48 protein-coding genes and 1 pseudogene (2 of these 49 only partly in view) are annotated in these 57,671 nt (G+C 64.0%); 37 read left to right on the top strand and 12 right to left on the bottom strand.

The window, feature by feature from the left end:
- From G3W89_RS19945 to G3W89_RS19875, 15 genes are all read left to right on the top strand, one after another.
- Nucleotides 1-629, top strand: the 3' portion of a protein-coding gene (locus G3W89_RS19945) for a LysR family transcriptional regulator (protein ID WP_162575812.1). The gene continues 259 nt to the left of window position 1, outside the view; the window shows 629 of its 888 coding nt (coding positions 260-888); its start codon lies off the left edge, out of view; the stop codon is at nucleotides 627-629.
- 285 nt (nucleotides 630-914) lie between these two features.
- Nucleotides 915-2,960: a conjugal transfer protein TraG gene (locus G3W89_RS19940; RefSeq protein ID WP_162575811.1), complete on the top strand. Its 2,046-nt coding sequence runs from the start codon at nucleotides 915-917 to the stop codon at nucleotides 2,958-2,960.
- Entirely contained in the window at nucleotides 2,957-3,460 is a 504-nt protein-coding gene (locus tag G3W89_RS19935; RefSeq protein WP_162575810.1) for a ribbon-helix-helix protein, CopG family, read from the top strand. The genes G3W89_RS19940 and G3W89_RS19935 overlap by 4 nt, the downstream gene beginning before the upstream one ends.
- Complete coding sequence (gene trbB / locus G3W89_RS19930) at nucleotides 3,457-4,494, top strand: P-type conjugative transfer ATPase TrbB (protein ID WP_162575809.1); 1,038 nt, start codon at nucleotides 3,457-3,459, stop codon at nucleotides 4,492-4,494. Before G3W89_RS19935 ends, trbB begins: the two co-directional genes overlap by 4 nt.
- Entirely contained in the window at nucleotides 4,491-4,850 is a 360-nt protein-coding gene (locus G3W89_RS19925; RefSeq protein WP_162575808.1) for a TrbC/VirB2 family protein, read from the top strand. Before trbB ends, G3W89_RS19925 begins: the two co-directional genes overlap by 4 nt.
- The gene (locus tag G3W89_RS19920) at nucleotides 4,847-5,113 is read left to right on the top strand and encodes a VirB3 family type IV secretion system protein (RefSeq protein ID WP_162575807.1); all 267 of its coding nucleotides are present in this window, start codon (nucleotides 4,847-4,849) and stop codon (nucleotides 5,111-5,113) included. Before G3W89_RS19925 ends, G3W89_RS19920 begins: the two co-directional genes overlap by 4 nt.
- A gap of 10 nt (nucleotides 5,114-5,123) precedes the next feature.
- Complete coding sequence (gene trbE, locus G3W89_RS19915) at nucleotides 5,124-7,568, top strand: conjugal transfer protein TrbE (protein WP_162575806.1); 2,445 nt, start codon at nucleotides 5,124-5,126, stop codon at nucleotides 7,566-7,568.
- Nucleotides 7,565-8,293: a P-type conjugative transfer protein TrbJ gene (gene trbJ, locus G3W89_RS19910; RefSeq protein WP_162575805.1), complete on the top strand. Its 729-nt coding sequence runs from the start codon at nucleotides 7,565-7,567 to the stop codon at nucleotides 8,291-8,293. The genes trbE and trbJ overlap by 4 nt, the downstream gene beginning before the upstream one ends.
- A gap of 13 nt (nucleotides 8,294-8,306) precedes the next feature.
- Nucleotides 8,307-8,591 (top strand): EexN family lipoprotein, encoded by a 285-nt coding sequence (locus tag G3W89_RS19905; RefSeq protein ID WP_162575804.1) that lies wholly within the window; start codon nucleotides 8,307-8,309, stop codon nucleotides 8,589-8,591.
- Between the two features lie 4 nt (nucleotides 8,592-8,595).
- Nucleotides 8,596-9,969 (top strand): P-type conjugative transfer protein TrbL, encoded by a 1,374-nt coding sequence (trbL, locus tag G3W89_RS19900; protein ID WP_162575803.1) that lies wholly within the window; start codon nucleotides 8,596-8,598, stop codon nucleotides 9,967-9,969.
- Between the two features lie 22 nt (nucleotides 9,970-9,991).
- Entirely contained in the window at nucleotides 9,992-10,699 is a 708-nt protein-coding gene (trbF, locus tag G3W89_RS19895; protein ID WP_162575802.1) for a conjugal transfer protein TrbF, read from the top strand.
- Between the two features lie 41 nt (nucleotides 10,700-10,740).
- Nucleotides 10,741-11,724 (top strand): P-type conjugative transfer protein TrbG, encoded by a 984-nt coding sequence (gene trbG, locus G3W89_RS19890; RefSeq protein ID WP_443083212.1) that lies wholly within the window; start codon nucleotides 10,741-10,743, stop codon nucleotides 11,722-11,724.
- Entirely contained in the window at nucleotides 11,721-12,980 is a 1,260-nt protein-coding gene (locus G3W89_RS19885; protein WP_162575800.1) for a TrbI/VirB10 family protein, read from the top strand. Before trbG ends, G3W89_RS19885 begins: the two co-directional genes overlap by 4 nt.
- Nucleotides 12,977-13,246: a DUF2274 domain-containing protein gene (locus G3W89_RS19880; RefSeq protein ID WP_162575799.1), complete on the top strand. Its 270-nt coding sequence runs from the start codon at nucleotides 12,977-12,979 to the stop codon at nucleotides 13,244-13,246. Before G3W89_RS19885 ends, G3W89_RS19880 begins: the two co-directional genes overlap by 4 nt.
- Nucleotides 13,247-13,654: 408 nt before the next feature.
- The gene (locus G3W89_RS19875) at nucleotides 13,655-15,193 is read left to right on the top strand and encodes a DNA cytosine methyltransferase (protein ID WP_232076649.1); all 1,539 of its coding nucleotides are present in this window, start codon (nucleotides 13,655-13,657) and stop codon (nucleotides 15,191-15,193) included.
- A 214-nt stretch (nucleotides 15,194-15,407) separates the two neighbouring features.
- On the opposite strand, the gene G3W89_RS19870 is transcribed toward G3W89_RS19875, so the two are convergent.
- The 9 genes from G3W89_RS19870 to G3W89_RS19825 form a co-directional block, all read right to left on the bottom strand.
- Nucleotides 15,408-17,240 carry a hypothetical protein gene (locus G3W89_RS19870; protein ID WP_162575797.1) on the bottom strand — a complete coding sequence of 611 codons (1,833 nt, stop codon included), beginning with the start codon at nucleotides 17,238-17,240 and terminating at the stop codon, nucleotides 15,408-15,410.
- A 2-nt stretch (nucleotides 17,241-17,242) separates the two neighbouring features.
- The gene (locus G3W89_RS19865) at nucleotides 17,243-17,701 is read right to left on the bottom strand and encodes a very short patch repair endonuclease (RefSeq protein ID WP_162575796.1); all 459 of its coding nucleotides are present in this window, start codon (nucleotides 17,699-17,701) and stop codon (nucleotides 17,243-17,245) included.
- A 23-nt stretch (nucleotides 17,702-17,724) separates the two neighbouring features.
- Nucleotides 17,725-19,245 (bottom strand): hypothetical protein, encoded by a 1,521-nt coding sequence (locus G3W89_RS19860; protein WP_162575795.1) that lies wholly within the window; start codon nucleotides 19,243-19,245, stop codon nucleotides 17,725-17,727.
- Between the two features lie 43 nt (nucleotides 19,246-19,288).
- Nucleotides 19,289-21,058, bottom strand: a complete 1,770-nt coding sequence (locus tag G3W89_RS19855) for an AIPR family protein (RefSeq protein WP_162575794.1) — start codon at nucleotides 21,056-21,058, stop codon at nucleotides 19,289-19,291.
- 2 nt (nucleotides 21,059-21,060) lie between these two features.
- Nucleotides 21,061-22,044 carry a PD-(D/E)XK motif protein gene (locus tag G3W89_RS19850; protein WP_232076648.1) on the bottom strand — a complete coding sequence of 328 codons (984 nt, stop codon included), beginning with the start codon at nucleotides 22,042-22,044 and terminating at the stop codon, nucleotides 21,061-21,063.
- A 10-nt stretch (nucleotides 22,045-22,054) separates the two neighbouring features.
- A complete protein-coding gene (locus G3W89_RS19845) occupies nucleotides 22,055-25,003 on the bottom strand; it encodes a Z1 domain-containing protein (protein WP_162575792.1) in 2,949 nt (982 codons plus the stop codon).
- The gene (locus G3W89_RS19840) at nucleotides 25,000-26,493 is read right to left on the bottom strand and encodes an ATP-binding protein (protein ID WP_197893570.1); all 1,494 of its coding nucleotides are present in this window, start codon (nucleotides 26,491-26,493) and stop codon (nucleotides 25,000-25,002) included. Before G3W89_RS19840 ends, G3W89_RS19845 begins: the two co-directional genes overlap by 4 nt.
- Nucleotides 26,490-29,087 (bottom strand): sigma-70 family RNA polymerase sigma factor, encoded by a 2,598-nt coding sequence (locus G3W89_RS19835; RefSeq protein ID WP_162575791.1) that lies wholly within the window; start codon nucleotides 29,085-29,087, stop codon nucleotides 26,490-26,492. The genes G3W89_RS19840 and G3W89_RS19835 overlap by 4 nt, the downstream gene beginning before the upstream one ends.
- A 746-nt stretch (nucleotides 29,088-29,833) precedes the next feature.
- Entirely contained in the window at nucleotides 29,834-30,955 is a 1,122-nt protein-coding gene (locus G3W89_RS19825) for a DUF4062 domain-containing protein (protein ID WP_162575790.1), read from the bottom strand.
- Nucleotides 30,956-31,533: 578 nt separating this feature from the next.
- Here G3W89_RS19825 and G3W89_RS19820 point away from each other — a divergent pair.
- Entirely contained in the window at nucleotides 31,534-32,829 is a 1,296-nt protein-coding gene (locus tag G3W89_RS19820) for a hypothetical protein (protein WP_162575789.1), read from the top strand.
- A gap of 1,061 nt (nucleotides 32,830-33,890) precedes the next feature.
- On the opposite strand, the gene G3W89_RS19815 is transcribed toward G3W89_RS19820, so the two are convergent.
- Together G3W89_RS19815 and G3W89_RS19810 are read right to left on the bottom strand one after the other, a co-directional pair.
- Nucleotides 33,891-34,766 (bottom strand): enoyl-CoA hydratase, encoded by an 876-nt coding sequence (locus tag G3W89_RS19815; protein WP_232076646.1) that lies wholly within the window; start codon nucleotides 34,764-34,766, stop codon nucleotides 33,891-33,893.
- A gap of 55 nt (nucleotides 34,767-34,821) precedes the next feature.
- Nucleotides 34,822-35,838 carry a polysaccharide deacetylase family protein gene (locus G3W89_RS19810; protein ID WP_162575787.1) on the bottom strand — a complete coding sequence of 339 codons (1,017 nt, stop codon included), beginning with the start codon at nucleotides 35,836-35,838 and terminating at the stop codon, nucleotides 34,822-34,824.
- Nucleotides 35,839-35,982: 144 nt separating this feature from the next.
- Between G3W89_RS19810 and G3W89_RS19805 the strand changes: the two genes are divergently transcribed.
- The 17 genes from G3W89_RS19805 (at nucleotide 35,983) to G3W89_RS19725 (ending at nucleotide 54,917) form a co-directional block, all read left to right on the top strand.
- Complete coding sequence (locus G3W89_RS19805; protein WP_162575786.1) at nucleotides 35,983-36,942, top strand: LysR family transcriptional regulator; 960 nt, start codon at nucleotides 35,983-35,985, stop codon at nucleotides 36,940-36,942.
- Nucleotides 36,943-37,103: 161 nt separating this feature from the next.
- Complete coding sequence (locus G3W89_RS19800) at nucleotides 37,104-38,048, top strand: Bug family tripartite tricarboxylate transporter substrate binding protein (protein WP_162575785.1); 945 nt, start codon at nucleotides 37,104-37,106, stop codon at nucleotides 38,046-38,048.
- A gap of 24 nt (nucleotides 38,049-38,072) precedes the next feature.
- A complete protein-coding gene (locus tag G3W89_RS19795; RefSeq protein WP_162575784.1) occupies nucleotides 38,073-39,620 on the top strand; it encodes an AMP-binding protein in 1,548 nt (515 codons plus the stop codon).
- 816 nt (nucleotides 39,621-40,436) lie between these two features.
- Nucleotides 40,437-41,069 carry an SRPBCC family protein gene (locus tag G3W89_RS19790; protein ID WP_162575783.1) on the top strand — a complete coding sequence of 211 codons (633 nt, stop codon included), beginning with the start codon at nucleotides 40,437-40,439 and terminating at the stop codon, nucleotides 41,067-41,069.
- Nucleotides 41,066-41,944, top strand: a complete 879-nt coding sequence (locus G3W89_RS19785) for an FAD binding domain-containing protein (protein ID WP_162575782.1) — start codon at nucleotides 41,066-41,068, stop codon at nucleotides 41,942-41,944. The genes G3W89_RS19790 and G3W89_RS19785 overlap by 4 nt, the downstream gene beginning before the upstream one ends.
- Nucleotides 41,941-42,450 (top strand): (2Fe-2S)-binding protein, encoded by a 510-nt coding sequence (locus G3W89_RS19780; protein WP_162575781.1) that lies wholly within the window; start codon nucleotides 41,941-41,943, stop codon nucleotides 42,448-42,450. Before G3W89_RS19785 ends, G3W89_RS19780 begins: the two co-directional genes overlap by 4 nt.
- The gene (locus G3W89_RS19775) at nucleotides 42,447-44,831 is read left to right on the top strand and encodes a xanthine dehydrogenase family protein molybdopterin-binding subunit (RefSeq protein WP_162575780.1); all 2,385 of its coding nucleotides are present in this window, start codon (nucleotides 42,447-42,449) and stop codon (nucleotides 44,829-44,831) included. The genes G3W89_RS19780 and G3W89_RS19775 overlap by 4 nt, the downstream gene beginning before the upstream one ends.
- Nucleotides 44,828-45,580 (top strand): enoyl-CoA hydratase/isomerase family protein, encoded by a 753-nt coding sequence (locus G3W89_RS19770; protein ID WP_162575779.1) that lies wholly within the window; start codon nucleotides 44,828-44,830, stop codon nucleotides 45,578-45,580. The genes G3W89_RS19775 and G3W89_RS19770 overlap by 4 nt, the downstream gene beginning before the upstream one ends.
- A gap of 21 nt (nucleotides 45,581-45,601) precedes the next feature.
- Nucleotides 45,602-46,960: an aromatic ring-hydroxylating oxygenase subunit alpha gene (locus G3W89_RS19765; RefSeq protein WP_162575778.1), complete on the top strand. Its 1,359-nt coding sequence runs from the start codon at nucleotides 45,602-45,604 to the stop codon at nucleotides 46,958-46,960.
- Nucleotides 46,957-47,451: an aromatic-ring-hydroxylating dioxygenase subunit beta gene (locus tag G3W89_RS19760; protein WP_162575777.1), complete on the top strand. Its 495-nt coding sequence runs from the start codon at nucleotides 46,957-46,959 to the stop codon at nucleotides 47,449-47,451. Before G3W89_RS19765 ends, G3W89_RS19760 begins: the two co-directional genes overlap by 4 nt.
- A gap of 8 nt (nucleotides 47,452-47,459) precedes the next feature.
- Nucleotides 47,460-48,446, top strand: coding sequence for a 2Fe-2S iron-sulfur cluster binding domain-containing protein (locus tag G3W89_RS19755; protein WP_162575776.1), 987 nt, complete (start codon nucleotides 47,460-47,462; stop codon nucleotides 48,444-48,446).
- 16 nt (nucleotides 48,447-48,462) lie between these two features.
- Nucleotides 48,463-48,771, top strand: coding sequence for a non-heme iron oxygenase ferredoxin subunit (locus G3W89_RS19750; RefSeq protein ID WP_162577557.1), 309 nt, complete (start codon nucleotides 48,463-48,465; stop codon nucleotides 48,769-48,771).
- A gap of 98 nt (nucleotides 48,772-48,869) precedes the next feature.
- Nucleotides 48,870-49,775, top strand: a complete 906-nt coding sequence (locus G3W89_RS19745; RefSeq protein WP_162575775.1) for a Bug family tripartite tricarboxylate transporter substrate binding protein — start codon at nucleotides 48,870-48,872, stop codon at nucleotides 49,773-49,775.
- Nucleotides 49,776-49,841: 66 nt separating this feature from the next.
- Nucleotides 49,842-51,332: an aldehyde dehydrogenase gene (locus G3W89_RS19740; RefSeq protein WP_162575774.1), complete on the top strand. Its 1,491-nt coding sequence runs from the start codon at nucleotides 49,842-49,844 to the stop codon at nucleotides 51,330-51,332.
- Nucleotides 51,333-53,129 carry a thiamine pyrophosphate-binding protein gene (locus tag G3W89_RS19735; protein WP_332107448.1) on the top strand — a complete coding sequence of 599 codons (1,797 nt, stop codon included), beginning with the start codon at nucleotides 51,333-51,335 and terminating at the stop codon, nucleotides 53,127-53,129.
- A 93-nt stretch (nucleotides 53,130-53,222) separates the two neighbouring features.
- Nucleotides 53,223-53,987 carry a class II aldolase/adducin family protein gene (locus G3W89_RS19730; RefSeq protein ID WP_162575772.1) on the top strand — a complete coding sequence of 255 codons (765 nt, stop codon included), beginning with the start codon at nucleotides 53,223-53,225 and terminating at the stop codon, nucleotides 53,985-53,987.
- A gap of 114 nt (nucleotides 53,988-54,101) precedes the next feature.
- On the top strand, nucleotides 54,102-54,917 hold the full coding sequence (locus G3W89_RS19725) for an IclR family transcriptional regulator (protein ID WP_162575771.1): 816 nt from the start codon (nucleotides 54,102-54,104) through the stop codon (nucleotides 54,915-54,917).
- A 49-nt stretch (nucleotides 54,918-54,966) separates the two neighbouring features.
- On the opposite strand, the gene G3W89_RS19720 is transcribed toward G3W89_RS19725, so the two are convergent.
- Nucleotides 54,967-55,761, bottom strand: a complete 795-nt coding sequence (locus G3W89_RS19720) for an IclR family transcriptional regulator (RefSeq protein WP_162575770.1) — start codon at nucleotides 55,759-55,761, stop codon at nucleotides 54,967-54,969.
- Nucleotides 55,762-55,899: 138 nt separating this feature from the next.
- Between G3W89_RS19720 and G3W89_RS33705 the strand changes: the two are divergent.
- From G3W89_RS33705 to G3W89_RS19705, 4 genes and pseudogenes are all read left to right on the top strand, one after another.
- Nucleotides 55,900-56,067 (top strand): annotated as a pseudogene (locus G3W89_RS33705) (zinc ribbon domain-containing protein); the annotation flags it as partial.
- A gap of 6 nt (nucleotides 56,068-56,073) precedes the next feature.
- Nucleotides 56,074-56,340, top strand: a complete 267-nt coding sequence (locus G3W89_RS33345) for an OB-fold domain-containing protein (protein WP_232076642.1) — start codon at nucleotides 56,074-56,076, stop codon at nucleotides 56,338-56,340.
- Entirely contained in the window at nucleotides 56,337-57,485 is a 1,149-nt protein-coding gene (locus G3W89_RS19710) for a thiolase family protein (RefSeq protein ID WP_162575768.1), read from the top strand. Before G3W89_RS33345 ends, G3W89_RS19710 begins: the two co-directional genes overlap by 4 nt.
- A 39-nt stretch (nucleotides 57,486-57,524) precedes the next feature.
- Nucleotides 57,525-57,671, top strand: the beginning of a protein-coding gene (locus G3W89_RS19705) for a CaiB/BaiF CoA transferase family protein (protein WP_162575767.1). Its footprint extends 1,083 nt past the window's final position; the window shows 147 of its 1,230 coding nt (coding positions 1-147); it begins with the start codon at nucleotides 57,525-57,527; its stop codon lies off the right edge, out of view.

The following is a 57,671-nucleotide window of genomic DNA, read 5'->3' as shown; positions in this document are numbered from 1 at the left end:
ATGCTCTGTACCAGGCACCGCTACGCGTCGGCGTTGCTGATGGCATCGCACAGCCCAGGCTATCCGAATGTCTCAGCGGCTGGCGTGCCGTTGCGCCGGAGGTTCCGGTGGAACTGACAGAGATGCGTGTGGGCGAACTTGTCGGTGCACTCAAGAGCGAAGAAATTGAGGTTGGTTTCTCTTTCGGTATTCGCGATGATGAGGCCATCGCGCAGACTCCTGCGTGGCGCTACCGTCTCATGGCTGTGCTGCCGCGTGGCCATGAATTGACCAGTCGGGAGATCGTCGCCCTATCAGACCTGCTGGCGTTTCCGCTGCTGTCTTGCGATGAAGATTGCCTGCCCGGCCTGCTCTGGCAGATGCGCACCATCGTACGAAAGTACATCAATCGCGCTACCCTCGCGGGCGAGGCCCGCACACTGTCGGGCTACGTGACCCGCATTGCGGTCGGCGCGGGTGTTGGACTGGGTGACGCGGGACATGCACAGACCCTGCGGCGTAGCGACGTGGTGGCATTGCCCGTGGCCGAGGAAGAGCACATCACCACATTCGTGCTGCACAAGCATCAGCGCTTTGGCATTGCCGGTCCTGTGCGACGCTTTCTTACCCACGTCGGCGCTTTGTCATGATCGTTACGGGGTTCGGCTTTGATGCATGGGCAGCCTGCACCGTCAGCATTGGACATTTCGCCGAATCCTAAGGATGCTCGCGGTCCGAGCCGCTGGGGCCAATTCGCCCTCGGCAGCCTGGAATTCCGCCAGCCGACCGCGTTCTCTCGCGGAGTATTAGCCAGCCTTCGCTGAGCTACGCCCACATGGGTGTACCGCACGGCAAATCAATTCCAGACTCGTGCCGTGCGCGCCATGGGGGCGCGCATGCGCCATGGCGCAGCTGCGCCGCAGGGAACTTCGGAGATGGCTTTGCGACAGGGAACAGGCGAGGGTGCCGGATCGAGTACCCAAACAGGCATCCTGCTAGGCCAGATCGCTGCCGTCTTCGGCGTGGTCCTGGCCGGCGTGTGGACGGCTACGCAATGGACCGCCCATGCGCTCGGTTATCAGCCACGGCTGGGGCCTGCATGGGCCGACCTGGCGAGCCTGCCGGTCTATGAGCCCTGGAAGCTGTTCGAGTGGTGGTACTGGTACGACGCCTATGCGCCAAGTGTCTTCATGCGCGGCGGGGTTATCGCCGCAGCCAGTGGACTGCTCGCCACCGGCATAGCCATAGCCATGGCGGTGTGGCGCTCGCGCCTGGCACGCCGCGTCACGACCTATGGCTCCGCTCGCTGGGCAGAGCGAGAAGAGATCCGCAAGGCCGGCTTGGCCGGTCCGGCCGGCGTCTTCCTCGGCCGCAAGGACGACAGCTACCTGCGCCATGCCGGCCCTGAGCATGTGATGGCGTTTGCGCCGACGCGATCGGGCAAAGGTGTGGGCTTGGTGGTGCCGACCCTGCTGTCCTGGCAGGGCTCGGCTGTGATCCACGACATCAAGGGTGAGAACTGGACGCTCACCGCAGGATGGCGTTCACGCTTCTCGCACTGCTTGCTGTTCAACCCGACCGATACCAAGTCGGCGGCCTACAACCCGCTGCTGGAGGTGAGGCGCGGCGTGCACGAGGTGCGCGATGTGCAGAACATCGCCGACATCCTCGTCGATCCCGAGGGTGCGCTGGAACGGCGCAATCACTGGGAGAAGACCAGCCACGCGCTGCTGGTCGGCGCCATCCTCCACGTGCTCTACGCGGGCGAGGACAAGACGCTGCGCGGTGTCGCCAACTTTCTGTCCGATCCGGCTTGCCCCTTCGAGGTCACGCTGCATCGGATGATGACCACTAAGCATCTGGAGAACGGTGAGGGTGGGGCGCCGCATCCCGTGGTCGCGTCGGCCGCACGTGAAGTCCTCAACAAGAGCGAGAACGAACGCTCGGGCGTGCTGTCTACGGCCATGAGCTTCCTCGGCCTGTACCGTGATCCAACAGTCGCCGAAGTCACGTCGCGCTGCGACTGGCGCATCGCCGACCTGATCTCGGCCGAGCACCCTGTGTCGCTGTACCTCGTGGTGCCGCCTTCCGACATCAGCCGGACCAAGCCGCTGATCCGGCTGATCCTCAACCAGGTCGGTCGGCGTCTGACCGAATCGCTCGACGGATCGGATGGCATCGAGCGCAGGCACAAGCTGCTGTTGATGCTCGACGAGTTTCCGGCGCTCGGGCGCCTGGATTTCTTCGAATCGGCGCTGGCCTTCATGGCGGGCTACGGCCTGCGTGCCTTCCTGATCGCGCAGTCGCTGAATCAAATCGACAAGGCGTACGGCCAGAACCATTCGATCCTGGACAACTGCCACGTACGCATCGCGTTCGCCACCAACGACGAGCGCACCGCCAAGCGCATCTCCGACGCGCTGGGCACGGCCACCGAACTGCGCGCGCAGCGCAACTACGCGGGCCATCGGCTCGCGCCGTGGCTCGGGCACCTGATGGTCTCGCGCCAAGAGACGGCACGCCCATTGCTGACGCCCGGCGAGGTGATGCAGTTGCCGCCCGACGATGCGGTGGTGATGGTCTCGGGCCATCCGCCGATCAAGGCGCGTAAGCTCCGCTACTACCTTGATCGCAATTTCACGGTACGCGTCGAACCCGCGCCACCGGTCACGTCCGGCGGCCGCTATGCAGACACCCCGGCGCCGCGCCTCGATGACTGGAGTGGTCTTGCGCCGCTGGCCACGCCCATTCTGGACATGGCGCTGGCGGGGCAGGCTGGCGCCGTCGACGACGGCGGTCGCCAGCACCAGCCTGAACTGGGCGAGGTGGCGTTCGCTCCGCAGCCTGAGCACAGCGCTGACGACCTTGGCCTGCTCGATGACGATGACTCTCCGCTGCCCTTGCCGACACGGCTCGACCCGCGGCTGCAGCGCAGCGCGCGGCTGGCCGCGCTGGACCCTGACGACGGGATCGCCCTATGAGCCGCGCGCGCCTGAACATCTTCCTCGAACGCGACCATGCGCGCCGGCTCGACGAGCTGGCCGCAATGAAGGGGCTGTCAAAGTCTTCGATCATCGCCGCCGCGCTGTCTTCGTTCCTCTCCCCTGACAGTGGCGACCAGCGCGAGGCCGCCATCGGAAAGCGGCTGGATCGCCTTTCGCGCCAGTACGACAAGCTCGAACGCGACCAGAACATCCTGATCGAGACGGTGGCGCTGTATGTGCGCTACTTCCTGACCGTCAGCACGCCCGTGCCCGAGGTGCATCAGGAGGCGGCCCGCGCGCAAGGGCGCCTCCGCTTCGAGCAGTTCATCGAACAGCTCGGGCGTCACCTACTGCGTGGACGCAGCCTGGTCAAGGACGTGTACGAGGAGATCCAGCCCGAGGACAGCCAGTTCTTCGGATTGGGTGATCCGGTGGGAACCCGTGCAGATGATCGGTCGGCGGCCCCGGCTGAAAGCAAACCGGAGGCGGCTTCATGACCGGCGCGCCGCGTGAACCGAACAGATCTGCCGCGCCGGCCTCGCTGGCGCTGGACCGTCGCATCCGCATGCTGCGCACAGCGATGGGACCGGAGATCGCGCAGGCGCTGGCCGATCCCGACGTCGTCGAAGTCCTCCTCAACCCGGATGGCTCATTGTGGCTGGACCGCCTCGGCAGCGGCCGTGCGCCGATGGGCGTCACGCTGTCGCCCGCCGACGGCGAACGCATCATCCGGTTGATCGCGGCGCACGTGCGCGCCGAGGTGCATGCGGACAAGCCCCTGCTGACCGCCGAACTGCCCGAGACCGGCGAGCGCTTCGAGGGCGCGCTGCCGCCGGTCACACCAGGACCGGTGTTTGCGCTGCGCAAGCGCGCCGTTGCGGTGATACGCCTGGAAGACTACGTGGTTGATGGCATCCTCACCGCTGACCAAGCGGCATTCCTGCGCGCGGCCGTGCGCGACCGCCAGAACATCCTGATCGCCGGCGGTACCAGCACCGGCAAGACCACGCTCGCCAACGCGTTGCTCGATGAGGTGGCTGCCACCGGCGATCGCGTGATCGTGCTGGAAGACACGGTGGAGCTGCAGTGCACGGCGGACGACCACGTGCCGCTGCGCACGCGGCCCGGCGTGGTCAGCATGACCGAACTCGTGCGCTCTACGCTGCGCCTGCGCCCTGACCGAATCGTCGTCGGCGAGGTCCGCGGTCCCGAGGCGCTGGACCTGCTCAAGGCCTGGGGCACAGGCCACCCGGGCGGCATTGCCACCTTGCATGCGGGCTCCGCGATGGGCGCGCTCACGCGTCTCGAACAGCTCGTGCAGGAAGTGTCGATGAACGTGCCGCGCGCACTGATCGCCGAGACCATCAACGTCATCGTCTTCATCTCCGGGCGTGGCCGCACGCGCCGTGTGGAGGCCATCGCGCGCGTCGTTGGCCTCGGCGCGAATGGCTACCAGCTCACACACGAACTGGCGTCCGCGCCATTGCCTTCGCTTCCCTCACTGCCGTCAATTCCAGGAGAACCGTCATGACGACTTCGCGCATTTCCGTAAACCCGTCTCTGCACACCGGACGCTTTCGCCCGGCGCTGCAAATCGTGCTGCTGTCCGCGCTGCTGCTCGCCTTCGCGCTGCCCGCCCACGCGGCCGGCTCGAACATGCCGTGGGAGGCACCGCTGCAGTCCATCCTCGTGTCGATCCAGGGACCAGTGGCGCGCATCGTGGCGGTGATCATCATCATCGCCACCGGCCTGACGCTCGCCTTCGGCGACACCTCGGGCGGGTTCCGCAAATTGGTGCAGATCGTCTTCGGCCTGTCGATCGCGTTCGCCGCGTCGAGTTTCTTCCTGTCGTTCTTCTCGTTCAGCGGCGGGGCGGTGCTGGCATGAACGTGAATGACGCTCCAGGCTTCGAAGTGCCGCTCCACCGTTCGTTGACGGAGCCCATCCTGATGGGCGGCGCACCGCGCACCGTGGCGATCGCAAACGGCACGCTCGCTGCGGCCGTCGGGCTCGGGCTGCAGCTCTGGATTCCCGGGCTCCTGCTATGGCTCGCAGGCCACTCGCTCGCGGTGTGGGGTGCACGTGCGGATCCGCAATTCATGCAGGTTTTCGCGCGGCACATGAAGCAGCGATCGCTGCTGGACGTGTAAGGAGCATGCGGTGCTGAATCTCGCTGAATACCGCAAGCGTCCCGCGCTGCTGGCTGATTGGCTGCCCTGGGCCGCGCTCGTCGCGCCGGGTGTGGTGCTGAACAAGGATGGTTCGTTCCAGCGCACGGCGCGCTTTCGGGGCCCCGACTTGGACAGTGCGACGCAGGGTGAACTGGTGTCCATCACCGCACGCCTCAACAACGCGCTGCGCCGGCTGGGCTCGGGATGGGCCCTGTTCATCGAGGCGGAGCGCCTACCGGCTGCCGGCTATCCCCGCTCCAACTTCCCCGAGCCGCTGTCCTGGCTGGTGGAGGAGGAACGTCGCGCCGCGTTCGAACAATCCTCCAGCCACTTCGAGAGCCGCTACCACCTGACGCTGCAGTACCTGCCGCCCGAGGAGTCCCGTGCGCGCGCGACAGGAATGCTCTATGAGAACCGGGCGAGCGAAGGGGTGGACTGGCAAGACCGCCTGACCGCCTTCGTCGCCGAGACCGACCGGGTGCTCGATCTTCTCGACGGCGTGATGCCAGAGATCGCCCGGCTGGACGACGCACAGACGCTGACATACCTCCATGCCACGGTGTCCACCCGCCGCCATCCGGTGGCCGTGCCGGAGGTACCCATCCATCTGGATGCGCTGCTGGCGAATGCGCCGCTCGTCGGCGGCCTCGCGCCCATGCTGGGCGATCAGCACCTGCGCGTGCTGACCGTGCGCGGCTTCCCGACCTCGACTTGGCCGGGCATCCTGGACGACTTGAACCGCCTGGGCTTCGCCTACCGCTGGTCCACGCGCTTCCTGTGCATGGACAAGGCCGAGGCGGAGAAGGAACTCATCCGCCTGCGCCGTCAGTGGTTCGCCAAGCGCAAGAACATCGTGGCGCTGCTGCGCGAGACGATCTTCCAGCAGGAGAGCGTCCTAGTCGACACGGACGCCAGCAACAAAGCGGCGGACGCCGATGCGGCGTTGCAGGAACTGGGCAGCGACCAAGTGGCCTTCGGCTACCTCACCGCCACGGTGGTGGTGATGGATGCTGATGCTGCGGCCGCCGATGAGAAGCTGCGGCAGGTGGAGCGGGTGATCCAAGGGCGAGGCTTCGTGACCATCCCGGAGACGCTGAACGCCGTCGAGGCCTGGCTGTCCTCTATCCCGGGCAACACCTATGCCAACGTGCGACAGCCGATCGTCTCGACGCTGGGATTGGCGCACATGATGCCGGTGTCCGCCGTCTGGGCGGGGCAGGAGCGCAACGCGCACCTGGACGGTCCGCCGCTGATCGTGACGCGCACCGATGGTGCCACCCCGTTCCGGCTCGTGACACATATCGGCGACGTAGGCAACACGCTGGTCGTCGGCCCGATCGGCATGGGCAAGTCGGTGCTGCTGGCGACGATGGCGCTGCAGTTCCGGCGTTATGCCGGCTCGCGCATCTTCGCGTTCGACTGGGGGCGCTCGATCCGCGCCACCGTCCTGGGCCTGGGCGGCGAGCACTACGACCTGGGCCGGGCCGACGAGTCGTGTGGTGAGAACGCCATCGCCTTCCAGCCTCTGGCCCGTATCGACCGCCAGGTCTACCGCACCTGGGCTGCTGAGTGGATCGAGGGTCGGCTGACCCAAGAGGGTGTGGCTGTCGGGCCGGACGAACGCGAAGCGGTCTGGTCCGCGCTCGGCAGCCTGGCCAGCGCACCGGTGGAGCAGCGCACCTTGACCGGCCTGTCTGTGCTGCTGCAGTCCAACGCGCTGCGGCAGGCGCTCGCGCCGTATGTACTGGGTGGGGCGCACGGCAGCTTACTGGACGCCGACCACGACCGTCTGGGGAGCGCGGACGTGCAGGGCTTCGAGATGGAGGAACTGATGCACAGCAAGGCCGCCGCGCTGGCGGTGCTGCGCTATCTGTTCGCGCGTTTTGAGGAGCGGTTGGATGGCGCGCCCACGCTGCTGATCCTCGACGAGGCCTGGCTGTTCCTCGATGACCCGGCGTTTGCGGCGCGCATTCGCCAGTGGCTCAAGACGCTGCGCAAGAAGAATGTCAGCGTCGGCTTCGCCACGCAGAGCTTGGCGGACATCCAGGACTCAGCCATCGCGCCGGCGATCGTGGAAAGTTGCGCAAGCCGCATCTTCCTGCCCAACCCTCAGGCCGCGGAGCCCCAGATCCGCACGATCTACGAGAGCTTCGGACTCAACGCACGGCAGATCGAGATCGTCGCGCAGGCGCAGCCCAAACAGGATTACTACTACCAGTCGCGTCTCGGCAATCGTGTGTTCGACCTGGACCTCGGGCCGGTGGCCCTGGCTTTTGCTGGCGCTTCGACTCCCGAGCACCAGCGCGATATCGATGCCGTGCTCGCCGCGCATGGCACACAGGAGTTCGCGGTCCATTGGCTTCGCCACTGCGGTCTGGACTGGGCCGCCGACCTCATTCCATCGTTTCCTTCACCTCAGGAGATTCAGCCATGAAGAAGACCTTGCTGGCCGCTGCCGCGGCCCTGCTCACCGGTCTGGCACCCGGCGCACATGCGCAATGGGTGGTGATCGACCCGACCAACCTAGCGCAGAACATTCTGACGGCGGCCAACACGCTGGAGCAGATCAACAACCAGATCAAGCAGTTGCAGAACCAGGCGCAGTCGCTGATGAACCAGGCAAAGAACCTGACGAGCCTGGACTTCAGCGCACTGTCCGAACTGCGCGCCACGCTCTCGGCGACCAACCAGCTGATCCAGCAGGCACAGGGGCTCGCCTTCAACGTCTCGCAGATGGAGAGCGAGTTTCGGAGCCTCTACCCGGATTCGTACGGCGCCGCGACCTCGGGCATGCAGATGGCGCTGGACGCGCGCAAGAGGTGGTCCCGCTCCCTCGAAGCGCTGCGCACTGCCACCAAGGTCCAGTCGCAGGCGGTGCAGAACTTCGCCGCCGACGAACGCACGCTGACGGATCTGGTGAATCGCAGTCAATCGGCCGTGGGCGCACTGCAGGCGACGCAGGCGACGAACCAGCTACTCGCGTTGCAGTCGCGCCAGGCGATGCAGGCGCAGCAACTGCAGATCACCCAGGACCGTGCCGCCGCGCTGGAACAGGCGCGCCAGGTCGCGGTGCAGGAGCGCGCCCGCGAGGTGCGCCGGCGCTTCCAGGGTGAGGGCACGCCATACACGCCCGCCAACGTCAACTTCTACGGCAACTGAAAGGAACAGCTCCATGCGAAGAATCCTGATCCTCTGCCTGTGCGCGGTCGCGCTCGTCGCCTGCGAGAAGAAGCCTCTCACCATCGAGAGGGTCGAATCCCTGGTCGCCAATCCCGAGCGCCTGCGGGAATTGCGCGAGGCCTGCAAGGCGGACCATGCCAAGGTCGGCGATGTGCAGTGCAATGCCGTGGCCGAGGCCACGCGGCGGCGCTTCCTTGACGGCGGCCGCTCCCCCTATGCCGCCGATCCGGTGAGGCTGCCAGCGCCACCAGCCGCAGAGTCGGCGCCCAAGGAATGATGTTATGAACGACGTGGGCGTCATCGACCGCTTCCTGGATGTCTTCTCGCGCTACATCGACTCGGGCTTCGGCCTGCTCGGCGGTGAGGTCGCATTCCTGACGGCCACGCTGGTGCTGATCGACATGACGCTTGCCGGCCTGTTCTGGGCGATGAGCCACGCCGGCGGCGGTGGCGGAGACGAGGTGATTGCCAAGCTCATCAAAAAGGTCCTCTACGTTGGAGCCTTCGCCTACATCATCGGCAACTTCAACACGCTGGCCGGCATCGTCTTCCGATCGTTCGCGGGCCTGGGCCTGACCGCCTCGGGCTCTGCGCTGACGCAGGCACAGCTGCTGCAGCCGGGCCGGCTCGCGCAGGTCGGCATCGATGCCGGGCGGCCGATCATGACGCAGATCGGCGACCTGACGGGCTTCCCAGAGGTGTTCGCCAATCTCGACCTGATCGCAGTGCTGGCCTTGGCTTGGCTCGTGGTCATCGTGAGCTTCTTCGTGCTGGCGATCCAGCTCTTCGTGACGCTGATCGAGTTCAAGCTGACGACGCTCGCCGGCTTCATTCTGGTGCCCTTCGCGCTGTGGAACAAGACGTCGTTCCTCGCCGAACGGGTGCTGGGCAACGTGGTGTCGTCTGGCATCAAGGTGCTGGTGCTGGCCGTAATCGTCGGCATCGGCACGGGTCTGTTCGGCGAGTTCACGACGCCGCCGGGCACCGAGCCGAGCATCGACCACGCGCTCACCATCATGCTCGCCTCGCTCGCGCTGTTCGGTTTGGGCATCTTCGGGCCGGGTATCGCCACCGGACTGGTGTCCGGTGCACCGCAACTCAGTGCTGGCGCGGCGGCCGGGACGCTGGTCGGTGGAGCAGGGCTGGCGGTTGCCGGTGGCGCCGCCGTTGCGGGCGCAGGCGCGGCGGTCGCGGCCGGTGCGCGCATGGCGCCTGGGGCGGCACGCGGCGTGATCGGCGGCGCAGCGGCTGCAGGCCGCTCGGCCAGCACGCTCGCCGGTGGCGCTCGCTCGGCTTATGAAGCCGGTGCTGCGGCTTCGGGAGGCAGCGGCCTGCGCGCTGCTGGCGCGGGCCTGGCCAATGTCGCGCGCAGCGGCGCCGGAGCAGTCGGTGATCGCGTTGCGTCGGGTGCCAAGGCCGTTCGCGAGCGCGTCGCGAACTTCGTTGCCGAGGCGGCCGCGCCTCCGTCTGCCGCTTCCACGGCCAGCGCGGCAGCGACCGATGCGCCGGCTGCATCCACGGCGCCGCCCGCCTGGGCGCAGCGGCTCCAACGTCACCAGCGCATCGCACACGGCGCGACCGCTGCCGCCCACACGCTGCGCTCGGGCGACAGCGGTGGCAGCGGTGCCAGTCCCAGCCTGCGGGATGACGGTTAAGGACAGCCAAGGAGAACCCTTCATGAGATTCAAACGACCCCTGGTGCGCTACGCAGATACGCCAGCGCCCGTCACCCCCTACCAGGCCGCCGCGCAGGCGTGGGACGAGCGAATCGGCTCTGCCCGCGTGCAGGCGAAGAACTGGCGCCTGATGGCCTTCGGCTGCCTAACGCTGGCGCTGTTGATGGCCGGCGGTCTCGTCTGGCGCTCCGCGCAGTCCATCGTCACCCCCTATGTGATCGAGGTCGACCAGGCGGGTCAGGTGCGCACAGTCGGCGAGGCCGCCACGCCGTACCGCCCAGGCGATGCGCAGATCGCGCACCACCTTGCGCGCTTCATCAACGATGTGCGGTCCCTCTCCATCGACCCCATCGTCGTGCGGCGCAACTGGCTCGAAGCCTACGACTACGCCACCGACCGGGGCGCCGCCACGCTCAACGACTACGCGCGCACCAACGATCCGTTCTCGCGAATCGGCCAGAACTCGGTGGCGGTGGAAGTCACCAGTGTCGTGCGCGCCAGCGATTCGTCGTTCCAGGTGCGCTGGATCGAGCGGGCCTACGTCAACGGCGCACCGGCCACCACCGAGCGCTGGACCGCGGTGCTGTCCATCGTGCTGCAGCCGCCGCGCACCGAGGAACGGCTGCGCAAGAACCCCCTGGGCATCTACGTCAACGGGCTGTCGTGGAGCCGGGAACTGGATGCCAACGAAGGAGTAAAGAAGCCATGAACCAACCGATCTCCCATTTGCGCCTTTACGTATTGCCGGCAATGCTGATCGTCGGTTTCTCCGGCTGCGCGACGCAGGGCAAGCCGTTGCCCACGATCACGCTGGACGAACCGGTGCAGGCGCAGCGCCTGCCCGATCCACCCGCGCCGGTCGAAGTGGTGGAGGTCGCCAAGCCCTTGCCGCTGCCGGCGCAGATGAAGGCGCTGCCAGCGGAAGATGCCCCACCGCCGGCACCCGAGCCCACCGACGAGAAGCTGCGCGTGTCCAGGGCCAACGACGAGGCCCGCATCGCGCCTTCACGCGAGGGCTACGTCAACGCGATCCAGATCTGGCCCTTCAGCGACGGCGCGCTGTACCAGGTCTATACGAGCCCAGGGCGCGTCACCTTGATCGCGCTGCAGGAAGGCGAGGAACTGGTGACCGTTTCGGCCGGCGACACTGTGCGCTGGATCGTGGGCGACACGACCAGCGGCACCGGCTCGGCGCAGCGCGTGAACGTGATGGTCAAGCCCACGCGCACGGGGTTGAAAACCAACATGGTTATTACCACCAATCGGCGGACCTACTTGGTTGAGCTGTCATCGACTCCGCAGGCCTGGATGGCCTCGGTGTCCTGGGACTACCCGAAAGATCGCATGCTGGTGCTGCAGAAGCAGGCGCGCGAGGCGCAGGCCGCGGCGCCGGTGGACGCGGGCCTGTCGCTGGAAAACATTCGCTTCCGCTATGCGATCGGCGGCGACAGCCCGCCTTGGAAGCCGCTGCGCGCCTTCGACGATGGACAGAAGGTCTACATCCAGTTCCCTGGCGGCATTGCGCAGGGCGAGCTGCCGCCGCTGTTCGTCATCGGGCCGCAGGGCGATGGCCAGCTCGTGAACTACCGCTTCCGCGCGCCGTACTACGTGGTGGATCGACTGTTCGGCGCGGCTGAGTTGCGCTTGGGCGGCTACAAGGGCGGCAAGGCCGAGGTGGTGCGCATCGACCGCACCGACGGCGTGGTGCGCGCCGGTGGGGGCAGCGGCTCATGAGCGAAGCTGCCGTTGTTCCGCCAAAGGCCGATCCCGAAACGATGGCGTTGCGCGCATCGCCACGCCCGGTGGTTCGGCTGAATCGCCGCATGCTGGCGGTCATCGCCGGCGCGCTGGCCGCCATGGTGCTCGGCGCGACGCTGTGGTCGCTGCAGCCGCACAAGCGCGAGCGCAATGCAGCTCCCGAGCTGTACAACGTCGATCGCGTGGCCAAGGCCGAGAGCCTGGACCAGTTGCCCAAGGACTATGCCGGTCTACCGGCACGGCCTGCCGTGCCCCAACTGGGCGAGCCGCTGCCGGGCGACCTGGGACCGGCCATCGTAAAGTCGCAGCAGCCGATGGAGACTCGCGTGCCGGGCGGCGGTGTCGACCCGGCGCATGCGGCGCAGCTGGCGGCCGAAGAGGCAGCGCGCTCGGGGGTGTTTTTCCGTGCGTTCGGCGGCGCCGGGGCCAAGCCTGCCCAAGCCGCGCCTGCCGGCGAGGTCCGCGCCGCGCAGCCTTTCGATGCGCTGGCTGGTGCCCCGGCGCCCGCGGCGGCGGGGGCGCAGCCCGCCGATCCCACCGCGGTGCAGAGCCGCCAAGACCAGAAGGAAGCATTCGTCGCCAAGGCGGGCGACCCGGCTACGCGCAACCCCGGCAACCTGCAACTGCCGGCCTCGCCGTACCAAGTCATGGCGGGCACCATCATTCCTGCCGCGCTGGTGACAGGGGTTATCTCCGACCTGCCGGGGCAGGTGATCGCCACCGTGACGGAGGCGGTCTATGACACCGCCGCAGGGCGCCATCTGCTGATTCCACAAGGTTCTCGCCTGATCGGCCGTTACGACAGCCAGGTAGCCTTCGGACAGCGGCGCGTGCTGCTTGTGTGGACGCGGCTGATCCTGCCCGATACGTCATCGGTGGCACTCGACCGCCTGCCCGGTATCGACCCAGCCGGCTATGCAGGGTTGGAGGATGGGGTCGATTGGCATTGGGACCGCATCCTGGCGGGCGCGGCGCTCTCCACGCTGCTCGGCATGGGCGCCGAGCTGGCTGCGCCTGACAACCGCACGGACGGCGACCGGGTCATCATCGCCGGTCGTCAAGGCACTCAGGACACCGTCAACCAGGTCGGCCAGGAGATCACGAAGCGCAACCTGAGCATCCAGCCCACCCTCACGATCCGGCCAGGCTTCCCGATGCGTGTGATGGTCAACAAGGATCTGATCCTGCGGCCCTACCAGCCCTTGTTCTTCCAGCGGGGATCGTTGCAATGAGTGTGAACAAGCTGCGGCTCGGACCGTTGCCCAAGAGCGAACCAGTCAAGCTCACCGTGACGCTGTCGGCAGAGCTGAAGGCCACACTGGACCGTTACGCGGTGCTGCACGCGCAGACCTACGGTGAGCGGGTGGACGCGGCGGCACTGGTGCCGCACATGCTGGAGGCGTTCATGGCGCGGGATCGGGGATTCAGGAAGATGGGAGACAACGGATCGTTCTCGCCATTGCAAGCAAACCGCCACTCCCCACAGCATGACGCCTGAACATGAAGCGAACCGGATTGGACTGCGGCACGTACTCTCGCACTGCGTTGGGAGATGAGGGGCTACAGCTTGTCGGCGGGTGTCGTCCGCGCTTCGCCGTGCGGGTTTCGGGGGGCAGAGACGTCCCGGCCAAGGACGAAGTAGGCAAGCAAATTTGCAGATCGTTCATCGCTGTCTCTTTTGGGCCAAATCGGCTTAGTTCAGCAAGCGTGCGGAGTTCCCATGAGGAGGGTCGAGCGTTGCGCAGTCATCGGTATGTCCCTGGCTGGTACGGGTAAAATATAAATTATTGAAATTGGGTCCGGGCATGTCGCTGCCGGACCCTTTTTCGCTCCAGCGTGCGCATTTTTAAAGTCTTCATATTGAACACGAGCAAAAGAACTGATGTCGCGGTGCAGTGAGATTCCGGTGATCGACTTGTTCGCCGGACCAGGGGGGCTATGCGAAGGCTTTTCGTCTGTTTTTGACGGGAGTGGCGCGCGGCGCTTCGCCGTCAAGGTCTCCGTCGAGATGGACCCCGTGGCCCACCGAACGCTGCTGCTGCGGTCGATCTTCCGCAAGTTCCCCAGGGGCGAGGTCCCGAGTTGCTACTACGACTACATCAGCGGGAAGATCACGCGCGAGGCGTTTCTGGCCCATTCCGACATCAAAGATGCGGCTGAGCGTGCTGGCAATGAGGCGCGCTGTGCGGAGCTCGGTGCGACTCCAGCCAAGGAGGTGGACGGCTGGATTCGGGAAGCCCTGGGCAACCAGACCGACTGGGTACTTATCGGCGGCCCGCCGTGCCAGGCCTACTCGCTGGCTGGGCGTTCACGTCTGCGCAGCAAGGACCCGAAAAAGTTCGAGGCTGACGCCAAGCACTTCCTCTACACCGAGTACCTGCGCATCATCCAGGAATTCGCACCGGCCGTCTTCGTAATGGAGAACGTCAAGGGGATGCTCAACTCCACCAACTCCGGCAAGCGCATCTTTGAGCAAATCCTCGGCGACCTCAAATCGCCGCGGGAGGATCTGAGCTACGAAGTCAGGTCACTTGTTGTCCACAAGAAAGAGGGGGAGGAGCTAGACCCGAACGACTATGTGATTGAGGCCGATGACCACGGCGTCCCGCAAAGCCGCCATCGGGTGATCCTTTTTGGCGTCCGCTCCGACGTGGCAAAAGCGACCCCGGCGCTGACTGAAAGTCCTGAGCGCTTCCTGCTGACGAAGCTCAAGAAAAAGGTCGGCGTGAGCGCCGCGCTCGCGGGTCTTCCAGAGTTGCGTAGCCGGTTGTCCAAGGAGCCGGACTCCCAAGAGGCATGGATGAAGGCCCTGCGGGAGTCTCCCTTGGCGCTCAAAGGGTGGCGCGTTCCCGCGCGCAACGTTATCGAGGCAGCCATGGAGAAGTTCATCAAGAAGGCCGAAAAGCACGCCACCTTTGGCTCGACCTTCATCCCCATGGCAGTCGATCCGGGGGAGGCTATGCCTAAGATCCTGCGCGAGTGGTATCTCGACTCCAAGGTGGGCGGCGTCCTCCAGCACGAGACGCGCAGCCACATGCGATCGGACCTACACCGCTACATGTTTGCGGCGTGCTTCGCGGCTACTCAGAAATATGCCCCGGACCTGCGCAACTTCCCGCCGAGGCTCTTGCCCGACCATGTGAACGTGGACGAGGAGACGATCCCATTCAAAGACCGCTTCCGCGTGCAGATGGGCAAGCATCCGTCATCGACGGTGGTGGCCCACATCAAGAAAGATGGGCACTACTACATCCACCCGGACCCAGCGCAATGCCGAAGCCTGACGGTGCGCGAGGCCGCCCGCCTGCAGACTTTTCCCGACAATTACTTCTTCGAGGGAAACCGCACCGAGCAATACGGGCAGATCGGCAATGCGGTCCCGCCACTGCTGGCCAAGCAGATCGCGGAGATCATCTATGCCTTCATGTCGTCGCCGCGCAAGTAGGCGGCAGGCGCTGCCTCCGCCTTTGACTCGGAAGTCCCGCGACTTGGCCAGGTTCCACGCCTCGTCTTACAAGGCGTCGTCTCAGCTTGGTTGCGCTCGACCACCTTCGCATTTGCTAAGGCCCCGTGCAGTCGTGGAATCCTTGACTGAATTCGAGAGCGATGGCGGCGGCGATGTGCGTCATGCCAGTGTGGTGGCGTCGAATTAATACCCGTTATAGCGTGCGGTCGGCGGCTCCCGTGCCATCTTCCGAGCCATTGCTCTTTTCGTCTGTCCGGTTCCAAAAGTCGTGGATGTTGAGCGTCTTGTCGGCGATCCGAATTACTGCCGGCATCGGATGTACGGTGGGAACTTGCCCGTGCTCTTCGATCAGCCGAGCGTGAACGTCTCGCAAAGACCAAGCGGAAGGGCCGACCTCCATGCGCGCGCGAACGAACTGCGGCCAGACGCCCATGGCCAAGTCTGCGACGTCAGTCTTGATGCCATAGCCTTGCGTGCGGACCGACGACCTCGAAATAGCGAAGAGCAGCACACCTTTGACGGCCTCGCGCCTCTTCTGCTTTAGCCGCAGCGACCTGTCGAGCGCCGAGGGGCCGTGCTCCTCTATCCACGACTTGACCTTTGCCGACCAGTCCACCAGCTCTGCCGAGAGGTTGGCGGCCTTGCTGCGAAGCTGGCGCACGTCGTTGGTGGAGTAGTCCTGCCACTTCAACTGAAATAGGCCGACGTCTCCCGTGAGTTTGTCGTAGATGATTGCGTCGATGTCCGTGAGGACCGCGCCGCCTCGGCGAAGTTTCAGGTTGCCGGGGAAGCGGATATAGCGATTTCCACCGAACACCCCAAAGAGCTGCTCGCGCATCCAATCCTCGCGGTCGGCGGCGACGGCGTGCTCTGTGCGCGGGTCCAACCACTGATGCTGGGTTCTGGCTGCCGTGAACGGGTTTCGGGTGAGGCACGAGACCGGCCGCAAGATGAACCCATTGCCTAGGTCGAAGAGCAGTGGAATCAGTGGCGTGGAGTGTCCGGCGAGCTTCTTGGATTGCTCTGATGTCATCGCCAGAGCATTGAAGACTGCATGGACCACTGGCTTTGGGCGTCCACTCATGATGGAGATCGACTCTTCGAGCGGGTCTCTTGGCCCCCAAATAGTCAAGCTTTGAGCAACCGACACCTCGGGGAAAAGCTTCTTGGCGACCGACACGCAGCCGAAGTGTTTGGCATGAAGGCTAATGAGCGCCGCGCCGACGCCCGCGATATCCGCGCCGGTGATGGAGCCCAGTTTTGCGTCGGCATGAATGCCTGAGTCCTCGCGCCAGGGCGTGGCCAGAGCCAGCGCCTCGGCTATGTAGTGCTTGTCCACCTCGATTCGGGCGTCATACGCCACCATCACGCCATAGCCCGTGTCCCACGGCTTCACGAGCGGCTTGATGAACTCCTGGATGTCGGGTCTGAGCCAGCGCTTTACCGGCGCGTTAGCTATTGCCAGATAGTTGCCCGGCATTTCGGGGAAGCGCAAGGCATCGCGCATTGAAGCCATTGTCCAGCCAGCGCTCGATGATGGAAATCGCGCCTCGGCGGCCTTGAATTTGTCCAATTCCGAAGCATCGGCGAACTGCGTCCGCGCGTCTTCGCTCATGTGGATGTGAAACTCGTCGCCATCCCTAGCTACTTCCATGATGCCTCGTTCGCACATGTCGGCCAAGCGGCGCAGCAACGACACCTTGCCAAACTCCTGCATGAGGCCTGCAGCGAATGTGCGCGACTCTTGTGTGCTCTCCATCATGGGGAAGGCGCCGGGCTGGTCCAACGGCTCAAAGAGCTCGGCCACGGCCCTGTTCCATCCCCAATACATGAGATCGAATGACTGCGCGACTTTTTCGTCATCGCCGATCAGGGCCGGGGCATGGGTGCCCCAGTAGTCCATAGCGCGGACCACTTCGATGAACAAGACAAAGCGGTCGAGCCTGTCGGTTGGCAACGGTTTGAGGGCTGCGGCGAGGTGAACTTCGGCCAAGTCTCGGAGGGCTTGGGTGCTTGAATCGGCCATGCTTAACCTCGTGTCGGTGCGCTGATCTCGCCAAGGGGCTCGCTGCTCTCGATCCACGAGTTCATGGCGGCTTGCAGGCCTGCGGCGGCTTCGGCGTCGCGCGTTGAGCATTCCCAGATGCACAGCACCCGCCAGCCAAGGCCTTGCAGCTTCTCGACCGCGCTGCGGTCGCGCGCCACATTCGCCAACAGCTTGGCTGTCCAGAACTCCGGCCGCGTCGTCGGCATCTTGGCGAATCGGCACCCCTGGTGCATGTGCCAGAAGCAGCCATGGACGAAAACGGCCACCTTACGCCCCGGCATCACGATGTCGGGCGCGCCAGGCAGGTCGCGCCGATGCAACCGGAAGCGGTAGCCCGAGGCGAAGAGCATCCGGCGGACGATCAGCTCGGGCTTGGTGTTCTTGCCCTGGATGCCGGCCATCATCCGGCTGCGGTCGGCGGGGGAGACGACATCAACCATGGGCTTGTACCGAATCGGCTAAATCAGCCCTTCACAGGGCCGCGCATCCGGAAATACTTCTCGACGAGATGGGGGCGCGCCGACACGAAAGCTTGAAGTAGAAAGCGATCGACCTTGCGCACTTCCACGCCGCGCTTCCCGCAGATCGAATCGACCCTGTCGTGGAGAGTGGCATCGATGTACCCGCAGGTCATCACGCCGTACCCCCCGGCATCGTATTGTTCGATCACATCGCCGATGGACTTGATGTGCTTTGGCGTCAGCGAGTCATCAGCACGGATGTGTTTGCACTGAAAGACCCACTTGACCGGGGGCCGATAGAAAGGGGGGGCGCGGTTCGTCCAGGCCACTATGTCCCGCCCGCCATCGCGTGAGCGTGACTTGCCGATCTTCTCCAGCCGGTTTCGATCAAACTGCGGCGATGTGTACAGGTAGTCCCAGCAAAGCTGCTCCAAAAGCTCATCGTCGAGCATCTCCCACGGAAGATCGGGCGCCGACTTGGCCGACCCGCCATCGTGCAGGCTTGTTGCCAGAGATTGCAGGACCTCGGCCTGAGCAGCGCGCCCCGGGGTGGGGCGCTGGTGTTCGCTAAAGAAGACGATGGTGAATCCGGAGCACCTGAGTGCGGCAAACCCCGACAAATCGCCGACCCAAGCGGACGGCTCGTCATCGGAACCGGCGACCCGCCCTTCGAAGGCAATGAGGTCATACGAGTCCGGCTCGGACTGCGTACGTCGAACAAACTCATCGCCGCAGGCGATCGCCTGAGTGACGAGCTCTGACGGAACACCGACAACTACATGCCCGCCAATGAAACTGGCCTCTTGCTCGGTCATGACCATCCGTGCAGGCAGGAGCGCTTCACCGCTGTAACCCGCGCTCTCGAGCACCTCTGCGAGTAACGCGTCCGCCGGTAGGATCAACTCGCCATCCGACAAAAGAACGGCCCGACCACCTGCGCGGATGGACCTACTAACGAAGAAACCATACCGCCGTTCCGGGTGGCGCTGAAGATGCTCCCTCAGCGCCTCGGGGTCCTCCCACTCTCCATACGACATGATCAGGTTGCCGACGTAGTGATCGGCGATCTCGGGGAACAGGAGTTCGCTCTGTTCCAGGGATTCCCCGTAGTCGTATCGCGCTTCCCGGATTTGCTCGAATTCTCCGCGCAGACCATCGGTCTCGTGATCGGGATAGTCGACGAATATCGCCATCCGCGCGAGTTCCAGCGCCATGGCATGCGGGTCGTAGCTGTCAAGTTCAAGCCGGATCACATTCAAGTGCGCGACCTTCGTCCACGACATCGATCGTCGTGTCGCATAGGCGCCAAGACGCTCGGCGATAAGGGACGCGTCCAGAAAGTCATCGGCCAGATCCAGATGCGAGTTCGAACTCCCGACGGAGGGGAGCGGGACGTCAACGGCAAACGCACGACCCGAGGAGACAGCGAGCAAGAACTCCGTGACGACGTCGGTCAGCGTCTGAGCGTCGTTGGGCAACTCTAGTTTCACCGCCGACTGCGCGGCGTCATTTGCTTCAGGCATGTGCTTCGTGGAGAAGATTTCGAGCGGATCCTTACGAATCAGCCTATTTCACTTCCGGGATGTTGGTGGCCGGGGCCGAGTAGCTCGCGCCCATCACGGCCTCCTTGCACTCGGGCCGCTTGGCCCACTCGGACACCATCTTGCCGCCGGACGACGAGTGCAGAACGTCATTGACCTCCTTGGCCCACACGGCAATTTGCGCGAGCAGCTCGGGAGACGCCGCCTGTTTGGCCCAGATGCGCTCGAGATCGATGCGGTCGCCGAGCTTCTCGGCCACGAGCGACACCGTGTAGGCGGTCACGTTGGCTTGGAAGGCCTGGAACATCGGCCGCAAGAGCTTCTGCGCGTCGCGGTAAATCTTCGCCTTGGCGATCATGGCCTTGAAGTCGGCGACGCTGGGCAGCGGCGCCTCTTGGCCGTCGGCCGGCGTCAGTCCCGCCATGAACTTGTCAAAGTTCTTCTGCGAGCCGAGGCTGACGATGTCGGGCTTCTTATCCCAGGCGGTGATGTATTTGGCCAAGTCGGTCTTGGTGACGCGGCGGGCCGTCGGGATCGCCTCCTTCAAGGCTTTGAGCTTGGCTGGCGTGGTGCCCTCGCGGGCGAGCAGCGTGTTGTAGCTGCCCGAGGCGCGCTCGTAGAACCATTGGCCGACGCCGTCGGGGCAGTAGACCGAGCGCGAGAGCTTCTCGATCTCGACATGGAAAGGCTTGTTGGCCGACAGGTCCGATTGCCGCACGGCGTTCTGGCTGTTGGCGAAGCGCGAGATGTCCGAGACGAGGGCCTCTTCCTTGGCCGAGTCCTGCGCGCGCATGACGATGATCTTGGCTGGCACCCGCACGCGGCTGAGGTCCGTGTCGGGATACTTCTTCTTGGCGAAGTAGATCGACGCGGTGGTTTGCCCGCCGTTGACGATTTGGAGGCCTTTGAGCCAGGCGATGCCGGCGGAGCCGTCGCCGGGCTTGCCCAGGCGCATCTCGTCGGCCACGATGACGATGCCATTGTTGTAGGCCATGAATCGCTCGGGGGCCGAGCGCAGCGTGTTCTGGATGCCGGCGTTGACGCCCTTGCCCTTGACGCTGAGGAACGACCGCACGTTGGCTTCGAGCAGGCGCGCGCCGAACTTCTCGTAGAGCAGGCGCAGCGCCTCAGCAGGGATCGCCGTGAGGGCGTAGTCGTAGTCGTCGCTCTCGCCGGGCACAAACACGCAGGGCAGAGGCGCGCCCGAGACTTCGGTGAAATCGACCACGAGCTCATCGCGCGGCTTGCCCTCGGACCAGTGGCGGTGCAGCCGCTCGATGTCCATCACTTCCAGGCGCACGGCCTTGCCGCCGATGTCGCGGGTCTTGAAGCTCTTGGACTTGGCGACGCGGTCGGTGATGACGTAGACGCGGATTTGCTCCAAGTCGTCGTAGATGGCCTGAAGTGTCTCGGCGAGCGAGCGCACATCGCTGGACGGATCGAGCTTCGGCGCCATCTTGCCCTCGGCGCAAAGCGTCAGAAAGCGCAGGCACTGCTCGACGGCGGTCTTGGTCTCCGCGTCCGGCACGGGCGTCGGGACATCGACGTTGGCGTAGAGGCTCACGAACAAGTCGAGCTGGTCGCTCTCCTCGGACAGCGAGTAGCCGCTCAGGCGCAGGTTGGCGTTGCCCACCTTGCCCTCGAAGTGGCACTCGACCGGCTCGAACGTCATGCCGATGTCCGACATGTGGTCCATCACGATGCCGGAGAACACCAGTTCCTCATACAGCGCGCCGTCTCGCATCTGCGAGCGGACGGCGGCCTGCGTCTCGCGCAGGAATTCAGGCAAATTCATTCTTAGATCGCTCCCAGCTTCTTCAATGCGTCCTCGGCGCCGACGTTGTCGCCCGGCGCCTTGTCGAGGTCGATTTCATACATGGCCTTAATGATGCCCGCAGGCACCGAGCCCGCGGTCATGCGGGGGAAGTTGGCCCCGACCTCCACGACGCGCGTGCCGGCCTGCTCGAACTTTCTTGGATAGCGGTCGGCATGGGAGTCGATGTAGCCGGCCGCGAGCAGGCGCTCGGACAGCAGCCGCTCAGCCTCTCCATCGCCCTTGATCGCCTGCCGCATGGCCTCGACGATGTTCGGCAGGTTCTGTCCACCCTCCGATTGCCGAAGGCGCGCGCCGGCCACGAAGAGGGGTTGGCGCGTGGAGTCGTCGAGCTGCTCGAGCGAGCCGATCCGCGCGGGGAATCCCGCCGCCGACAGCGTGGCCTTAACCTCCAAGGCTCCCGTGCCGATCCGGAAGTCCTGGATGCCGTCGAGCGGCCCCACCCATGACTCGATGGCCGTAGCGGGAGCCACGCCCGCCTCGATGATGGCCCGCAGCAGCGCGAGCTCACCGACGAGGCCGACCTCGGCCTCGGGGCTCAGCGCCTGGCTCCCCTTGCGCATGAACTCCTGCCAAGCTCCGACGCGGCCGATGAAGACGCGCAGGAGCTTGGCTTCGTCGGAGCCGGCCGCGACCGAGTCGTCCAGAGCGCCCACGACATCGCATGCCATGGACGCGAAGAGCTCCGCGCTGCCTGCCGACTTGCGGGTAAGCGCGAGCCAAAGCTTGCCGCTGCCGTCAGGGTCGGCGCGCTCGACGGCAAAGCCCTGGCCCTCGGGCAGCTTGTCGGCGGGGGCGAGCTTCGCGCTCGGAAAGCACACCAAAACCGCCTCGGCGTTGTCCGGCGAGCGTCGGCCAGCCCGCAGCTGCAGCGGCCCGGAGGAGGGCAGGGCGATGGCTTGCCAGCCAGGCTCGGCATCGGCGCTGGTGAGCGACGACCAAGCCATCAAAAATTCGTTACTCGGACGGGCCATATTCCTGCATCCAGTAGAGGAGGTTCACTTCGTATTCCACGCGGATGCCGTTCTCGGCCGACGGGAAGGCAATGGCAAAGGCCATGATGGGCTTGTCCCAGCCGGGCACGATGAGGTTCTCGGGAGCCTTGGCCTTGCCCTTGTAGGGGGCCAGCGTGTAGAGCAGCAGCAGGCCGCGGTCGGCGTCGCCGCCAAGCCGGTCGCGAGCCTCCCGGATGCCCTTGCCACTGGGGCTCGTGGGCGGGTTGATGCGGTCCCGCGCAGGGTCTGGCTTCCATGCCGCGCGGGTGCGGGCGAGGGCGTCGCGCCACACATCGTCGTCGATGTCGATGCCCTCGTCCTTGGGGTCGGTGAGCACGCCGATGGCGAACATCGCCGGGTCCTTCACGCCCGGTGGATCGGGATCGTCCGTCTTGCGCGTTTGCAGCGACTTCGGTTCGAAGCCGCCAGGGAAGGCATGGGGCTCGCCAACGCCATCGCCGCCAGAGAGCAGAGCGACGCTCCACTGCTTCAACTTGCCGATGTCGAGCATCTTGGTGATGAAGTCGGAGAGAACCGCGGCTTTGGCGCTGGTGGCGTTCGGGTGGGTCGTATAGGCAGCCAAGAACGCCAGAATGTGGGGCGCGTCCACGTCCTGCCAAAGGCGCGCGCCGGGCCAGGAGTCGGCCTCGCCGTCTCGCGGGTATTTCGGCGCGTCCACGAACTTCGTTCCGAGGGTCGCGACCAGCGCGTCGGTCGCGTCGAGGTTCGCCTGTTGGATCGCCGCGTTGCGGTGGAAGAGGATCGTCTGCGGGCGCGTGCCGCTGTAGGTCAGCGAAAGCGTCTGCGCGTTGCGCATCTTCAAGGGCGACGTGACCGTGAGAGTCTCGTGCGACATGACCTTGAGGCCGTATTGCTCGGGCGTGAGCTTGGCCTTGGCCATGAAGTCGAACTCTTCGCGCAGCTCCTCGGAGGCGTCGGCGATGTGGCCGAACCACCTGACCAGGTCCGGCGACGTGTAGAGCCGGCAGAGGTCCAGGTATCCCGTGCGATAGCCGAACCAGCGGCCCATCTGCATCAGCGTGTCATACATCTTCGTCGTCCGAACGAAGTAGCTGGTGCAGAGGCCTTCGAGCGTCAGGCCGCGAGCGAGCTTGTCGCCGCCGACCGCGATGACCTTGAGGGCGGCGCCAGGCGTGGCGTAGTCGAGCGCGTCCTTGGCCATGCCGTTGATCGAGCGCACGTCGATGTCGTCGAGCACGTCGGGCAGCTTGGCGAGCACGTCGTCCCAGGAGGGCATCGGCGGAGGCAGCTCTTCGGGCGTCGAGAGCGAGGCGACCTTTTCGCGTGTCGGGACGAAGTCCTCGTCCCAGAGCCCGCGCATCTGCGCGAGCAGCTCGTCCGCGTCGCTGCCGCGGGTGATCTTCTGGCGCATCCGGCGCACGGTCTCCTCGACCTGCTCGCGCACATGGTCCTGCACCGCCACGTAGCGGGTGACATGGATCAGCATGGAGCTGTGCTCGAGCCCTTGGCCGCGCAGCTCGCGAACCGCGCAGGCGAGGACGAAGGAGTGGATCGCCTCGCGCAGGGACCGGGGAATCGTCTCTTGGCCGTTGTGGACCGGAACGTGGGTCTTCTTGTGCTTGGGCGGCATCCAACCCGCCTCGGCCTCCGGGTCGTAGTGGTCGAGGATGCTGCGCGAGAGCGGCAGCGCGCCGACGCGGCCTTCCTTGGTCAGCTTGCCGAACATGCGGGCGGGGCCGACGTAGTTCGACGGCGCCGCTAGGTTGATGATGAAGGCTTTGGGAAAGAGGTCCGGGCCTTCGGCGATGGTCGCGCCCTTGTGGTGGATGTAGATGTTGGCAAACGGTGTGGCCGTGTAGCCGACATAGGCCTTGCGGCTGAACGAGTGCAGAACCCGGCGAATGAGGCTGTTGATGGTCTTGGGCGAGTGCTCCTCGTCCGGCGTGCCATCCTCGTTGAAGAGCTGCTCGCCCGTGTCCACCGACGCGTTGTCCGCCTCGTCGTCGATTACCAGCAGCGGCAGCTTGGTGACGAGCCTCCAGTCCTTGCCGTCCGGGATCGGGTGCTGGAGCGGGAGCGAATAGAGGAGCGGGTTGGGCTTGTCGGCCACCCGCTTCTGAATCCACTTGAGCAGCTCGGTCAGGACGGTCTTTTGCTTCTTGACCACGAACACCCAGGGCCGCTCCTCGGGCGAGATGCCGTTGAAATGCTTGGCGATGGCCTTGCTGAAATCTCCGTTCTCCGCGCGCGTCGTCGCCGAGTTGGTTTTGAGGTCTTCGCCAAACGCGGCCACGCCGATGGAGGCTCCGGGATCGCCACCTTGCGTCGTCTCGTAGCCCAGGAAGCCCTCCTCGAGGCGAATCTGGGTCTGTGAGCGCAGGTTGTTGTGCAGGCCCGCGAGCACGATGATGATCTTGTAGCCGGCGTCCGCGGCCTTGTTTATGAGGCCCGTGTAGTTGCTGGTCTTGCCCGACTGCACATGCCCGACGACTAGGCCGCGCCGATCCCACGGGTCGGCCCGCAGCGGGTCTTCGAGGAGGCCCAGGATGTCGCTGGTGGATTCATCGAGGCCATCGACGACCACGTCGGAGAGCTTCGACTCCTGATAGTCGCGATAGCGGCGCCAGTAGTGCCAATCCTTCTTGCGGGCGGCGTTGAGCCACTCGATGTGGCCGGCGTCGTCCTTGAGCGTGGTGGCCTTGCCCATGCGGTGGCTGAACCGCTGGATCAGCGTGGAGACCGCCTTGGCCTCGTCAAATGGAACCGGCGGGTCGCTGGCGAACATCGCTGCGGCCAGCTTCACCTTCTCGGCGATGAAGGCTGGCGTGATCATCGACGAGTCCTTCTCCGCCTTCACCAGCCGCTGCGCGGTGGCGATGACATCTTCGAGCAACTGGACTTGCGCTGCTGCCTCTTCTGCTGCGGTCATTGTTTCCTCCCAAGTTTCACGACGAGCGCGGGATATTTTTGAAACGGCTCTGTGCGCAACATCGACTTGCGCGCCTCCTCGACGGTCAGGCCCTTGCGCTCAATGAGGTCTTCGAAGAGCACGCTGGCGACCTCGACCACCGCCGCGTTGGGCTCGCCCTCGAAGCCCGTGCGCGGCGTCTCCTTGTTCTCGGCCGTGTCCAGCCAGATGCGCTGCACCGGCACGGTCTCCTCGATCACCCGAAGCATCGACTTCACCAGCGGGGCGAGCGCGCCCGCGCTCTCCAAGACGGCGGACACCGACGGATGCGCCTCGTCGATGCGGTATCGCATCCCGGCCTTGACCCGCTCGACGCGCCAGGCCTGCTCAATAGGGACGTTGCCCTTGGCGGGAGCGGGCGTGCCTCGGTAGGCGAACACGCGCCGCGCGCGCTCGCGGGTGTTCTCGGCCAGCAGGGTGAGCCACGGCCGCAGCGACACGGGCGGACGGGCCGTCGATTTGCGGACGTCGATCTTCCAGTCCGCGTCGGCCGTGTTCGGAATGTCGAGCCGGATGCGCGCCAAGCGATGGGCCTCCTCGCGGTTCCACGCGCGCGAGCCGCCGAGGCCAAGCCAACCGCCCGCGACCAATAGCCGCTCGTTGCGGTAGACGTAGAAGCCTTGCTGCGCGGTCCAGCCGGCCGGGCCGGCGTTGTCGTCATACTCGGCGGCCGTCAGCTTGTCCCGATGCGGCAGGACATGCGCCTGCGCTGTGACCGAGCCGTAGTCGGTGGCTTGATGGGTGGGTGGCGACGCCCACGGCTTCGCGGGGTGTCCCGTCATGAAGGGGTCCCACGGGGCGACGACCCGGCCGTTGATGAGCAGTTTGAGCTTAGGCCGCGGCCCTTGAAGCAGGCGGTGGAAGATCATCGCCACGTGGGACTCGACGGTGTCGATGAGGTCGTGGAAGTCGTCGGAGGTGTAGCCGGAGGTCACTACGCGGTCCATCGACTCCCACAGCACGACCGTCCCGGCCTTCTTGCCCTTCAAGCCAGCGATGAAGGGCTTGGACCCCTGGGCCGGCCCTTCGAATAGAAGCCAGCCGCCGTCGGGATCTGCAGCGAGCTCGTCGAGGTCCCAACGCAGGCAGCTCGTGGCCCCTTTCTTGACGCTGGCGACTGTGAGCCGCCGGCATTGCGAGAAGGAGGCGGTTTTCAGGCCCATGCCGAAGCGCCCAAGGTCGTGGGCCGCCCGCGGATCGAGCGGGTTCTTGTCGCCCAGGCGCATCGCGCTCTCGAGCTCGGCGTCGTCCATGCCGCGCCCGTCGTCGAGGATCGTGATTCGGCTCTTAGAACCGTCCCATGCGAAGTCGATCCGGACTTCCGCGGCTCCGGCGGACACGCTGTTGTCGATGATGTCGGCCAAGCCCGCACCGGTCGAGTAGCCGAGGCCTCGCAGGGACTCGAGCATCGCCATCGCGCGCGGCGGCGCGCTTCTTGTCTTGGGCTTCATCGCCAATAGCCTTTCCCTGGCCAGAACTCAAACCCAAGCGCGATCAGCTTTCGGACGATCTTTCGGGAGCGGTTGTCGGGCGTGTTTGTGATGTGGACCCACAGGCGGCGCGCCTCGCCCTCGAGGTAGTCCTCGACAACGATGCCAGCCTCGCGCGTCTGGTCCAAAAGCTTGACGAGCGCCGTGGGCTCGGAGCCGACCCGCCGCTCGGGGCGTGGAGCCGCAGGAGCGGCCGGCTTCGGCTTGGGCGCGGAAGCCTTCGCGGTGGGTGGCGCGCTGACATCACCGTCGTCGTACGCCTCGCCAGTCTCGTCGGCGCCTTGCTCGGGTCTTGTAGCCGGGACAAGGCCGAGCTCAGTCAAGAATCGGTCGAGCCGCGCGGGATGCCGGAGCCGCCCCAGAGCCTTGGCCTCGATTTGCCGGATGCGCTCGCGCGTCACGTCCATCCGCGCGCCGATCTCTTCGAGCGTCATCGAGTCCTGGACGCCGATGCCGTAGCGCATGCGCACGACATTCTCTTCTTTGAGCTTGAGCGTGCTCAGGAAGTGGTCCACCGACTCGCCCAACTGGATGTCCTCGACGCATTCGACGGGATCGCGGACAGCGAACTGGTCTTTCGCGTGCACTGCGATGAGGCTGTCGATGTCAGACAGCTCGTGCAGCGGCAGCGGCTCGACGCCCAAGCGGGAGAGCGCCTCGACCTTGTGGACGGGCAGCTCGACGAGCGCCGCGATCTCTTCGAGCGTCGGGGCATGGCCATGGCGGAGCTCGAAGGCACGGGCGGCCTGCGCGATGCGCTGCGTCTGCTCGTAGACGTGGACGGGAAGGCGGATGGTCTTGCCCTTGTCGGCCACGAAGCGCCCGACCTGCTGGCGAATCCACCAAGTCGCATAGGTCGAGAACTTGAAGCCCCTGCGCCAGTCATAGCGGTCCACGGCCTTGATGAGACCGATGTTTCCTTCCTGCAGCAGGTCGTCGAGCGGCTGGCCGCTGAACAGGTATTTCTTGGCGATGGAGTAGACGAGCTTCAAGTTGGCGACGGCCATTCCGTCGCGCGCGCGCTTGTAGGCCCCCATCGCCTGGCCGAACGCGTGAGCGGCCTCGGCTTCCCCGATGAGCCCGGAGTCCGCCAGCTCCATCAGAAAGCCGCTGGTCAGGCCCAGGGAGACCAGCGCGCCGCGGCAGGCTTCCCATTTGGCCGCGTCTTGGCTCGTGCCGACGGGCAGGCCCGACAAGAGCTCCGCGTTGGCGCAAAACTGCGCCAGCTCGTCGTCGGTCTCTTTGGCCTCGAGCCCGAACTGCGAATCGGGTTCGTCTTCGGAGCTCGTGGACTCGCCCTCGGCGGCCGGCGGGTCCAATGCGGGGTCCACGTCGGCGTCAGCGTCGATCTCGACGGTGGGCGCCGCTTGCGCATCCTGGGGCTCGACTTGCGGTCCAGAGGACATCGAGCGCAGCGGCTTGGAGCCTTTAACCACTTGGCGGGCCGCCTCCAAGGTGGCGGCGATGCCTCCAGGCCACGCGGCCAGTGCGTCGAGCGCCTTCTCGAGGCCGTGCTCCATGGCTTGGCCCAAGGCGACCTCGGCCTCGGCAGTGAGCAAGGCCTCGCGCTGGAGCTCACGCTGATAGAGACGCAAAGGCTCGTTGCGTCGCGCGGCCAAGTCGTCCACGAAAGCCAAGGCGTCGGCGATTGCGTCCTCTTCGCCCGGCCTTTCATCCGGCGACACGAAGACTTCGAAGCTCTCGTGGGGCGCCGAGTACTCAAACCGCTCGTCGGTCTCGGCGCCGAGGTCGTTGACGACCATGCAAAGCAGTGCGCCGGCCTCGGCGTCGGGCTCGCCATCCTTGCCGCGCGTCAAATCCTCAATGGCGGCGTGCGGGACGCTGCCCTCGCGGATGGCGCGTAGCACGACCAGGCGCAACCGCGCGCGCGCCTCGTCATCGTCGACGCGCGGCAGTGGAGTCGCCCGGTCGGGCAGGAAGGCGTCGAAGTCGTCCCAGTCGGCCGACATGTCGATGGACTGGTGTTCGGTGATCGTCGCCTGGATTTTCACGGCGGCCACGGCGAGTGTCGGATCGCCGTCGGGGGGCGCCTGCTCCTCTTCGGCCTCCCACCCGCTGAGATCAAAGACGAGGCCATCGTCAACGACCTCTGTGGGGATCTCTGGCACGGCGGTTCCGAATGTCGTGATTGCGGCTCGGGGAGGGGACGAATCAGGCTCGCGGCCTGCTTGGTCGAATACGGAGGCGTCGTTGACGGCCTGCACGGATTGGGCGGGGGCCTGCTCGACGACTAGGGCCACGAGGCCCGCCTCTATCGCCGAGACCGCTTCAAGCGCGCGAGACGCATGGGCGATGCCAAGGGCGTCGCGCCCCGAAGGGTCGAGCAAGCGAGCGTCGGCGCCGGCGGCTAGCAGCAGCTTGCAAATGACGGCCTTGTTGCGCGCCGCAGAGAGCATGAGGGGCGTTTGGCCCTTGTCGTCGCGGGCGTCGAGGTCGTCGCCGCGGTCGATGTGAATTTGAACGGCGCTCTCGACGCCCGCCACTACGGCCATCCTGAGGAAGCGGCTCAGCGGAGGTGCGTCTTGGAGCGCCATGCCCGTCAAGCGCTCGCCATTTCCCGGAGCAACCTAACTGCTTTGCCCGTGTGCGATCGGAGGCCTGCCCTGACCCCCGATTGAAAGCGCCGGCCTTGGCCAAGCAGCGAGTTCTTGTCTGCGGCCATTTCGGCTCTATTCTGAGTTTGAATTGTTACAAATTCTACAGGGGATCACATGTGGAAACCCACTGCGTTTTCGTCATCACGAAGCAGCCGTGCGCCCGGCGCCGCCCGCTGCTTTGACTTGGTTCAAGCGACATCAGAGCGGCTGGCGCGTCGTTACGCCGGGCAGTGGCACGCACAGGTCGGTCGAACATTGCACGGTCGTATCGAAGCTCGCCGGTGCGGCACCGTCCGCAGATGGAGCCGCCGATGCTCAGCCACAGCCACAGCCACAGCCACAGCCACAGCCACAGCCACAGCCACAGCCACAGCCACAGCCACAGCCACAGCCACAGCCACAGCCACAGCCACAGCCACAGCCACAGCCACAGCCACAGCCACAGCCACAGCCACAGAAGTGGCGAGGCTCAGAGGTGTGATCGCGCTCGCGATGCATGCCCCCCTTCTTGGCCGCCATCGACGGCAAGTTCGCCTCGATGTCGTCGAGCTCGAGCGGCAGCGCGCTATCCTCGGCCTCGTTGGCTACGCGCAACCATAGGCCGTGGTGCGAGGCAGTTCGTCCTTGGGCAGGTACAGCCTGCTCCCCTGACGGAATACAGCGCGAACCGTCCCGAGGTCGCGCTACTTGTTTTTTCGCCGACGCCTGAGTGGAACCATCAGATCTTCGGCTAGGTTTGCGGCGTCGAACCGCAGGGCTGGGCGTGGCCTGTCCACCGCAACAGGCGGCTTTTCTTCTCCGCCACCAAATCCCATCGTGCCGGAGTTCGGACCGGCGTCGTCTTCGGCTTGCGTTCGCCATCCCAGGTGCTCGCTAGCGTCAATGCGGGCCGCTATGGAGACATGCGTCAGCTTCTGGGTGGGGTCGATCCGGTCAAGCGCCCAGTCGGCATAGGCGATTCCTGCAGTCAGTTGCTCGACGACAGTTTCCTGAATCAGGGCGAAACTGCCGCCGAAACCGTGGCCTCTCCGCGATTGCCGTTCGAGCGGCAGACGAAGCACAAGACCACCTTGCTCGTCAAGCTGAATTCTTGCGCCGCCCTCTTGTTCAAGATAGAGCGCAGCGCCGTCAATGTCGCTCTCCATCCCTTTGGTGCTGTCGAACAGACGGGGCTCTGAGAACAGCGCATGCTGGTGAAGGTCGTTCACCAGCTTTCGGTCTTCAAGTTCAGCAGGTCGCAGGATGCGCTGCAGCGGGCCGCCAGTGATGGCCAGGTTCAGGACTGGCGATTGAACTGAGTTGCCGTTTCGGGCCCTCGGTAGAAGGCTGACCGCCGACTGCGTGAGGACAGCGATGTCGAGAGGCGCAGCCGCGTGCGCAAGCTGGTAGTCATGGATCGCGCGCGTGATGAGATCCTTCAGCTCTTCTGCTGTTTTGAAGCCGCCTCGGAAGTAGCCTTGCTGCCAGCCCTGGACTTCGGAGACGAACTTCGTCTGCTGCGCATCGCGGGTGATGCCTTCCTGCACGAAGGCCAGCACCGGCTTCGTGTCACGCGCTTCCAAAAACTCTTCGTGCGTCGGGGACACGCCGGACGTCCCCTGAACAAATCCATACTGCTCACCGAGGATCAGGAGGACTAGCTCAGCCGACCGGACGCCCTGGAGGCATGCAACCTGCGGGGAGTTGGGCTGTGCGCCGAAATCCTCGGCCATGACCGGCTCATGACGCAGCGTCGTCACCGCAGATCGTGCGGCCTCTCGAAATGGCTCGAATCCGCGGATCAGGGAACTTATGAAGATCTTCATCTTGTCTCTCACGCTTTCTGTGCTTGGAATACAGAACAGCATATCGCGCGGCTTGGCAGAGGGGCCATAGGAGCTGCGAGCGCCGGCCAGAGATATGTGCAGATGCACGAGTCACCCATCGAATGTCGTAGGTGGGACCGGGTCGCAGCAGAACGTTCTGCGTCCTCCCATAACTGGATCCGAAAAGCAGCAGCAGGCAACGCCCGACCGCGCTCTGTCCGCGAGCACGCACTGGGCCTGAGGTCCCTGCCTTGAACTCCGACACAACCTGATCGCACCTCTTAACCGGTGGAGGTTTGGTCTATGCCACTCGTACTTCAGCCGAAGCGTAGAAAGCAAGAAGCAGCGCCATCACGGCTGCCAGCGCAGAAAAAGTAGCTTTCATCGCGATCTCCTTTCGGAACGATCACCGGCATCTGCACACTTCGAATTCCGGATGAAGCCTCTCAAGCGCGGTTTGACCTTCTTTCTTGGCCGATCCCTGATCGCGTCTTCGCGTGCCTCCTAGCCATTCGTATGGATTGTGTTGGCCGCCCCGCGGGAGTATGGTCACGGCCGCAACCCGGAGGTTGGACATCATGCGCATAGTCAAACGTCTTGCAGCCACCTGCGGGTCGCTGTTCTTCGCCTCTTGCCTCGCCGCTCAGCCCATGCTGTTTCCGCCGGGTGCCGGACCTGGCCCGAGTTCCGGACCGCCTCTCGCGCGCTGCATTGACCAGATGCGAGGTCAATCATTCATCGTGACGCAGTCACTCTATACGTTTCAGGAAAATTTCCCCCAAAACGCGGGCATTGCGGCGCGAGACCCGTCAGGCCAGATGTTCCTTCGTATGCCGGCGGCAAACCCCATGGTGGACGCATTCTTCGTCACGTGGCAAGGACAGTTGATTCAACTCAGTCTTAATTTGCCTGGGGCTGTCGTGATTGGCGGATGCCAGACATTTCAGCCAATACCTGCGCCCATACAGGTGGCCATCCCCAACTACCAATTCGCCGCAGAGGGAGGCGTGATTGCTCCTTCTGCGTCGAACGGCGTGATACCGATACCCAATCAATTCATGCGCAGTGCAGTTGGCATCTCTCCGCCCGTAAGTGCCCGGCCCGAAGATGCCGCTCAATGCCTTCAGGTTTCCGGGAGCGACAGGCAACGCTTTGTTGATTGCATGGTGCCAAAAATGATGACAGGCGATCAGGTCAAGGCCTATCAGTGCATGCGCCGTGCCCAGGACGATCAACTTTCGATGACGACCTGCCTCGCCGGAACCATGATGGGCGAGAACGAGCGTAGGGCCCTGAACCAGGCGGTCGATTGCTACAAGAAGGAAGGAGCAGACACGACAAAACTTCCACTCTGTATGGCCAACCAAAACTTCGATCCGCAGACGGCTCGTGCCGTCGCGTGTATGACCAAGCAAGCGCAGCAGGGCAATGCGTCAATGTGGGGGATTGCTGGTTGTGCTGCCGGCTCCGCGCTAAAGCTGAATCCCGAACTGACCGTCGCCGCGGAATGTGCGATGTCCAGCGGCGGACAACCTTACGCCTTCGCCGCCTGTACCGGCGGCAGACTTACCGCCATGGAACTCGACAAGTGCTTCACCATTGGCGTCGGCGGAAATGGATGCTTCGGCGACAACAACGAGATCACAAAGGGGCTTCGCGCGCTTGGCCTCGACCTTAACAGGATTGCAGGCCCGAACGGCTTCGCTCTTCAGACGTGGAATAACGCCGTTAATGACATTCAAAGGGGCCCGGGGCCGAACAACGAATTCAATCGGGCGGTGAGGACAGTTAACAACGACCTGCGCAACGGAATGGGCCCCAACAATGACATTAGGAAGTCTTTGACACGAATCGGACTCGGAGGTCTCTTCTAACGCTTCGCTCCACGCTGAAAGCCCGGCCGATGCTTGCCTGCCGCCCCGAGCCAAAGACTCGTGCCGGTGCGGACATGCGTCCCGTGCGCGCTCGCCTTCAGCGCTTCAGCATCAGTACACAGCGGATATGCAGGTAGGTGCGGATCACGCTTCGGCGTTCCTGTCGCGGCAACGCCGCGTCGACAGACGCCTCGCTCGTTGTTGAAGATCACCCGCAGCTCGGCAACGCTCGCCCTTCAGTGTCTCGATGGTGTGGTCGGAACAGTCATCTTGTTCTCCTTGGCTAGAAGCCGCCGGTTGCGGCCTGACAGCGTCGGCAGGAATTCCATAGTCTGAGAACCAGCACCGCGACGGCTACAAGGTCAGAGCAAGACCACCGTTCAGGCGCTTGCAGTCTGAAGATTATCGACCTCATCAGGGAGCAGGGCTGGGCCATCGCAAAGGGGGCGCGGCGTTTCGATCTACGGCCTGATTGCCGCGCAGAGCATTCCATTTGAGTGAATGCTGAGGCTTTGGTTACGCCGCTACCGGTATCGGCAGAGCAGGAGTGCTGTAGCGGCGCGGTCTCTGAACCTTCATTGACCGGTTGCTCGCCGTGGACTGTGCCTCAGGGCCGACAGTTCTCGGTGGGCAGGCGCATGCTGCGTCGTTCTCGTTTGCGCGTCCGCATCCGGGTGTGTGCAACTCCGGGCGACCCAGAAGCCACGTCTCGTTTCCTTAGGCTTGCGTGCCCGATCGCAACGATCAACAAAGGAGAGACCGCGATGACACCAAACGCAACCTATGACGGTTCTCGAACAGGCGTGGCGATCAATGATCTGCAAATGCAACATAAGAAGGCGCGCCTTGAAGAGGGGGTACAAAAGGGGGTACGGGAGTGTTATCGAATTGACCCAACCCAGCATTCATGTCCCGTGCGGGGCATCTTTAGATCGGTTTCACATCCGGTTTCATCCACCGGACGCCCTTTTTCATTGGGGAACTGGGCGAATCGCGTCCGCCGGCATACGCTGAAATCCGGTGACTGCCAGCGCCAAACGGGGGGACCCGACATCAGCCGATCACGAGGTTGTCCGGTCCCCCGTCCCAAGCAGTCCCGGCAAATTGAATCGGACGCGGATCTTTTCGCGAAGTGCTGGATGGATGCCCTTCGGGTCAACCAGCAATCCCCACTGCTGTTTGTTGTGGTGGTGCGAAAGCTGGTGCAGGCCGAAGGCGTGCATCATCGCGTTGCGACGCGCGCCGACATCCTGCGCGTGGTTCACGGACTCCTTGACGGCCTTAAGCACGAAGCTCCCCTTGTTGGCGATTCGCTTGGCGAGGTCCAGCGCGCTTTCCATCAGGGCCTCTGTCGGGAACACCTGGTTGACCATGCCGCACTGCTTCGCATCCTGAGCGCCCAGCCAATCTCCCGTCATCAGCCATTCCTTGGCCTTGCGGGCGCCCAGTTCCCAGGGATGCATGAAGAATTCCACGCCTGCCACGCCGAACTCGAGCGTGGGATCGCGGAACCGGGCATTTTCAGCCGCGACGATCAGGTCGCAGCACCAGGCAAGCATCAGTCCGCCTGCCACGCAGGAGCCCTGCACCGCCGCAATCGTCGGCTTGGCCAGGTTTCTCCAGCGTTCGCACATTTCCAGGTAGATCTCCTTTTCGCGACCATAGAGACCTTCGACGCCGGGCCCGTCGAAAGCAGCCCAGGTACCCACCGTGCGGAAGTCACGCCAGGTTCTGTGGTGGTCGCCACCCATGTCGTGCCCGGCCGAAAAGTGATCGCCGTCGCCTGAGAGGATGATGACCTTGATTGTGTCGTCCTGCGCGGCGCGATCGAACGCTGCGTTCAGCGCATAGGTCATCTCCATGTTCTGCGCGTTGCGCACGGCCGGTCGAGACATCGCGATGTTCACGATGTCCGGCGTGAGGTGCTCGTAGCGCACGCCGTCGTAGGTGTTGGGATCGAAGGATGTGGACTGCATGGATGTCTTAGCTGGTTCAACGCTGATGGTCGGGATAAAGAGGAATGGGCCGGATCTCGGCGCCCGTGGCGGATGCGATGTGCTCGCGCATGCGCGAAGTGATCTCCGCCTGCATTTCGCCGGGGGCGGGATACAACTTCTCGATGTCTTCCAGGATCGACGGCATCCGGTCAGTGACTGGAACACCCAGCGCCAACGCCCACTTCTCGACCTGAAAGATGAATTCAGGGCTCACACGCGGAGGAATTTCGGCGTTCATGCGGTCGCCCATGGCCTCATCGAGTGAGACGAAGTCGACCGCTGCCGCACGAAAGCCATCCAGAATCTGTTCCAGGCAGTCAGCGGCGATGGAAGTCCCATGGATCAGCCAGACGTGGATCGGGTCGCGACCGAAGACCGCTCTCGCGTTCGCTGCATGGGTGCGCAGCTCGTGCAGCGCGCTCTCGACATAGGCGCGACGTATCTGGGCTGCGTCCTCGGGTGACCCGCGTTTCAAAACCCGACAGTACGCCGCGTTCCAGCGGATATCGTGAAATCCGATGCTCACCGGGATCGGCGTGTAGCCCATGTCCTCCAGCCTGTCCAGGATCGCATCGCATTTGCACGCCGTGTCGCCCCAGAGATCCATGCAAAACCGGAAGCAGCGTCGCGGCGCCTGGTTGATATAGCGGCCCAGGTATTTCTCTGCCTTTTCGATGTCGCGCGCGTAGGTGTCCGCGTCCAACCAGTTCAGCGGCGGATGGTTGTGCGTGTGGTTGGCGACATGGTGGCCACTCCCCACCCACAGGTCGAAAACCTCGAGCAAGCTCGCGTCATCTTCAATCGGCGCGGTATTGGAGAATTGGTACACCCCAGCGACGCGATGCGCCTTCAATGCAGAGATGATCGCTCGAGTGTTTGATGGCACACTGTGCCCGGGAGCCATCGGAACTCCTCGGAGCAAAAGCATGTCGTCGATCGTTATAGCGATTTTCAGTCTTCCCAATGGTGAAACGGGCACGTCATGCTCGTGAATGCCGGGGGTGGGATGCATGATTTCGCGGCGAATTAGTTGATGATCACCAAGCATCGTCGTTACGAATGCGCGGGTCTATTCGACAAACCGAAAGGTGACTTTCAGCATGGAAAAGTGGCGGCAGTCGGACGGTGAAGACTCGGCCCAGATTTCGTCCTTTCGATGGTAGACAGCACTCCGCCACGGCAGCAGGGCGGCCCCAGGCGCTCGGTTCACTTCGATCTCGCCGATCTCCGCTTGATGGTGCGTATCGCTGACACGAACAGCCTCACGCGTGCGGCCGAACAGGTCCACACCTCCCTTCCGGCTGCGAGCAATCGGGTCAAGCAGCTGGAGCAATCGGTCGGCATGCGCCTGATCAACCGCACCAGCAAGGGTTTGACACTGACAAGCGCGGGCCAGACGATGATCAAGCACTCGCGCCTGATCCTGGAGCAGATCGAACAGCTGCGCGGTGAGATGCTCGATATCTCCGAAGGCGTCGACGGGCGCTTGCGCATCATGGCCAGCACAACGGCCATCAGCGAGTTTTTGCCTTCAGTGATCGAACGGTTTCTTGCAGGCCGGCCTCGAACCAGCATCGACCTGCGCGAGCGCCTGTCGAGCGACATCGTTCGCGCCGTTGCGGAGGGCGTGGTCGATGTCGGCGTGATCCTCGAAAACGTCGGCACGTCGGGGTTGGAAATCTATCCCTACCGCACTGACCACATGGTGCTCGCCGTTCCTTCAGGTCACCCACTGGCCGGCAGGCGTGCTGTGTCGTTCGAGGAGACGCTGGACTTCGATCACGTCGGACTCTCCCAGACGAGCACTCTGCACGCGTTCTTGCAGCAGCAGGCCGAAATACTCAGGCGACACATCAGTCTTCGCGCCCAGGTGGGGAATTTCGAGGCCTTGTGTCGGATGGTTCAGGCGCGAATCGGCGTCGGTGTGCTCACCCATCTGCCGGCCGTGCGCCATGCGAAGTCCATGAACATCCGCATCGTCGACTTGGAGGACGAATGGTCCATTCGGCCGCAGTACATCTGCATCCGAGATTCGGAGGAGCTGCCTCCCTTCGTCCGTGACTTCGTCGAGATGTTGCGCGCAGACGCACGCGATAGCCAACGCCCTGCCGGCTGACAGATGGCGGATTAAGCAGGGCGAAACTGCTCTTTCCCAATCGTGAATTGCCATGAGGCCGGCCCCTCGCGATTATGCGGGCCTGGAGGCCACGTGCGCCTGCTGACAACCTTCAAGAATTGGAGACGACAATGAATTTCAGACTGGGCGCAAAAGTCGCCATGGCTGCGGCACTCACCTTGACGCTGCAAACGGGGTTCGCCCAAGCGTGGCCGTCGCGGCCGGTGCAACTGGTCGTTCCGTATCCACCTGGTGGCGTGCTGGACAACTTCGCCCGCCCCATGGCCGAGGCTCTGAGCAAGGAGCTCGGGCAGCCCGTCGTGATCGACAACAGGGCTGGAGCGAATGGGATCATCGGGACGACGCGGTGCGCCAAGGCCCCGGCCGACGGTTACACGCTTTGCATCAGCAATGGCGACATCCTGTCGCTCAATCCACAGCTGTATTCGAAGCTTTCATACAACCCGAAGGCCGATCTGGTTCCAGTGGTCCGCATGGCCAACATGGTGGCGGCGATCGTCGTCTCCTCCAGCGTCGGCGCGAAGAACCTCACCGAACTGGCCGTCTTGGACAAGGCAAGTCCCGGCAAGGTCAACTGGGGGACCTTCGGCACAGGCAGTACGTCGCACGTGTTCCTGACCGAATACAACCGTGTGTTCGGATCCCACCTGACCCACGTGCCGTATAACGGATCGGCGCCCCTGATGCAGGCCCTGCTGGCGGGTGACGTGCAGTCCGCGATGCTGGCGCACGTCGCCGTGGCGCAATACCTCGATTCCGGCAAGCTGCGGGCTATCGCCGTGATGGGCGAAAAGCGCTCCGACTTCTTCCCTGGCGTTCCGACCATCAGCGAACAGAAATTTGACTTCTCCGGCGAGAACTGGATCGGTATGACGGCCCCGGCAGGCACGCCCTCCGCGGTCCTGGACCGCGTCAATGTCGCGGTCAACAAGATCCTGGCCGATGCCGCATTCCGCAAGCGCAGTCTGGAGGCATTGGGGCTCGAACCCGTGGGCGGCTCGAGGGATTCCTTCGCGCGATACCTGGAGCGCGAGCAGGCACTTTGGTCAGATCTGATCTCGCACAGCAAGATCAGGCTGGACTGAGAACTGATCGAGATTTCCAGCCGTATGAAGCTGCATCAACCTCCCACCTTCTTCTCCTTGGTACTGCGTGCCCTGCGCAGGTATCCGGACCGCATCGCCTTTCGCCAGGGCGAAGTGGCGGTCCGCTACCAAGACGTCATCGACTTCATGGCGAAAGTTCAGGCGGTGCTGAGTTCCCAGGGGGTTCGCGGGGGCGCGCGCGTCGCGTTGCTGACAGAGAACCGGTACGAAACCTGGTGTGCGTCCGTCGCGGTCCAGGGGCTTGGCGCTGCCACCAGCTGGCTGCATCCGCTCAGTTCGCTGGACTCCCAGCTCTCCCAGATCACCGACGTGGGCGCGTCGGTCTTGATCATCGACAGCGACGCATTCGAAGCCCGGGCCCATGAAATCGCACTGGCGCTTCCTGACGTTTCCGTTTTCTGCGTCGGAAAAGGAGGCCCCGGTGCCGACCTGCTGTCGCTCATTGCCGCACACGACCACGCCGAACCCATCGAGCGAGCCAGCGCCACCGACATCGGCACGCTGAACTTCACCGGGGGCACGACCGGCCGCCAGAAGGCCATCGTGCGAGAGGCGGGTCAGGTCGCGCTCATGGCCATTGCCATGAACAGCGAACTGGAGTTGCCGGACGGCGTGCAGTACCTGGCGATCGCGCTGATCAGCCATGTCACAGGGCAGTTGATCGCGCCGACGCTGATGCGCGGAGGCACCGTCCATCTGATGAAGAAGTTCGACGCAGGGCAGGTCCTGGAGACCATCCAGCGCGAACGCATCAGTGCGACCTTGATGGTGCCCACGATGATCTACAAGCTTCTGGAGGCCCCACTCGAGGCGTTTGACCTTGGCAGTCTCGAGCTGGTCGTCTACGCGGGATCCGTCATTGCGCCGGACCGTCTGCGGCAAGCCATTCAACGCATTGGCCCGGTCTTCTCTCAAGTCTATGCGCAGACGGAATGCACCCCCATCGCGGTTCTGCGGCGCGGCGATCATGATCTCGAAGACCCGTCGTCATTGTCAGCGTGCGGCTACCCGATGGCGACGGCCGAGATCGCGATTCTTGGCGACAGCAACGAGCCGGTCGCCGCTGGCGACATCGGTGAGATCTGCGTGCGAAGCCCGTCGGTGATGCACGGCTACCTGGAGCAGGCTGAAGCCACCCAGGAGGCCCTGGCGGGTGAATGGTTGCACACGGGGGACATTGGTTTTCTGGATCTGCGTGGCCGCCTGTCGATCGTGGACCGGAAGAAGGACATGATCGTGTCCGGAGGCTCGAACGTCTATCCGCGAGAGGTCGAGGACGTTCTGGCCGCCCATGTCGCAGTCGCTTCTGCCGCCGTGATCGGCGTGCCCCATGCGACGTGGGGTGAAGCCGTCGCTGCGTTTGTCGTGCTGCGGGACGGGGCCGAAGCCGAGGCCGCTGACTTGATCGCCTATGTCCGGGAGCGCAAGGGATCGTTGATCGCGCCGAAGCAAATCATCTTTGCGGACGCACTGCCGACGACGCCATTCGGGAAGATCGACAAGAAGAAGCTGCGTGCGCCCTATTGGGAGCGGGAGACAAGGCTGATCTGACACGTGGTGGCCAGGCGTTTCGTGACGCTGGTGCACCGGAACCGTCCCAGGGCGGCAGCTCCGCCGACCCTTCAAAGACTTGCGCAAGCGTGCCCTGCTCGAGGGCGCTTCGCCTCCAATTCACGCCGCCACGCCGAACGCAACGTGCTCAAGCTGGTGATTCTCCGGGCCTTTTCGGCGCTCACCGCCGACCGACGGCGTGACGACAGACCTCGACAACGAAGAGCGGCTCGCGAGCGACGTCAAGCGCGCGGTTGACTTCGGCTTCGGCGGCAAGCGCGCGCCGTGCGCAAGCTCGCGGCGTTTCTTCAGCGCCCGCCCGACACCGCAAACGTGGTGGACCTGCGCAACTTTCAACGCCACCTGGTCGACACGGGCACTTGACCTAGCAGGCTCAACGCCACGCTGACCCGCCTGCGGTTCTTCTTCGACATCACCCGTGGGCCACCTCCGTTGATGGCCAAGATGCAGCCGGTCGAGTTGCCGCGCGCGTTGCCGATGGGTGCTCAGCCCACCAGATGTCGCGCGCCTGATCGCCGCAGCGCACAACGTCAAGCCTCAAGCCGAACTGTCAGTTGCGTATGGCGCAGGTCTGCGGGCCCACCCCCATCACACGACCCATCGTCGGGACGGACCGCTGCACAGCAAGGTGAGTAAGGGTTGCCACCGATATTCATGGGCCTTCTACGCGTCTAAAGTTCATTCAGCGATAAGAACTTTCACTCAGAGAGATTAAATGAACCACAAGACGCCCAGAACCGATCTCAGTAGGCCGCCATGTGAGCGCCAACTGAACCGCACGCTGGCGAGACCGGCATGTCATTGACGATCCGCTCTTCCTTTTCGATGGCCGCACCCATCGGTGCGGCATGGGCCCTGCTCACGGACGTGGAAAGGGCAGCGCCATGTTTCCCGGGAACCCAACTGCTGGGGCAGAACGAAGACGGCTCGTGGAAAGCGAACTTCGTCGTGAAGCTTGGCCCGATGGCGTTCATCTTCGAAGGCCGCTTTCAGATTGCCGAGGCCGACGCAGAAACGAAACACGTCGTCGTGAAAGCACAAGGCTCCGACAAGAAAGGCCGGGGCGGGGCGAATGCAACGGTCGACGTTCATCTGTCCAGCGAAGCCGGGTGCACTGTCGCGCACGTGGTGTCGATCGTCGAGCTGTCTGGAAGCGTTGCGCAATTCGGCCGCGGCGCCGGAATGATCGAGGCGCTCTCACGCCAGCTGATCAACCAGTTCGCGACCAACCTGCGGCAAGCGTTGCCGAAGCATGCCGAGCCTGCGCTTGGTGAGCTTGCTCCCCCGGCTCTGGCGGCGCCACCGCATCAATCCGTGAACGCGGGGGGGCTGTTCGTCCGGGCGATGGTCGCTCCATTGAAAGCGTGGATTCGCAGACTGTTGGGCCGGGGCGCGGTTCGAACCACCAACGATGGGTCCGCGCCGTGAAGCCCTGCGATTTCCAGTATCACGCCCCTCGCACCGTCAAGGAGGCGATTCATCTCGCCTCCACGCTCGAGAACGCGAAATTCCTGGCTGGAGGGCAAACGCTCATGCCCATGATGAACTTCCGCTTCGCGCAACCAGAGCACGTCATCGATCTGAACACGGTCGATGAACTTCAGGGCATCCATCAGTCTGGGGCAACGCTACAGATCGGCGCGTTGGCGCGGCAACGGGATATCCAGCGGTCGCCGCTGGCACGTCGGTCAGCGCCTCTCATCCCTGAGGCGTACTCGTTCGTCAGCCATCCGCAAATCCGCAACCGGGGGACACTGGGTGGTAGCTTGTGTCATCTGGACCCGGCTTCAGAGCAACCCTGTTTTCTAGCGGCGCAGGGAGCGAATCTGCAGGTGCAGGGACCGAATGGCATGCGCACGGTTTCCATCGACGATTGGGTGCTCGGCTACATGACCCCGAACATCGACGCCGACGAAGTGCTCACGCGCATCGATTGCGACCTGTGGCCTCCGGGCCACGGCTGGTCATTCACTGAATTCGCGCGGCGCCAGGGCGACTACGCGATCGTCGGCGTCGCTGCGCTTACGACTTGCGACGCTCGGCGCAATGTGTCCCGGATTGCGGTAGCGCTTTGTGGCCTGGCGGAAGGGCCGGTGCGACTGCGCGACTTCGAAACGGCCGCGGTGGGGCAAGCCGCCGATGAGGTGTTGGTCGAGCAAGCTGCATCCGCTGCGAGTGCCATCGAAGCCATGGCGGACGCGCATGTGTCCTCGGACTATCGCCAGCATCTTGCGGGCGTGCTTGCCGCAAGAGCAATCCGCACGGCTTTCAACCGCATGACGCATGGAGCATCAGTCTCATGAGCATCCATACGATCCACTGCCAGATCAACGGCAAGGCTTGCGAGCTGCGCACGGAAGGGCGGCGCACCCTGGGCGACCTGCTTCGTCACGACGTGGGCCTCACCGGAACGCACTACGGCTGTGAACACGGTGTGTGCGGCGCGTGCACCATCCTGTTCGACGGCCGCACGACCCGAGCCTGCCTGACTCTTGCGGTGCAGGCGGATGGCCACGCCATCACCACCGTCGAAGGCCTCTCCAACGCGGACGGCACCCTGTCCATCCTGCAGCGGGCGTTCCACGAATGCCATGCATTGCAGTGCGGTTTCTGCACGCCGGGAATGCTGGCCACGCTCACCGAGTTGATCCGCGACAACGCCGACCCGACCGAAGCGGAGGTAAGGGACGCGCTGACCGGAAACCTGTGTCGCTGCACGGGTTACCAACCGATCGTGGAAGCAGCGCTCCTGGCGGCGAAACGCTACAGGGAAAGCGGCATCGCCGTCCCGCGCGAGGAGACGAAATGAACCATCCAGAGGCGAAAAGGATTGCCGAACACGCCTACATCGGGCGCCCTGTGCGACGCACCGAGGACAGCAAGCTCCTCCAGGGCAAGGGCTCGTTCGTCGACGACCTGAAGATCCCCGGCGTTCTGCACATGGCGGTGCTGAGGAGCCCGCACGCGCATGCACGCATCGTCGCCATCGACACGAGCCAGGCAAGTGCAATGGAGGGTGTATTCATGGTCTGGACCGAGGCCGACCTTCCGCCAGCGGCCCGAGAGCCAATGCCCATTCTCGTGCCGAACCCCGCGATCCGGCAGTTGAGAGCGCAGCGTGTACTCGCCCGCGGGGAAGTGTGCGCGGTCGGCGATCCCGTGGCTTTCGTCGTGGCGCAGAACCGATACCTCGCCGAGGACGCCTGTGATCGCATCGTCGTCGAGTACGAGGAGTTGCCGGTGGCATCGAACGCCCTCGAATCCTTGAAGCAAGGTTCAGCGCCGGCACACCTGGGTGCGCCGGATAACCTGGCCGCTCACGCAACGATGGGTTTCGGCGACGTGGCAGCCGCATTCGAGAGACCTTGCGTTCGCGTGAAGGAAACATACTGGCAGAACCGCGGCTCCGCACACCCGATGGAGACGCGCGGCTACCTTGCCGAGCTCCACCCCTCGACAGGTGAGCTCACGGTGTGGTCGTCCGGACAGGCTCCGCACCTTGAAAAGAAAAGCCTGATCGAGCTGCTGGCGTGGGACCCCGAGAAGCTGCGCGTGATCATGCTTGACGTCGGCGGCGGCTTCGGGCCAAAGGCGATGTTCTATCCCGAGGAGGCGATGGTGTGCGTCGCCGCCTGTGCTCTCGGGCGCCCGGTGAAGTGGATTGAAGACCGACGGGAGCACTTCCTCACCGCGACGCAGGAGCGCGACCAATGGTGGACCATCGAAGTCGCATTCGAGACCGATGGCCGCATACGCGGCGTGCGGCTCGAGATGGTGCACGACAACGGCGCGTGGTTGCCATGGGGAATCATCATGCCCTGGATCTCGGTGACGACCACGCCCGGCCCCTACGTCATCCCGGCGATGTCCGTGGACCTCCGGGTGGTGTTCACCAACAAGGGGCCGACGAGCCCGGTGCGCGGAGCGGGCCGGCCCCAGGCGGTCTTCGCCATGGAGCGCATCCTCGACCGCGGTGCGCACCGTCTCGGCATCGATCGGACGGAGTTGAGGAAACGCAATTTCATCCAGCCCCGGCAGATGCCCTACGAGGTGGGATTCATCTACCGCGACGGCAAGCCGATGCGGTACGACAGCGGGGACTATCCGAAGACGCAGGCGGCCGCACTGGAGCATGCGGACTACGCGGGTTTCTCCGTGCGCCAGCGAACGGCACGCGCCGAAGGACGGTTCATCGGCATCGGCGTGGCCAACTATGTCGAAGGCACCGGCCTCGGGCCATTCGAAGGAGCCACCGTTCGCGTCCAGCAGAACGGCCGAATCTCTGTGCTCACCGGCGCATCGCCGCAGGGCCAAGGCCACAAGACGACCTTTGCACAGATATGTGCAGATCAGCTCAATGTGCCTCTCGACCTGATCGATGTGGTCACAGCGGACACCAGCGCGGTCTCGATGGGCATCGGCACGTTTGCGAGCCGCATCACAGTGACGGCGGGCAACTCCGTCTACCTGGCTTCGCAGAACGTTCGCGTCCAAATCCTGAAGCTCGCTGCCTTCCTCATGTCGTGCGACGCCGAGCTGCTCCAGCTGAGCAACTCGCGCGTCACGCACATCGGCGATCCGGCGAAGAGCATGGTCTTGGCGGAGCTTGCGCGCTTCTCGCAGGGCATGCCCGGCTTCTCGCTGCCTGAAGGAATGAAGGCGGGGCTGGAGGACACGCAGTATTTCTCGCCTACCCAAAGCACATTTTGCAACGGTACGGCGGTTGTCGAGTTGGAAGTGGACGTCGACATCGGTCAGATCCGGATCCTCAACTATGTCATGGCGCATGACTGCGGAAACCTGATCAATCCCATGATCGTGGACGGCCAGATCCAGGGCGCAGTCGCCCACGGTATCGGCAACGCTACCTTGGAATGGATGCAATACGACGAGCAGGGCCAGCCGATCACGACCAATTTCGGCGAGTACCTGCTTCCGATGGCGACGGACGTGCCACGCGTGCACGCGATTCACCTGGAAACGCCCTCGCCGCTGAACCCGTTGGGTGTCAAAGGCGCCGGCGAGGGCGGGACGATCCCGGCAGCCGCCGCGATCATCAGCGCGATGGAGAACGCCCTCCAGGAATACGGCGTCACGTTCACGCATTCGCCGCTCGTTCCCGAGCAGGTGTGGAGCCAGCTGCGCGACGCGCAAGCGTACGCCGGAAGGCGCGCAGGAGGGCAATCATGACCAGCGGAATCCGCTTCGAAATCTCCTCAGGCGAGGCGCGCATGACTTTGTGCCGCCCGGAGACCGGGAATGCGCTCCGGCTCGATGACATCGTGGCAGCGAGCCAATGGATTGGCGATCTCGCGCGGGCAACACCCGACGTGAAAGTCCTGAGGCTCTGCGCCGAAGGTGAAACCTTCTGCGTAGGCCGAGCGGTCGAACCCGGAGCCGCCCCGCGTGGACAAAACCCTGAATCGACGCGCCGTGGGTTGGTGGATCCGATTCTCGATCTCTATCGAGCTCTGCACAGTGCGGATGTCGTGTCCGTCGCGCAAGTGCAAGGCGACGCGCACGGCTTGGGGTGCGCCCTGGTCGCGGCGTGCGACCTCGCGGTGGTGGCCGCGACCGCGAAATTCTCGCTTCCGGAGATGCACAAGGACCTCCCGCCCACCTTGGCGCTGTCTGCGGTCTTGCCGAGCGTGCATCTCAAGGCAGCGGCAAGCCTCGTGCTCGGCGGAGCAACGATCGACGGACGCGCTGCCGTTGCGGTGGGTCTGGCCGGCGAGGTGGTGGACGCGCAGAACCTTGGCGCCCGCGTGGACGCGATCGTCGAGCATCTCGTCGCGCGGCACCCGGTTGCCCTCAAGACCGTCAAGCGCTATTTGCGCGCTGCGGGTGCTCCGGACCATCAGACCCATGCCGAACTCGCGGCAAGCCTGCTGAGCGGGGCGATGTCCGACATCCGTGCGGACCAGCACACGAACGGCTGATCAAATTTACAGAGTACCAATATGAATGCATTGAAGCCAGTTGAGGCATACGTCGACGACCGTCCGGAAGACGGCGTGTTCCAGGTCCACTCGGACATCTTCTCGGATCCCGCGATCTTCGAGTTGGAGCAGAAGGAGATCTTCGGGAAGACCTGGTGTTTTCTCGCGCTCGAGAGCCAGCTGCCCAAGCCCAACGACTACCTGACGACCTCTATCGGAACGACCCCGGTCCTGGTGATGCGGGACGGCAAAGGCCGCATCGGCGCCTTTCTGAATATCTGCAGACACAAGGGTGCGGTGCTGTGCCGCAAGGAAAGCGGCAACACGAAATTCGTCGTTTGCAACTACCACGGCTGGGCTTACGGAACCAACGGGAAGTCGATCGATATCAAGGATGCCGAGGGAGGCTGCTATCCCCCGCGCTTCGGGAGCCAAGACCACAACCTGATCCCGGTCGCACGAATGGAAACCTACAAGGGACTCATCTTCGGATGCCTGTCGCCCGACGTGGGTCCCCTGTCGGAGCACTTGGGGGAGCTGCGAACGTTCCTGGACTTCGCAATGGAACAGAGCCCGCAGGGAATGGAGTTCGTGGCTGGCCGTATCACGTACACGTTCAATGCCAACTGGAAGCTCCAGATGGACAACGGGACCGACTTCTACCATCTCACGTCCACACACCCGAGCTTCATGGAAGTCGTTCAGCGTCGCGAGAACGAGAACGCGGGCAACGTGGAAGCGAAGATGTTCGATTGGTCCAAGAGGCTGACCCAGACCGGAGGCATGTTCGGCTTCGAGAACGGCCACACGATGGTGTGGTTGGATCAGCCGCAGCCGGAACGCCGGCCCGTGTACTCGCGCTTGGACGAAGTGCGCAGCCGTCTTGGCGAGATGCCGGCGCAATGGATGCTGAAGCTGCGCAACATCACCGTGTTCCCGAACATGCAGATCGCTGATGCAACATCGCTACTGCTGCGCACATTTCGCCCGATCGCTCACAACAAGACGGAAATGCGCGTGTTCTGCATGGCGCCCATCGGCGAAGAGCCGGAAGTGCGCGCTTTCCGCCTGCGTCAGTTTGAAGACTTCTTCAACGTCAGCGGCTTCGCAACGCCGGATGACACCACTGTGTACGAGGACTGCCAGATCGGCTTCGCCTCCGGCCGGGGAGGCTGGATGCAGGGTTATCAGCGCGGCATGGGCGCGACGATCGCCGGCCCGAGCGAATCCGCGAAGGCGCTACGCGCCAATCCCCTGTCCAGCGTGGAGGGGCCCTGGGCCATCCAGAACGAGACGTGCTTCCACCCGACCTACCGCCAGTGGGTCAAGTTGATGCGACCGGCTTTGGCCAGCCGCCAATCGAAGGAGGAGCGGGCGTGACACCTCTCAACGAAGAAGCCGTGCAGGTGCTGCAGAACGAAGGCATGTTCCTGGATGACCAACGCTGGGACGACTGGCTCGCACTGTTCACGACCGATTGCGAGTACTGGGCGCCGACGTGGCGGACCGAGGACGAGCTGACAAACGATCCGCAATCGCAGCTGTCTCACATCTACTACGCGTCGAGGGCTGGCCTCGAAGACCGGATCGTGCGGATTCGCTCCGGAAAATCGCCCGCATCGTCGCCAATGCGTCGCACCGCTCACATCCTGGGCTCCGTGGCGCCAATCGGCGACGCCACGGAGTCCCATCTGGTGCTACGCGCAACCTGGGTCACGCACGTGTTCGACCCGAGGCATAAGGAGCAATTCACTTTCTTCGGCGCCAGTGAATATGCCTTGCGCAACGAAGGCGTCTGGAAGATCAGCAGGAAGAAGATCATCGTGAAGAATGACTACTTCCCTGCCGTCGTCGACGTGTATTGCTTCTGATGAAATCCGTGAGCGTCGAAATCGACGGCGGGCCGAGCTTCCGGCAGCCAGTAGGGGACCGTGTGATGCGGGCCGCCCTGCGCGCCGGGGTTGCCTTTCCCTACGAATGCAACTCGGGAAGCTGCGGTTGCTGCCGTTTCGAACTGCTGAGCGGCACCGTGGACGTCGCCTGGTCGGAGGCGCCCGCATGGACGGACCGAGACCGCCGCAAGGGGCGGTACCTCGGTTGCCAGACGTGTGCGACCTCCGACCTCGTGATTCGTGTGATGCCGGACGAGAAAGTGCTTGCCGGGCCCAGGCCGCAGAAGTTCAGCGCAGTCCTGAGTGCCAAGCGCTGGGTGACGCACGACATGTGCATGCTTGTTTTTCATTCGGACGGGCCGGCGGAGTTTCTTCCCGGGCAATACGCAATCGTGCGCGCACCGGCTGTTCCCGCACGCTGCTATTCCATGTCCAACCTGCCGAACAATTCAGGCGACTGGGAATTCATCGTGCGACGCGTACCGGGCGGGGAATCCAGCGAAGCCGTTGTGGATTCGAGAATCGGTACCCCATTCGAACTCGACGGGCCCTATGGCATGGCGTTCCTCAGGGAAGCTGGGGCGGAGGATCTTGTCTGCGTTGCCGGGGGCTCGGGGCTCGCCCCGATGCTATCGATCGCACGCGCCGCAGATGCCGCGGGCCGCTCGGTGGAGTTTTTCTACGGTGGCCGCCGTCCGCAGGACATGGCATGCATTCGCGAAATCGAGGCACTTGCCGGGTTCGGCACCCGCCTTGGCGTACATGCGGCGATTTCGTCGCCTCACCCGACCGAGGACGCGCACTGGACCGGTGAACGTTGCCTCCTGCCCGAGCTTCTGAAACGCCGGCTCGGAGCCGAGTTGCCCCGATTCCGCTACTACGCCGCAGGTGCGCCGGTGCTGATGTCCGCGCTGGAAGAGATGCTGGTGGGGAATGCCTTGCCGCCGGATCGGCTGCACTTTGACCGCTTTTAGTGAGAGGGTTTTGACCATGTTCGAGATTGCATGCGCTGCGTCCGATTTGCAGGATGGCCAGGCGCGCTGGTGTTCCGTCCGTGGCGAGGAAGTCGCCGTGTACCGTGTCGACGGCGAATACTTTGCCAGCGAAGACCGCTGCTCGCACGGCAGCACATCTCTTTCTGACGGCGAACTGGACGGCCACGAGATCGAATGTCCCCTGCACCACGGCAGTTTCGACATCCGCACCGGCGTGCCCGTCGCGCTGCCGTGCATCAAGGCCATCCGCGTCTTCCCAATAAGGATCGAGAACGGAAACGTCTTGGTCTCGCTCGATTCATGACTTACATACCCAGGAGCAACACAATGCCTCTCACCCGTCGCAGCGCCGTTGGCGCCCTTGCAGTCGCGATCGCCAGTCCCTCGCTGATGAGGTCGGCCTTGGCGCAGCAATTCCAACCCACCAAGAGCGTGCGAATCATCGTGCCCTACACGCCTGGGGGCGTGCCCGACCTCATGGCCAGGCAGATCGCCAAGCAACTGGGGGCCATGTGGAAGCAGACGGTTATCGTGGAGAACAGAGCTGGCGCCTCGGGTGCCATAGGCATCGACAACCTCGCGAAGTCGCCGGGCGATGGGCACTCGTTTCTCATTGCCGACGATGGCGCTCTAATTTCCGCGCCCTTGTTGAAGGCCAAGTTGTCTTATGACCCGGTGACGGACATCGTGCCACTGGGCTCCGTCGGCGCCTCTCCCTACATCATCTTCGGCCCACCTGATTCACCATCGCTTCAGCAACTCTTCGCACGTGCGAAGTCCGATCCGGGTTCGGTGGACTACGCGACCAACGGTGTCGGGGGCCCGCATCATCTGGCCTGGGAGCGTTGGCAGGAGCAGCTGGGCCTGAAGCTGAACCAGGTCGCATACAGCGGCACCTTGCCGGCGTTGCAAGACGTGGCGGCGGGTCGCGTCGCCCTCATGGTCGCTACACCTTCAAGCGCGTTGGCACTGCTTCAAGCGGGGCGCATCAAGCCGCTCGCCGCTGTCTCGAAGACGCGTTTTCCATTCTTGCCGAACGTGCCTACGACGCTTGAACTTGGGTATCCGACGATGGAAGGGGTCGCCTGGTACTGCTTCATGGCACCCGGAACGATGCCTGCGGACTTAAGGGAAAAGGTAAGTGCGGATCTTCGGGCCGTGCTCAATTCGAAGGAATACATCACCTCGGTAGAAGAGAGGCACAACGTGCCTCTCGTCCTCACGGGCAAGGAAGCCGGTGAGCGGATGACCCGCGAGCGTGCGCAGGCAAAAGCACTCTTCAAGCGTATTGGCATCGAGCCGGCTTGATTCCTCCCATCCGCAACCAATTAAGCAATCGAGCGGCCGGTAATGCGCGTCGCGAAGGAACAAATCATGAATCTTGAAAAGACTGGCGAAATTCGGACGATGAAGATGTTCATCGATGGGCACTGGGTCGACGCGTCAGATGGCGGCACCCTGGAAAGCTCCAACCCCTATTCAGGCCAGGTGTGGGCAAGGGTTCCCAATGCGACGCAGCTGGATGTCGAAACCGCAGTGCTGGCGGCAAGACGTGCGTTCGATGAAGGCGAGTGGCGTGAGACGACCCCCCAACACCGGGCGCGCCTCATGCGGCGGCTGGCAGACCTCATTGCAAAGAATGCCGAAGATCTCGCCCGCATCGAGTCGACCGACAACGGAAAGCTCTATCGTGAGATGCTGGCGCAGTGGCGCTACATGCCCGAGTGGTTTCACTACTATGCGGGTCTCGCAGTTTCCGGGCAGGGCCGCGTCCTGCCGAGCGACAAGCCCAATTTCATCGCGATGACGCGGAAGGAACCGATGGGCGTGGTGGCGGCGATCACTCCGTGGAACTCGCCTGCGTTTCTCATGAACTGGAAACTTGCCCCGGCCCTCGCAGCCGGGTGCACCTTTATCGTCAAGCCGTCGGAGCACACGCCGGTGTCGAGCTTGGCGTTCGCCGCACTCGTCGAAGAGGCTGGCTTTCCCAAGGGCGTGTTCAACGTGCTCTCCGGTGGCCCTGAAGTGGGCAAGCTGCTGTCTTCCGATCCCCGCATCGACAAGGTCGCGTTCACGGGGTCGGACGGCGTTGGCAAGATGATCGCGCAGGCCGCCGCCAAGAACCTGACCCGGGTCGGTCTCGAGCTGGGAGGAAAGTCGGCGCAGGTGGTGTTCGATGACTGTGACCTGGCCGTCACCGCCAACGGCATCATTTCCGGCATCTTCGCGGCCACCGGCCAGTCTTGCATGGCGGGCTCGCGCTTGATCGTGCAAAAGGGTGTCAAACGGGCATTGATCGACCGCATCCTCGAGCGAGTCAAGACGATCAAGCTTGGCGATCCCATGCTGTCGGAAACGGAGATGGGCCCGGCCGCCACCAAGCCGCAGTTCGACAAGGTGCTGTCGATGGTGAAGACGGCCCGCGAAGAGGGCGCACGCGTAGTCTGCGGTGGGCGGGGCGCAGAGATCGGTGGGTACTTCATAGAGCCGACGATACTCGACGACATCACGCCTGCCATGAGCATCTTCCAAGACGAAGTATTTGGCCCTGTGCTGGCCGTCGTCGAGTTCGAGACCGAAGAAGAGGCAGTGAAGCTCGCGAACGACACGCGCTATGGACTCGCAGCGGGCGTCTGGACGCTGAACGTGCAAAGGGCGCATCGTGTATCCGGTCTCATCCGCGCGGGCTCGGTGTGGATCAATTCGTACCGCACGCTGGCCCCATACGCTCCCTTCGGCGGCTATGGGCAAAGTGGCATCGGCCGCGAAAACGGTCCGGAGGGACTCGCCGAATACCAGGAAACGAAGACAGTGTGGATCGAGACGAGCGGCAAGTCGCGTGATCCGTTCACGATCGGCCTTTGAGTGGGTGCGCTGTCCGTGAACCACGATTCAATTGAAGTCCCGGAAGGAAGTCGGCCACCACTGGCGTTTGCGAGCGACGTGGCCGCGGAGATGCTCAGGAGGCTGGGCATCGAGTACATCGCCCTGAACCCGGGAGCAAGTTACAGGGGGCTGCATGATAGTCTCGTGAACTATCTGGGCAACCGCAAGCCGCAGATGCTGCTGTGCCTCAATGAAGATCACGCAGTCTCGATCGCGCATGGTTACGCCAAGGCGACTGACAGGATGATGGCCTGCGCCCTGCACAGCAACGTCGGATTGATGCACGGGCTCATGGGCATCTTCAATGCTTGGTGCGACCGAGTGCCCATGTTGGTGCTCGGTGCCACGGGCCCTGTCGCAGTGGAGAAACGTCGCCCCTGGATCGACTGGATCCACACGACGAAGGACCAGGGCGCGCTGCTGCGGCACTTCACGAAATGGGACGACGAGCCCCGCTCCGCGGATTCCATCGTGGAAGGAATGATCCGCGCCGGGCAGACGAGCATGACATTGCCGCACGGGCCCACGTACATGTGCCTGGATGCCGGGCTTCAGGAGGAGAAGCTCGCGAAGCCGGTGCGTATCCCCGAGCTCACGCGATTTGCGGCGCCGCCTCCGCCTGCCGCAAGCCAGGCTCAGGTCGAGCGCGTTGCCGCGCTGTTGCTCGAAAGCCGCCAGCCCGTGCTGTTGTTCGGTCGAGGCAATCGCACGCAGGATGCCTGGGGCAAACGCGTGCAGCTGGCCGAACTGGTCGGCGCGCGCGTACTCACATCCGTGCGCGAACGTGCGATCTTCCCGACTGACCATCCGCTCAATGCATCTGCGCCCATCCAGTGGATGTCGCCGCATGTGAAGTCCGTGGTCGCAAGTGCCGACGTGCTCGTGAGCCTCGAATGGCCGGAGCTGAACGGGACGCTGCAGCAAATCTCGCGCGACACCACGACCTGCAAGTCGCAGGTGGTTCATGTATCGCTCGAGAACTACATGCAGAACGGCTGGAGCATGGATCACTTCAGCGTGCCACCGGTCGACGTGCCGATCCTGGCAGATGGAGACACGTTCGTGTCGCAGTTGCTCGCGTACCTCCAGCAACTCATCCGCCCCGGCCAACGTTGGAACGGCAGCAGCTTCAACCAGCACAAGCCCGCCGAGTACAGCGAAGGCGCGCAGAACGAGTTGCAGCCGCGCGACGTCGAAGTGGCGCTCGCCAAGGTGCGTGGCAACCAGAAGTTCACGCTGGCCCATGTCACGATCGGCTGGGCTGGCGACGTGTACCACTTCCAGGACCCGCTCGATTTCCTCGGGCATGACGGTGGCGGCGGACTTGCGGCTGGCCCTGGACTGACCGTCGGTGCGGCGCTGGCCTTGCGGGATAGCGGACGCATCGTCATTGGCGTGCTGGGCGACGGCGATTTCATCCAGGGCGCGACGGCCTTGTGGACCGCGGCCCACTACCGTATTCCTGCACTCTTCCTGGTCTCGAACAACCGTTCGAACTTCAACGACGAGATCCATCAGGAAGCCGTAGCGAAGGCGCGAGGACGCGAGCCAAAGAACCGATGGATCGGACAGCGCATCGACGACCCCGCAGTGGACCTGTGTGCACTCGCGCGCGCCCAGGGTGTCGAAGCCGGCGAACCGGTCGCGAGTTCCGAAGCGCTTGAAGAAGAACTGCGTCGGGCACTGGCAATCGTCGCGGCGGGGCGACCCTACTTCATCGACGCACACGTCGCCACAGGCTATGCCAACCCGCCGCTGTCACGCGGCGAAGAGTAACGCGGAAGGTGCGTCCATGGCCACGATCCAGTCCGACGCAGCTGCCGTGCGCGGCATCGGGCGCGAACCGACCCTCCTCCTATTGAAAAGAAAATGATGAACGAAAGTCTGAACACGACACGTCAGCGAGTCTCCGCGGCCGAGTGGAACGTCCGAGTGCAACTTTCGGCCGCCTACCGGCTGCTCGCACACTTCGGGGTGAACGACCTCACGTACAACCACCTGTCCGCGCGCGTTCCGGACGCGCCGAACCAGTATCTGGTGAAGCCCACGACATTCATGTTCGACGAGGTCACGGCTTCGACGCTGCAGAAGTTCGACTTCGACGGGCAGCCATTCCAGGAAGGCCCACCCAGCCGTGGCGGCGCCTTCGTGATCCACGCAGGTATCCTGGCGGCGCGGCCGGATGTGAACGTGATCTTCCACACGCACACGACGGCGAACACGGCGGTATCCGCGCAGGAGGAAGGGCTGATGATGCTGAGCCAGCACGCGATGGCGTTCTACAAGCGCATCGCCTATCACAGATTCGGCGGCTTCGAATTCAACCTCGAGCAACGCGAACCGCTGCTGAGGGACCTGGGTCAGTACAGGTACGCCATCTTGCGCAACCACGGCGCGCTCGTGTGCGGGCACAGCGTGCCTCAAACCTTCGTGGACCATCACTTCCTCGAGATGGCATGTCGCGCACAGGTTGCCGCATTGGCGGGGGGTAGGCCCGTTACGACGATCGAGCCCGAGGTCTGCGAGTACGCGGCCGTCCAATACGAGGGCATAGACCCCGCGAAGTCAGGCAGCAAGGACTGGGCTGCATGTATCCGGCTGTTGGACCGCATTTCTCCGGGCTACGACGAGTGATGTCATCGCGGCAGCATGCGCGTAGTGCGCTGCGGATTCACCAAGACCATTGGAGTTTTCGCCCGGAACGCCAGCACCTGCCGGCATAATCCCCGCATGCGAAGAAGCACATCGATGGAGTCGCCAAGCGCAGCTCACTCCACAAGCGACACCGGGACGGTTGCGCGCATCGCGTTGCTGCTGAGGCTGGCAGCGGAACAACGAGACGCTTTTTCCCTGAAGGACATTGCGACTTCCGCAGCGTTGCCGGTTCCCACTGTGTATCGCCTGCTCGACCTCATGGCCCGCGAGGGCCTGATCGCCCACGAGGGAGGGCGTCGGGGCTATCGGATCGGCACGGAGTTGTATCGCATCGGCTCCCTCGTAAAGGCGAATACGCCGCTCTCGAAGGTGATCCACGCGATCCTTGTCGAGGCTGTGTCGGAAATCGACGAGACCTGCCACTTCGCCCAGTTCCTGCCGTCGCAACTCGCGATCATGTTCGATGCAAGCGTTGAGTCTTCGCACCCCTTGGGCTTTCGCTGGCATATGCACAAGCCACTTTCGCTAGTCTGGGGCGCAAGCGGTCGAACGGTGCTCGCTTACTTGCCCGAGGAAAAGATGGACCAGGCCCTGGCCGAGGAGTCCAAGTGGTCTTCTCCCAAGGAACCCCCGAAGCGCGAGGACCTGAAGCAGGCCCTCAGCACAATTCGCGAACTGGGTTATGGGTTTACGAGAGGAGAACGCGTCCCCGAAGCGGTAAGCGTGCTGGCTCCCGTATTCGACGAGAACAACTCGATCTACGGTGCATTGGGGTTCGTCATTCCCGAGCCGCGCTTCGACATGGCCAGACTTGAGCCATTGGCTGCCGTAGCCAAGAAATATGCCCAGCAGTTGTCGTCTGCCCTGGGTGCGCCTCGATCTTCTCCGGCAAGCTCGAATCCGCGGTGACGTGGACTGTCTGGAGCGGCCCCCCCGCGCTCTCGGAGAATGAGGTCCATCAGTTGCACATCGCCACATCAGTGCCGGAGAACGATGAAACCGCCGCGGCTGTCAGGTCGGCGGCCGCGAGTCGAACCAGGTCGATATGCTTCGCGGTGAGTTCCGGTCGCCGGCGGGCAGCGGGCATCGACACACCGACGCTGCCGATGACGACGTTCGATGCGGCGGCGAAGACTGGCGCGGCGATCGCGTGCGCCCCCTGAGCGCGCTGGCTTTCGCTCACTGCATAGCCGTTTCGGCGCACGGACGCCAGGGAACTGAGCATGCTGGCCCAATCCGGCAGCCGTGTGTGATCTTGATCTTCAGTGCATTCGCGCAGGTAGATGGCCTTCACGATCGTTTCGGGGAGGACTGAAGCCACCGCCCGACCCGAAGCGCCCCGCAGCAGCGAATAGTCGAGGTCGGTGCGAGTCACGTAGCCAATCGCGTGATGCGATTGCAGTGAGGCGATGAAACGCAGACGTCCGGACTCCGACAAGTACGCGGCATAGAAGGCAGACTCGCCGCTGCGCTCCACAAGCTGCTGCTGGACGCGCTCGATTGCTTCGTAAAAGCGGCCGAGCAACAGCAGCGTGCTGGTAGGCCGCAGAAAACCTGGCCCTGTTCGATAGCGGCTGTTCGCATCTTGGGTTGCGTACTGCGCGCTGGTCAAGAGCTTCAGGATGCGATGCGCCGTGCTGGTCGGCAACTGCAGCGCGTTCGCCACCTGCGTCACCGAGAGTGGGCGCCCCGCTTCAGCCAGTAGAAGCAGGACGTGCATGCCGCGAAGAACGGCGCTCGATGAGTGTTCCATGGGGGCGGGCTATGTCCAAACGAGTGCAGAGGCGGGCTACTTCGATCCCGGCAAGCGGGACGGGGCGGGCGGGTTCGTGCTCATAGCCATACCCCAAACTGCTCCATAAAATCGGTGAGTGGATTGTAATTCCATTCAATGAAAGTAGACGCAACTTCTATGTCGACCCGATCCGATGGCGTCCCACGCACCCAATTAACTGTCTTGCCCTACCTGGAGCAAATCCGCGGAGGCGCAGTCCGGCTGCTTGGCACGCGGTGTCGCTCGTGCGGATTCAACACGTTCCCGCCTACGACGGTGTGTCCGAGTTGCATGGCGCTGGACGTCGAGCCGCTGCGCCTCTCCGCGGCCGGCACGTTGTACAGCTTTACGACCATTCGGCATGGCAAGGCGGAGACATACGGCGGCTACGTGGACTTCCCCGAGAAGGTCCGCGTGTTCGGCCACTTGGCCGGCTTCACGCCGGAAGCCCCGCCCAAGTGCGACATGGTCGTGTCCGTCGTCCCCGGCAAGGCGCAGACGGCGGAGGCGACAGCGGCCGCGATCGACTACCTCTTCGTCGAGGGGTGTGGCCGATGAGCAGGCGCACTACCTACGTCGTCGGTACCGGCATGGTCCCGTTCGGTCGCTTCCCCGAACTGAGTCACCGCGAGTTTGCCTGGCCGGCCGCCCGCGCTGCAATCCTCGAGTCGGGCTTTCGCAAGGACGAGATCGATGTTGCGTACTCCGCTTGCGTGCTTGGCGGAATGCTCACCGGCCAGCAAATCCTCGGCAAGATCGGGCTCACGGGCCTGCCCATCATCAACATCGAAAACGCGTGCTCAAGCGGGTCCACAGCCCTCGGTGAAGCGATCGCGCGCATCCAGGCGGGAATGGCCGATGTCGCTCTCGTGGTGGGCGTGGACATGCTCAGCAAGCTCGGACGCGGCCCGCTGCCCCTGTCGCCGGACGATTGGGACGCCGCGCACGGGCTCACGATGCCCGGTGTCTATGCGATGCGCGCGCAGCGATACCTCCATGAACACGGTATCAGCCGGACCGACCTGTCGCGCGTCGCCGTAAAGGCTCGCGCCAATGGTGCCCGCAATCCCCTGGCGCAACTCACGACGCCGATCACGCTCGAAGAAGCGGAAAGTTCGCGGATCGTGGCCGACCCGCTGCGGCTGGCGCACTGCTGTCCGACGGGTGACGGCGCGGCTGCTGTGGTCATCGCGTCTGAGGATTGGGTAAAGCGTTCGAGCTGCACGATGCCGATCAAGGTCGCCGCGACCGTGCTGCACTCCGGGCACTTTGACCCTGGACCCATCTCGATGGTGAAGTCGCACGTGTCCACCAGATCGGCCGCCGAAGCCTACGAAGCGGCGGGCATCGGACCCGAAGACATCGACGTCGCGGAAATCCACGACTCCTTCTCCATTGCCGAACTCATGTACTACGAGGCCTTCGGCTTCGCCGGCCCCGGAGAGGCGGTCGCTTTGCTTCGCAGTGGTCAGACGGAGCTGGGCGGCAAGCATGTCATCAACCCCTCGGGCGGCCTGATGGCGCGTGGGCACCCCATCGCCGCCACCGGGGTCGCCCAGATCGTCGAGATCTCGCGTCAGCTCCAAGGACGCAACGGCGCGCACCAGGTCGAAGGTGCACGCATCGGCTTGTGCCACGCCACCGGAGGCGGCATCTCCGGCTTCGAGCATGGCGCGTGCGCCGTGACGATCCTGACGCGATAGCCAGCCACCACCACCACCACAACAACAACAGGGCAGACCATGACTGTTCCGATCGGCACGCCGAGTGCCCCATTGGCCGGCTACAGAGTGTTGGACATGACGACTTTCCTGTCCGGTCCGTTCGCCACCCAGATCCTGGCGGACCTGGGCGCCGAAGTGGTCAAAATCGAGCCCCACAACGGGGGG

The organism is Variovorax sp. PBL-H6 (assembly GCF_901827155.1).
Classification (GTDB): Bacteria; Pseudomonadota; Gammaproteobacteria; order Burkholderiales; family Burkholderiaceae_C; genus Variovorax.
Note: the sequence above shows the minus strand (reverse complement) of the source record. Positions and strands in the feature narration are given on the sequence as shown.

Coding starts and splice junctions, on each gene's coding strand:
- G3W89_RS19940 (WP_162575811.1), top strand. CDS start 915: ATGGCTTTGCGACAGGGAACAGGCGAGGGTGCCGGATCGAGTACCCAA.
- G3W89_RS19870 (WP_162575797.1), bottom strand. CDS start 17,240: ATGGCCGATTCAAGCACCCAAGCCCTCCGAGACTTGGCCGAAGTTCAC.
- G3W89_RS19920 (WP_162575807.1), top strand. CDS start 4,847: ATGAACGTGAATGACGCTCCAGGCTTCGAAGTGCCGCTCCACCGTTCG.
- trbJ (WP_162575805.1), top strand. CDS start 7,565: ATGAAGAAGACCTTGCTGGCCGCTGCCGCGGCCCTGCTCACCGGTCTG.
- G3W89_RS19820 (WP_162575789.1), top strand. CDS start 31,534: ATGCGCATAGTCAAACGTCTTGCAGCCACCTGCGGGTCGCTGTTCTTC.
- G3W89_RS19925 (WP_162575808.1), top strand. CDS start 4,491: ATGACGACTTCGCGCATTTCCGTAAACCCGTCTCTGCACACCGGACGC.
- G3W89_RS19935 (WP_162575810.1), top strand. CDS start 2,957: ATGAGCCGCGCGCGCCTGAACATCTTCCTCGAACGCGACCATGCGCGC.
- G3W89_RS19740 (WP_162575774.1), top strand. CDS start 49,842: ATGAATCTTGAAAAGACTGGCGAAATTCGGACGATGAAGATGTTCATC.
- G3W89_RS19845 (WP_162575792.1), bottom strand. CDS start 25,003: ATGACCGCAGCAGAAGAGGCAGCAGCGCAAGTCCAGTTGCTCGAAGAT.
- trbL (WP_162575803.1), top strand. CDS start 8,596: ATGAACGACGTGGGCGTCATCGACCGCTTCCTGGATGTCTTCTCGCGC.
- G3W89_RS19800 (WP_162575785.1), top strand. CDS start 37,104: ATGGCTGCGGCACTCACCTTGACGCTGCAAACGGGGTTCGCCCAAGCG.
- G3W89_RS19825 (WP_162575790.1), bottom strand. CDS start 30,955: ATGAAGATCTTCATAAGTTCCCTGATCCGCGGATTCGAGCCATTTCGA.
- G3W89_RS33345 (WP_232076642.1), top strand. CDS start 56,074: ATGGCGCTGGACGTCGAGCCGCTGCGCCTCTCCGCGGCCGGCACGTTG.
- G3W89_RS19710 (WP_162575768.1), top strand. CDS start 56,337: ATGAGCAGGCGCACTACCTACGTCGTCGGTACCGGCATGGTCCCGTTC.
- G3W89_RS19775 (WP_162575780.1), top strand. CDS start 42,447: ATGAACCATCCAGAGGCGAAAAGGATTGCCGAACACGCCTACATCGGG.
- G3W89_RS19720 (WP_162575770.1), bottom strand. CDS start 55,761: ATGGAACACTCATCGAGCGCCGTTCTTCGCGGCATGCACGTCCTGCTT.
- G3W89_RS19780 (WP_162575781.1), top strand. CDS start 41,941: ATGAGCATCCATACGATCCACTGCCAGATCAACGGCAAGGCTTGCGAG.
- G3W89_RS19770 (WP_162575779.1), top strand. CDS start 44,828: ATGACCAGCGGAATCCGCTTCGAAATCTCCTCAGGCGAGGCGCGCATG.
- G3W89_RS19840 (WP_197893570.1), bottom strand. CDS start 26,493: ATGAAGCCCAAGACAAGAAGCGCGCCGCCGCGCGCGATGGCGATGCTC.
- G3W89_RS19885 (WP_162575800.1), top strand. CDS start 11,721: ATGAGCGAAGCTGCCGTTGTTCCGCCAAAGGCCGATCCCGAAACGATG.
- trbG (WP_443083212.1), top strand. CDS start 10,741: ATGCTGATCGTCGGTTTCTCCGGCTGCGCGACGCAGGGCAAGCCGTTG.
- G3W89_RS19855 (WP_162575794.1), bottom strand. CDS start 21,058: ATGAATTTGCCTGAATTCCTGCGCGAGACGCAGGCCGCCGTCCGCTCG.
- G3W89_RS19730 (WP_162575772.1), top strand. CDS start 53,223: ATGATGAACGAAAGTCTGAACACGACACGTCAGCGAGTCTCCGCGGCC.
- G3W89_RS19880 (WP_162575799.1), top strand. CDS start 12,977: ATGAGTGTGAACAAGCTGCGGCTCGGACCGTTGCCCAAGAGCGAACCA.
- G3W89_RS19795 (WP_162575784.1), top strand. CDS start 38,073: ATGAAGCTGCATCAACCTCCCACCTTCTTCTCCTTGGTACTGCGTGCC.
- G3W89_RS19750 (WP_162577557.1), top strand. CDS start 48,463: ATGTTCGAGATTGCATGCGCTGCGTCCGATTTGCAGGATGGCCAGGCG.
- trbF (WP_162575802.1), top strand. CDS start 9,992: ATGAGATTCAAACGACCCCTGGTGCGCTACGCAGATACGCCAGCGCCC.
- G3W89_RS19765 (WP_162575778.1), top strand. CDS start 45,602: ATGAATGCATTGAAGCCAGTTGAGGCATACGTCGACGACCGTCCGGAA.
- G3W89_RS19810 (WP_162575787.1), bottom strand. CDS start 35,838: ATGCATCCCACCCCCGGCATTCACGAGCATGACGTGCCCGTTTCACCA.
- G3W89_RS19725 (WP_162575771.1), top strand. CDS start 54,102: ATGGAGTCGCCAAGCGCAGCTCACTCCACAAGCGACACCGGGACGGTT.
- G3W89_RS19850 (WP_232076648.1), bottom strand. CDS start 22,044: ATGGCTTGGTCGTCGCTCACCAGCGCCGATGCCGAGCCTGGCTGGCAA.
- G3W89_RS19835 (WP_162575791.1), bottom strand. CDS start 29,087: ATGGCGCTCCAAGACGCACCTCCGCTGAGCCGCTTCCTCAGGATGGCC.
- G3W89_RS19860 (WP_162575795.1), bottom strand. CDS start 19,245: ATGCCTGAAGCAAATGACGCCGCGCAGTCGGCGGTGAAACTAGAGTTG.
- G3W89_RS19805 (WP_162575786.1), top strand. CDS start 35,983: ATGGTAGACAGCACTCCGCCACGGCAGCAGGGCGGCCCCAGGCGCTCG.
- G3W89_RS19790 (WP_162575783.1), top strand. CDS start 40,437: ATGTCATTGACGATCCGCTCTTCCTTTTCGATGGCCGCACCCATCGGT.
- G3W89_RS19905 (WP_162575804.1), top strand. CDS start 8,307: ATGCGAAGAATCCTGATCCTCTGCCTGTGCGCGGTCGCGCTCGTCGCC.
- G3W89_RS19865 (WP_162575796.1), bottom strand. CDS start 17,701: ATGGTTGATGTCGTCTCCCCCGCCGACCGCAGCCGGATGATGGCCGGC.
- trbB (WP_162575809.1), top strand. CDS start 3,457: ATGACCGGCGCGCCGCGTGAACCGAACAGATCTGCCGCGCCGGCCTCG.